The organism is Dryocola clanedunensis subsp. sulfonylureivorans, from assembly GCF_016756775.1.
GTDB lineage: Bacteria > Pseudomonadota > Gammaproteobacteria > Enterobacterales > Enterobacteriaceae > Dryocola > Dryocola clanedunensis.
Map to the genome: position 1 here is coordinate 1 of NZ_JAERMU010000021.1, position 54988 is coordinate 54988.

General features: G+C 54.4%; 58 protein-coding genes (1 of these 58 cut by a window edge). 31 read left to right on the plus strand and 27 right to left on the minus strand.

Annotated features, from left to right (window positions below):
- The first annotated feature begins 454 nt into the window (after positions 1-454).
- Complete coding sequence (gene sstT / locus HYQ67_RS18655) at positions 455-1699, plus strand: serine/threonine transporter SstT (RefSeq protein ID WP_202306069.1); 1245 nt, start codon at positions 455-457, stop codon at positions 1697-1699.
- Positions 1700-1732: 33 nt separating this feature from the next.
- On the opposite strand, the gene HYQ67_RS18660 is transcribed toward sstT, so the two are convergent.
- From HYQ67_RS18660 to uxaC, 3 genes are all read right to left on the minus strand, one after another.
- Entirely contained in the window at positions 1733-2275 is a 543-nt protein-coding gene (locus tag HYQ67_RS18660) for a YgjV family protein (RefSeq protein ID WP_202306070.1), read from the minus strand.
- Positions 2276-2389: 114 nt separating this feature from the next.
- Entirely contained in the window at positions 2390-3877 is a 1488-nt protein-coding gene (locus HYQ67_RS18665) for a UxaA family hydrolase (RefSeq protein WP_202306071.1), read from the minus strand.
- Positions 3878-3894: 17 nt separating this feature from the next.
- The gene (gene uxaC / locus HYQ67_RS18670; RefSeq protein WP_202306074.1) at positions 3895-5304 is read right to left on the minus strand and encodes a glucuronate isomerase; all 1410 of its coding nucleotides are present in this window, start codon (positions 5302-5304) and stop codon (positions 3895-3897) included.
- A gap of 483 nt (positions 5305-5787) precedes the next feature.
- On the opposite strand from uxaC, the gene HYQ67_RS18675 reads away from it, so the two are divergent.
- The 11 genes from HYQ67_RS18675 (at position 5788) to HYQ67_RS18725 (ending at position 13101) form a co-directional block, all read left to right on the plus strand.
- Positions 5788-7089, plus strand: a complete 1302-nt coding sequence (locus HYQ67_RS18675) for an MFS transporter (RefSeq protein WP_202306075.1) — start codon at positions 5788-5790, stop codon at positions 7087-7089.
- Between the two features lie 130 nt (positions 7090-7219).
- Complete coding sequence (gene exuR / locus HYQ67_RS18680; protein ID WP_202306076.1) at positions 7220-7996, plus strand: transcriptional regulator ExuR; 777 nt, start codon at positions 7220-7222, stop codon at positions 7994-7996.
- A gap of 327 nt (positions 7997-8323) precedes the next feature.
- The gene (yqjA, locus tag HYQ67_RS18685; RefSeq protein ID WP_202306077.1) at positions 8324-8986 is read left to right on the plus strand and encodes a DedA family general envelope maintenance protein YqjA; all 663 of its coding nucleotides are present in this window, start codon (positions 8324-8326) and stop codon (positions 8984-8986) included.
- A gap of 4 nt (positions 8987-8990) precedes the next feature.
- A complete protein-coding gene (gene mzrA, locus HYQ67_RS18690) occupies positions 8991-9374 on the plus strand; it encodes an EnvZ/OmpR regulon moderator MzrA (RefSeq protein WP_408626193.1) in 384 nt (127 codons plus the stop codon).
- A gap of 168 nt (positions 9375-9542) precedes the next feature.
- A complete protein-coding gene (locus HYQ67_RS18695; protein WP_202306079.1) occupies positions 9543-9911 on the plus strand; it encodes a DUF1090 domain-containing protein in 369 nt (122 codons plus the stop codon).
- A gap of 36 nt (positions 9912-9947) precedes the next feature.
- Entirely contained in the window at positions 9948-10253 is a 306-nt protein-coding gene (locus HYQ67_RS18700; protein ID WP_202306081.1) for an ElaB/YgaM/YqjD family protein, read from the plus strand.
- 2 nt (positions 10254-10255) lie between these two features.
- Positions 10256-10654 (plus strand): phage holin family protein, encoded by a 399-nt coding sequence (locus HYQ67_RS18705; protein WP_202306082.1) that lies wholly within the window; start codon positions 10256-10258, stop codon positions 10652-10654.
- Positions 10651-10944, plus strand: a complete 294-nt coding sequence (locus HYQ67_RS18710; RefSeq protein WP_202306083.1) for a YqjK-like family protein — start codon at positions 10651-10653, stop codon at positions 10942-10944. The genes HYQ67_RS18705 and HYQ67_RS18710 overlap by 4 nt, the downstream gene beginning before the upstream one ends.
- A gap of 207 nt (positions 10945-11151) precedes the next feature.
- Positions 11152-11544, plus strand: coding sequence for a DoxX family protein (locus HYQ67_RS18715; RefSeq protein WP_202306084.1), 393 nt, complete (start codon positions 11152-11154; stop codon positions 11542-11544).
- 76 nt (positions 11545-11620) lie between these two features.
- Complete coding sequence (locus tag HYQ67_RS18720) at positions 11621-12613, plus strand: glutathione S-transferase family protein (RefSeq protein ID WP_202306085.1); 993 nt, start codon at positions 11621-11623, stop codon at positions 12611-12613.
- A gap of 104 nt (positions 12614-12717) precedes the next feature.
- Positions 12718-13101 (plus strand): DUF805 domain-containing protein, encoded by a 384-nt coding sequence (locus tag HYQ67_RS18725; protein WP_202306086.1) that lies wholly within the window; start codon positions 12718-12720, stop codon positions 13099-13101.
- An 81-nt stretch (positions 13102-13182) separates the two neighbouring features.
- Here HYQ67_RS18725 and HYQ67_RS18730 read toward each other — a convergent pair whose 3' ends face one another.
- Entirely contained in the window at positions 13183-14073 is an 891-nt protein-coding gene (locus HYQ67_RS18730; RefSeq protein ID WP_202306087.1) for a LysR family transcriptional regulator, read from the minus strand.
- A 105-nt stretch (positions 14074-14178) separates the two neighbouring features.
- Between HYQ67_RS18730 and HYQ67_RS18735 the strand changes: the two genes are divergently transcribed.
- Entirely contained in the window at positions 14179-14880 is a 702-nt protein-coding gene (locus HYQ67_RS18735) for a pirin family protein (protein WP_202306088.1), read from the plus strand.
- Positions 14881-14882: 2 nt separating this feature from the next.
- On the opposite strand, the gene HYQ67_RS18740 is transcribed toward HYQ67_RS18735, so the two are convergent.
- From HYQ67_RS18740 to mlaF, 8 genes are all read right to left on the minus strand, one after another.
- Positions 14883-15980: an AAA family ATPase gene (locus HYQ67_RS18740; protein ID WP_202306089.1), complete on the minus strand. Its 1098-nt coding sequence runs from the start codon at positions 15978-15980 to the stop codon at positions 14883-14885.
- 86 nt (positions 15981-16066) lie between these two features.
- On the minus strand, positions 16067-17335 hold the full coding sequence (gene murA / locus HYQ67_RS18745; protein ID WP_202306094.1) for a UDP-N-acetylglucosamine 1-carboxyvinyltransferase: 1269 nt from the start codon (positions 17333-17335) through the stop codon (positions 16067-16069).
- A 53-nt stretch (positions 17336-17388) separates the two neighbouring features.
- Complete coding sequence (ibaG, locus tag HYQ67_RS18750; RefSeq protein WP_121266380.1) at positions 17389-17643, minus strand: BolA family iron metabolism protein IbaG; 255 nt, start codon at positions 17641-17643, stop codon at positions 17389-17391.
- 123 nt (positions 17644-17766) lie between these two features.
- Positions 17767-18072, minus strand: coding sequence for a lipid asymmetry maintenance protein MlaB (gene mlaB, locus HYQ67_RS18755; RefSeq protein WP_202306095.1), 306 nt, complete (start codon positions 18070-18072; stop codon positions 17767-17769).
- Entirely contained in the window at positions 18072-18707 is a 636-nt protein-coding gene (gene mlaC / locus HYQ67_RS18760; protein WP_202306096.1) for a phospholipid-binding protein MlaC, read from the minus strand. Before mlaC ends, mlaB begins: the two co-directional genes overlap by 1 nt.
- Positions 18708-18725: 18 nt before the next feature.
- Positions 18726-19277 carry an outer membrane lipid asymmetry maintenance protein MlaD gene (mlaD, locus tag HYQ67_RS18765; protein WP_202306097.1) on the minus strand — a complete coding sequence of 184 codons (552 nt, stop codon included), beginning with the start codon at positions 19275-19277 and terminating at the stop codon, positions 18726-18728.
- A gap of 4 nt (positions 19278-19281) precedes the next feature.
- Positions 19282-20064 carry a lipid asymmetry maintenance ABC transporter permease subunit MlaE gene (gene mlaE / locus HYQ67_RS18770; protein ID WP_202306099.1) on the minus strand — a complete coding sequence of 261 codons (783 nt, stop codon included), beginning with the start codon at positions 20062-20064 and terminating at the stop codon, positions 19282-19284.
- A gap of 6 nt (positions 20065-20070) precedes the next feature.
- Positions 20071-20886 carry a phospholipid ABC transporter ATP-binding protein MlaF gene (mlaF, locus tag HYQ67_RS18775; protein ID WP_202306100.1) on the minus strand — a complete coding sequence of 272 codons (816 nt, stop codon included), beginning with the start codon at positions 20884-20886 and terminating at the stop codon, positions 20071-20073.
- 230 nt (positions 20887-21116) lie between these two features.
- Between mlaF and HYQ67_RS18780 the strand changes: the two genes are divergently transcribed.
- The 11 genes from HYQ67_RS18780 (at position 21117) to npr (ending at position 29057) form a co-directional block, all read left to right on the plus strand.
- The gene (locus HYQ67_RS18780; RefSeq protein WP_202306102.1) at positions 21117-22094 is read left to right on the plus strand and encodes a calcium/sodium antiporter; all 978 of its coding nucleotides are present in this window, start codon (positions 21117-21119) and stop codon (positions 22092-22094) included.
- Between the two features lie 15 nt (positions 22095-22109).
- Complete coding sequence (gene kdsD, locus HYQ67_RS18785; RefSeq protein ID WP_202306104.1) at positions 22110-23096, plus strand: arabinose-5-phosphate isomerase KdsD; 987 nt, start codon at positions 22110-22112, stop codon at positions 23094-23096.
- A gap of 16 nt (positions 23097-23112) precedes the next feature.
- Complete coding sequence (gene kdsC / locus HYQ67_RS18790; protein WP_202306108.1) at positions 23113-23679, plus strand: 3-deoxy-manno-octulosonate-8-phosphatase KdsC; 567 nt, start codon at positions 23113-23115, stop codon at positions 23677-23679.
- Positions 23676-24251, plus strand: coding sequence for an LPS export ABC transporter periplasmic protein LptC (gene lptC / locus HYQ67_RS18795; RefSeq protein ID WP_202306110.1), 576 nt, complete (start codon positions 23676-23678; stop codon positions 24249-24251). The genes kdsC and lptC overlap by 4 nt, the downstream gene beginning before the upstream one ends.
- The gene (gene lptA / locus HYQ67_RS18800) at positions 24220-24780 is read left to right on the plus strand and encodes a lipopolysaccharide ABC transporter substrate-binding protein LptA (RefSeq protein WP_202306118.1); all 561 of its coding nucleotides are present in this window, start codon (positions 24220-24222) and stop codon (positions 24778-24780) included. The genes lptC and lptA overlap by 32 nt, the downstream gene beginning before the upstream one ends.
- 6 nt (positions 24781-24786) lie before the next feature.
- Positions 24787-25512: an LPS export ABC transporter ATP-binding protein gene (gene lptB, locus HYQ67_RS18805; RefSeq protein WP_202306120.1), complete on the plus strand. Its 726-nt coding sequence runs from the start codon at positions 24787-24789 to the stop codon at positions 25510-25512.
- 48 nt (positions 25513-25560) lie between these two features.
- On the plus strand, positions 25561-26994 hold the full coding sequence (gene rpoN / locus HYQ67_RS18810; RefSeq protein ID WP_202306121.1) for an RNA polymerase factor sigma-54: 1434 nt from the start codon (positions 25561-25563) through the stop codon (positions 26992-26994).
- A gap of 22 nt (positions 26995-27016) precedes the next feature.
- Positions 27017-27304, plus strand: a complete 288-nt coding sequence (gene hpf / locus HYQ67_RS18815) for a ribosome hibernation promoting factor (RefSeq protein WP_121266403.1) — start codon at positions 27017-27019, stop codon at positions 27302-27304.
- A gap of 84 nt (positions 27305-27388) precedes the next feature.
- Entirely contained in the window at positions 27389-27880 is a 492-nt protein-coding gene (gene ptsN, locus HYQ67_RS18820; protein WP_202306123.1) for a PTS IIA-like nitrogen regulatory protein PtsN, read from the plus strand.
- Positions 27881-27933: 53 nt separating this feature from the next.
- On the plus strand, positions 27934-28788 hold the full coding sequence (gene rapZ / locus HYQ67_RS18825; RefSeq protein WP_202306125.1) for an RNase adapter RapZ: 855 nt from the start codon (positions 27934-27936) through the stop codon (positions 28786-28788).
- On the plus strand, positions 28785-29057 hold the full coding sequence (gene npr, locus HYQ67_RS18830) for a PTS phosphocarrier protein NPr (protein ID WP_202306127.1): 273 nt from the start codon (positions 28785-28787) through the stop codon (positions 29055-29057). Before rapZ ends, npr begins: the two co-directional genes overlap by 4 nt.
- 1 nt (position 29058) lies before the next feature.
- Here npr and mtgA read toward each other — a convergent pair whose 3' ends face one another.
- The 4 genes from mtgA to mnmL form a co-directional block, all read right to left on the minus strand.
- Entirely contained in the window at positions 29059-29787 is a 729-nt protein-coding gene (gene mtgA / locus HYQ67_RS18835) for a monofunctional biosynthetic peptidoglycan transglycosylase (protein WP_202306135.1), read from the minus strand.
- On the minus strand, positions 29784-30437 hold the full coding sequence (gene elbB, locus HYQ67_RS18840) for an isoprenoid biosynthesis glyoxalase ElbB (RefSeq protein WP_202306137.1): 654 nt from the start codon (positions 30435-30437) through the stop codon (positions 29784-29786). Before elbB ends, mtgA begins: the two co-directional genes overlap by 4 nt.
- Before the next feature lie 234 nt (positions 30438-30671).
- Positions 30672-33020: an aerobic respiration two-component sensor histidine kinase ArcB gene (gene arcB / locus HYQ67_RS18845; RefSeq protein ID WP_202306139.1), complete on the minus strand. Its 2349-nt coding sequence runs from the start codon at positions 33018-33020 to the stop codon at positions 30672-30674.
- Positions 33021-33081: 61 nt separating this feature from the next.
- A complete protein-coding gene (gene mnmL, locus HYQ67_RS18850) occupies positions 33082-34014 on the minus strand; it encodes a tRNA modification radical SAM protein MnmL/YtqA (RefSeq protein ID WP_202306141.1) in 933 nt (310 codons plus the stop codon).
- Positions 34015-34698: 684 nt separating this feature from the next.
- Between mnmL and gltB the strand changes: the two genes are divergently transcribed.
- Positions 34699-39156: a glutamate synthase large subunit gene (gene gltB / locus HYQ67_RS18855; protein ID WP_202306143.1), complete on the plus strand. Its 4458-nt coding sequence runs from the start codon at positions 34699-34701 to the stop codon at positions 39154-39156.
- A gap of 9 nt (positions 39157-39165) precedes the next feature.
- The gene (locus HYQ67_RS18860) at positions 39166-40584 is read left to right on the plus strand and encodes a glutamate synthase small subunit (RefSeq protein WP_202306145.1); all 1419 of its coding nucleotides are present in this window, start codon (positions 39166-39168) and stop codon (positions 40582-40584) included.
- Positions 40585-40660: 76 nt separating this feature from the next.
- Here the strand turns inward: HYQ67_RS18860 and nanQ are convergent, their stop codons facing one another.
- The 10 genes from nanQ to zapE form a co-directional block, all read right to left on the minus strand.
- Entirely contained in the window at positions 40661-41128 is a 468-nt protein-coding gene (nanQ, locus tag HYQ67_RS18865) for an N-acetylneuraminate anomerase (protein ID WP_202306146.1), read from the minus strand.
- Positions 41125-42000: an N-acetylmannosamine kinase gene (nanK, locus tag HYQ67_RS18870; protein ID WP_202306147.1), complete on the minus strand. Its 876-nt coding sequence runs from the start codon at positions 41998-42000 to the stop codon at positions 41125-41127. The genes nanQ and nanK overlap by 4 nt, the downstream gene beginning before the upstream one ends.
- Complete coding sequence (locus HYQ67_RS18875; protein WP_202306148.1) at positions 41997-43490, minus strand: MFS transporter; 1494 nt, start codon at positions 43488-43490, stop codon at positions 41997-41999. The genes nanK and HYQ67_RS18875 overlap by 4 nt, the downstream gene beginning before the upstream one ends.
- An 87-nt stretch (positions 43491-43577) precedes the next feature.
- Entirely contained in the window at positions 43578-44477 is a 900-nt protein-coding gene (gene nanA, locus HYQ67_RS18880; protein ID WP_202306151.1) for an N-acetylneuraminate lyase, read from the minus strand.
- A 180-nt stretch (positions 44478-44657) separates the two neighbouring features.
- Complete coding sequence (locus tag HYQ67_RS18885; protein ID WP_202306153.1) at positions 44658-45440, minus strand: transcriptional regulator NanR; 783 nt, start codon at positions 45438-45440, stop codon at positions 44658-44660.
- 210 nt (positions 45441-45650) lie between these two features.
- The gene (gene sspB, locus HYQ67_RS18890; protein ID WP_202306154.1) at positions 45651-46154 is read right to left on the minus strand and encodes a ClpXP protease specificity-enhancing factor; all 504 of its coding nucleotides are present in this window, start codon (positions 46152-46154) and stop codon (positions 45651-45653) included.
- Positions 46155-46157: 3 nt separating this feature from the next.
- Positions 46158-46799 carry a stringent starvation protein SspA gene (gene sspA / locus HYQ67_RS18895; RefSeq protein WP_202306159.1) on the minus strand — a complete coding sequence of 214 codons (642 nt, stop codon included), beginning with the start codon at positions 46797-46799 and terminating at the stop codon, positions 46158-46160.
- A 322-nt stretch (positions 46800-47121) separates the two neighbouring features.
- Entirely contained in the window at positions 47122-47514 is a 393-nt protein-coding gene (rpsI, locus tag HYQ67_RS18900) for a 30S ribosomal protein S9 (protein ID WP_202306161.1), read from the minus strand.
- Between the two features lie 15 nt (positions 47515-47529).
- On the minus strand, positions 47530-47958 hold the full coding sequence (gene rplM, locus HYQ67_RS18905) for a 50S ribosomal protein L13 (protein WP_202306163.1): 429 nt from the start codon (positions 47956-47958) through the stop codon (positions 47530-47532).
- 226 nt (positions 47959-48184) lie between these two features.
- Positions 48185-49312, minus strand: coding sequence for a cell division protein ZapE (gene zapE / locus HYQ67_RS18910; protein ID WP_202306165.1), 1128 nt, complete (start codon positions 49310-49312; stop codon positions 48185-48187).
- Between the two features lie 179 nt (positions 49313-49491).
- On the opposite strand from zapE, the gene zapG reads away from it, so the two are divergent.
- The 3 genes from zapG (at position 49492) to degS (ending at position 52596) form a co-directional block, all read left to right on the plus strand.
- On the plus strand, positions 49492-49893 hold the full coding sequence (gene zapG, locus HYQ67_RS18915; protein ID WP_202306167.1) for a Z-ring associated protein ZapG: 402 nt from the start codon (positions 49492-49494) through the stop codon (positions 49891-49893).
- Between the two features lie 177 nt (positions 49894-50070).
- Complete coding sequence (gene degQ / locus HYQ67_RS18920) at positions 50071-51441, plus strand: serine endoprotease DegQ (RefSeq protein WP_202306169.1); 1371 nt, start codon at positions 50071-50073, stop codon at positions 51439-51441.
- Between the two features lie 87 nt (positions 51442-51528).
- Entirely contained in the window at positions 51529-52596 is a 1068-nt protein-coding gene (degS, locus tag HYQ67_RS18925; protein WP_202306170.1) for an outer membrane-stress sensor serine endopeptidase DegS, read from the plus strand.
- Positions 52597-52658: 62 nt separating this feature from the next.
- On the opposite strand, the gene mdh is transcribed toward degS, so the two are convergent.
- Positions 52659-53597 carry a malate dehydrogenase gene (gene mdh / locus HYQ67_RS18930; RefSeq protein WP_202306171.1) on the minus strand — a complete coding sequence of 313 codons (939 nt, stop codon included), beginning with the start codon at positions 53595-53597 and terminating at the stop codon, positions 52659-52661.
- 432 nt (positions 53598-54029) lie between these two features.
- On the opposite strand from mdh, the gene argR reads away from it, so the two are divergent.
- Positions 54030-54500, plus strand: coding sequence for a transcriptional regulator ArgR (gene argR / locus HYQ67_RS18935; protein WP_202306172.1), 471 nt, complete (start codon positions 54030-54032; stop codon positions 54498-54500).
- Positions 54501-54873: 373 nt separating this feature from the next.
- Positions 54874-54988, plus strand: the 5' end (the start) of a protein-coding gene (yhcN, locus tag HYQ67_RS18940) for a peroxide/acid stress response protein YhcN (RefSeq protein WP_202306214.1). 149 nt of this gene lie beyond the right edge of the window; 115 of the gene's 264 nt are visible here — the first part of the coding sequence; its start codon is at positions 54874-54876; its stop codon lies off the right edge, out of view.

Here is a 54988-nt window from a genome sequence, read left to right on the forward strand (position 1 = left end):
AGAGTGAACATATTTTGTCTCCTTTCACCTGAGCCAACACGTCATTCCAGCCTTGTACATACGAAGTCAGAGCTTCTGGTTACCGTTCGGATTTTGAGTGACGTGAAAGGTGAAACGGAGGGCTTAAGCTACGAAGAAAGATCGGCGTCTTCAGGGCGGATACAAGCTTCCTCCGTTTCGTGTAACCGGTAGCTAACCAGCTACCGGTTCAAGATACAAGGGCGGATAAGCGAATGCGTCATCCGCCAGCTTTGACAACTGTAGCCAATGTCACAATATTGTTACGTAGTGGTTATAAAACCTGGATAACCGCTAACTATTTAGTGATTAACTCTTCCTGACCCGCCACTTTTCCTTATACTCGACCAGGCAAACATACTTGATTACATCCGATCATTCAGGCGCCTCAGAGCGCAGATTCAGGATTGGACGACACACAACAGGAAGGTAAGACATGGCAACACAATCTCCAGGACTTCTCTCGCGCCTGGCGCACGGTAGTCTGGTTAAGCAAATTCTCGTTGGCCTGGTGCTGGGTATCGCACTGGCGATGGTGTCAAAAGACGCCGCTATCGCCACCGGTTTATTAGGTACGCTGTTCGTTGGTGCGCTGAAAGCCGTAGCGCCAGTTCTGGTGCTGATGCTGGTGATGGCGTCCATTGCTAACCACCAGCACGGACAAAAAACCAGTATTCGCCCTATATTGTTCCTTTATCTGCTGGGGACGTTCTCCGCTGCGTTAACCGCCGTTGTTGTCAGTTTCCTTTTCCCTTCCACGCTGCATCTGACCACCGGGGCGACCGATATCGTGCCGCCGTCAGGGATTGTGGAAGTTCTGCGCGGCCTGCTGATGAGCATGGTTTCCAATCCCATTGATGCACTGCTGAATGCTAACTATATCGGTATTCTGGTGTGGGCCGTGGGCCTGGGCTTTGCATTACGTCACGGTAACGAAACGACTAAAAACCTGGTGACCGATGTTTCCAACGCGGTGACGTTCCTGGTGAAAGTGGTGATTCGTTTTGCGCCGATTGGTATTTTCGGCCTCGTTGCCTCCACGCTTGCCACGACGGGTTTCGCAACGCTGTGGAGCTACGCGCATCTGCTGCTGGTGCTGATTGGCTGTATGCTGGGCGTGGCGCTTATCGTCAATCCGCTGCTGGTCTGGTACAAAATCCGCCGCAACCCGTATCCGCTGGTATTGACGTGCCTGCGTGAGAGCGGCGTTTACGCCTTCTTCACCCGCAGCTCAGCGGCGAACATTCCGGTGAATATGAGCCTCTGCGAGAAGCTGAACCTGGATCGTGATACCTATTCCGTGTCGATTCCGCTGGGTGCAACTATCAACATGGCCGGTGCGGCTATTACTGTTACCGTGCTGACCCTTGCTGCGGTTCATACGCTGGGCGTGGCGGTAGATTTGCCGACGGCATTGTTGTTAAGCGTAGTGGCTGCGGTTTGCGCCTGCGGTGCGTCCGGCGTGGCGGGTGGTTCACTGTTGCTGATCCCGCTGGCGTGCGGCATGTTTGGTATTCCGAATGAGATCGCCATGCAGGTGGTCGCGGTTGGCTTTATTATTGGCGTACTGCAGGATTCTGCCGAAACGGCGCTGAACTCTTCGACGGACGTGCTGTTCACTGCGGCGGCCTGTCAGGCCGAAGACGCACGTCTGGCAAATAAAGACCCTCTGCGCGGTTAACTCTTCTCCTCCCCGTCGGCAACGGCGGGGATTTTACTCCTGCTCCTGCACTTTCTTCTCGACAAGGAACGGGTCAATCCCCCGCTTCTGCATCCGCCAGAACCTAATAATATTCAGCCCGTTCATGATCAGAAAACTGCCCTCAATGAGCGTGCCGCCGATCGATCCCAGCCAGAAGTTATGCGTCACCCAGCACGCCGTGGAACACCACATGACGCAGCGCGTGGTAAGCCCCTTGCAGCGGAACAGCGCCCAGGTACTGGCAACGGTGCCGACAATCGGCAGCAGCTCCATCAGATGGGTGAACTTCGCAAGCCCGAGGCCCAGCGTCAGCGCGATAAACAGGGACATGACCCACACGCTGCGGGTTCGCAGCGAGATAACGGTGCGCACGGCGTTGAGTTCGGCGCTGAAGCCCGCCGGGGTAGCGCCCATAAGAAAGAAATGCAGCCCGATGATGGCGCTGTAGCCTGCCAGCTGAAGCTTGAAGCGCCGCTCGTCGCGGTTGATGAACGTCGTGATGCCGACGGCAAAGGCGAGTACGCCCACGCCCTGGGCGATCCAATACGCGGTCATGTTCTGTCCTTGCCAGCCTCCGGCTGTGTCTGGTACGCCTCTACGTAGGGGGGATAAGCAGCAGCGTCATCCACCAAAAAATCGACGGGCGACGCGCTGCTTTCCAGCCCGGAGTTACAAAGTTACTCCGCTTTTAAAGATAGCAAGTTCACGGAAGTCGTTGCGTTCATTGCAGGTTTTTTTGCCGTTGGCGATGTCAACGATACGGTCGATGAACTGATTAAGCAGCGTCGGCATGTCGCTGCCGTGCAGCAGTTCACCCGCGTCAAAATCAATCCAGTGCGGTTTTTTCGCCGCCAGCTCGCTGTTAGTGGCGATTTTCACGGTTGGCACAAAGCCGCCGTACGGCGTGCCGCGACCAGTGCTGAATAACACCATATGGCACCCTGCTCCGGCCAGCGCGCTGGTCGCGACGGCATCATTGCCCGGCGCGCTCAGCAGGTTCAGCCCCGGCGTTTTCAGCCGTTCACCGTAGCGCAGTACGTCCACCACTTCGCTCTCGCCCGCCTTTTGGGTGCAGCCGAGGGATTTCTCTTCAAGCGTGGTGATGCCGCCAGCTTTGTTACCCGGCGACGGGTTTTCGTAAATCGGCTGGTTGTGGGCAATAAAGTACTGCTTGAAATCGTTAACCATGGCGACGGTTTTGTCGAACGTTGCTTCGTCGCGGCAGTGGCTCATCAGGATGCGTTCGGCACCGAACATTTCCGGCACTTCCGTCAGCACCGTGGTGCCGCCGTTCGCCACCATGTAGTCAGAGAAACGCCCGAGCATTGGGTTGGCGGTGATACCGGACAGGCCGTCAGAGCCGCCGCACTCCAGACCGAACTTCAGTTCGCTGAGCCTGCCCGCTTCGCGCCTGTCGTGGCGCATGGTTTCGTACAGCGCCTGCAACTGCTCAAGGCCTGCTTCCACCTCATCGTCCTGCTGCTGGCAGATCATAAAGCGCACGCGTTCGGGATCGTATTCACCCAGCGTTTCGCGGAAGGCGTTCACCTGATTGTTTTCACAGCCCAGACCAATCACCAGCACCGCGCCCGCGTTCGGGTGATGCACCATGTTTTGCAGCATGGTGCGGGTGTTGATGTGGTCTTCCCCCAGCTGCGAACAGCCAAACGGATGGCTGAAAAGGAACACACCGTCGATATCTTCCGCGTCGTTGTTCTGCTTCAGGAAGCGATTCTGGATCTGCCGCGCAATCCCGTTAACGCAGCCGACAGTGGGCAGGATCCACAGCTCGTTGCGCACCCCGACCGTCCCATTGGCGCGGCGGTAGATGTTCACTTCACGATCGGCGGCCTGCTCCGCAAGTTCCAGCACGTCAGGCTGATAGCGATATTCATCCAGATCGCTGAGGTTGGTGCGCGCATTGTGCGAGTGAATATGTTCACCTGCTTCAATGGGCGCCAGCGCATGACCAATCGGCAGGCCATATTTAATCACGTTGTCGCCCTGGGCTATGGCCCCCAGCGCAAACTTATGGCCGCGAACGACCGGCTGGCGCAGGGTAATTTCTGCGCCTTCAACGGCAATCACTTCACCTTCAGCCAGGTCCACTAGCGCGACGGCGACGTTGTCCTGCGCATGGATCTTGATGTATTGCATATCAGCCTCGGTCCCGACTAGTTCAGTTCAATGCCGAAGTAGTCTTTAGCATTGTTAAAGCAGATGTTTTTCACCATGCCGCCCAGCAGCTGGATATCCGCCGGTGCCTCACCCGCCGCAACCCAACGGCCAATCATCTGGCACAGAATGCGACGGAAGTATTCATGACGGGTGTAAGACAGGAAGCTGCGGCTGTCGGTGAGCATGCCGACAAAGCGGCTCAGCAGGCCGAGCTGCGCGAGCTGGGTCATCTGGCGCTCCATGCCGTCTTTCTGATCGTTAAACCACCAGCCGGAGCCAAACTGCATTTTGCCCGGCATCCCTTCACCCTGGAAGTTACCGACCATGGTGCCGATCACTTCGTTATCGCGCGGGTTCAGGCAGTAGAGGATGGTTTTTGGCAGCTCGTTGTTTTCGTTCTGCTTGCTCAGCAGGCGGGAAAGCTCCATCGCCAGCGGACGGTCGTTGATGGAGTCGAAGCCCACGTCCGCGCCCAGCAGTTTGAACTGGCGCTGATTGTTATTACGCAGCGCGCCAATATGGTATTGCTGCACCCAGCCGCGGCGGCTGTACTGTGAGCCGAGCCAGACCAGAACGGCGGTTTTGAACTGGGCCACTTCGTGCTCGCTCAGCTCGTTGCCCGCCAGGCGGCTTGCCAGAATTCCGTCCAGCGTCGCTTCGTCCGCTTCGGCGAACATCACAACGTCTAACGCGTGATCCGACACCTTACAGCCGTGGGCGGCAAAGTGATCCAGACGTTTGTTCAGCGCCGTCAGCAGATCGCCGAAGCGACGAATATCAGTATCAGAAACCTCCGCCAGCCTGTTCATGTACTCCGCAAAGGTTGGCAGCTCAATGTTGAAGGCTTTGTCCGGACGCCAGCTTGGCAGCACTTTCACGTCGAAGCCGTCGTCGGCAATCTGACGGTGATAGCGCAGGTCGTCAACGGGATCGTCGGTGGTGCCTGCCATTTTGACGTTCATCTGCTTCATGATGCCGCGCGCGCTGAACTCATCCTGCGCCAGCAGTTCATTGCATTCGTTCCAGATTTCGTCAGCGGTTGAAGGTGATAGCAGTTTACCGGTAACGCCGAACGGGCGGCGCAGCTCAAGGTGGGTCCAGTGGTAAAGCGGGTTGCCGATACAGTGCGGTACGGTGGCAGCCCAGGCGTCAAACTTTTCACGGTCGCTGGCATCGCCGGTACACAAGCGTTCTGCCACACCGTTGGTCCGCATCGCGCGCCACTTGTAGTGATCGCCTTTCAGCCAGATGTCATACAGGTTTTTAAAGCGGTAGTCGTCGGCAACCTGCTGCGGCGGAAGGTGGCAGTGGTAGTCAAAAATCGGCTCATCTTTCGCATAGTCGTGATACAGGCGGCGGGCAAATTCTGTATCGAGAAGAAAATCGTCAGTCATAAACGGGGTCATGTAAGGATTCCTCTGTACATAGCATTTCGATGCTTACGCATAATGAAGACAAAGTTATCACACCAATTTAGATGAGCGGAGCAGATTTTTGCGGGAGCCATCACAAAACCCGTACTTTTTTTGCGAATACTCTGGCTAAAAACAGCCCAAAACCCGCGTCATTACTGGCTACAAAGCCGCTCCCACTCTGAAATGGCCCAAAAAACCCTTTTGTGATGTCACTCAACTTTTAAAGCTGTATGACAAGTTATCTTGCTGCCCTCGCAATACCTCTTAACACGGAAAGATTCAGACGCTGGCATGACAAGCCGCGCACAGGGTAAGGAGACCTGGTTTGCCGAAGGCACATTTTAATTTATGGCAAGGTACGGGTCTTATCGGGTTATACCCCCGGCAAGTCCCCCTTTAAAAAGACTCACGTCAAGGCACGAGCCTGACGTCAGCCGCGTTCGCGGGGCTGCAAAAGACGGGATGAAGTTTGAAATGCGAAAGATTAAAGGCTTGCGCTGGTACATGATAGCCCTGGTCACCATGGGCACCGTGCTGGGTTATCTTACTCGTAACACCGTGGCCGCCGCCGCACCGACGCTGATGCAAGAACTGCATATTTCGACACAGCAATACTCCTATATTATCGCCGCTTATTCAGCGTGTTACACGGTGATGCAGCCGGTCGCTGGTTACGTTCTCGATATCCTCGGCACTAAGATTGGTTACGCCTTCTTCGCCATCGCCTGGGCAATTTTCTGTGGCGCGACTGCGCTTGCAGGAAGCTGGGGCGGTCTGGCCGTCGCTCGTGGTGCGGTCGGTGCTGCGGAAGCGGCCATGATCCCTGCGGGCCTGAAAGCCAGCAGCGAATGGTTCCCGGCGAAAGAGCGCTCTGTCGCCGTGGGTTGGTTTAACGTGGGCTCTTCCATTGGAGCAATGGTCGCACCGCCGCTGGTCGTCTGGGCTATCCTGATGCACAGCTGGCAGATGGCGTTTATTATCTCCGGCGTGTTGAGCTTCGCCTGGGCCATGGCGTGGCTGATGTTCTATAAGCACCCACGCGATCAGAAGAAGCTGACGGAAGAGGAGCGTGAATACATCATTGGCGGCCAGGAAGCCCACCACCAGACCAACAACAGCAAAAAGATGTCGGCCTGGCAGATTATCCAGAACCGTCAGTTCTGGGGCATCGCCCTGCCACGCTTCCTGGCTGAGCCAGCATGGGGGACGTTTAACGCCTGGATCCCATTGTTTATGTTCAAGGTGTATGGCTTTGATTTAAAACATATTGCCATGTTCGCCTGGATGCCAATGCTGTTTGCCGATCTTGGCTGCGTGCTTGGCGGCTACCTGCCACCGCTGTTCCAGCGCTGGTTTGGCGTGAACCTGATTGTTTCACGCAAAATGGTTGTGACCATGGGCGCGGTCCTGATGATTGGACCAGGGACCATCGGTCTGTTTACCAGCCCTTATGCGGCAATCGCTTTGCTGTGCGTCGGTGGTTTTGCCCACCAGGCGCTGTCCGGGGCGCTGATTACCCTCTCTTCCGACGTGTTCGGACGTAACGAAGTGGCTACTGCTAACGGCCTGACCGGGATGGCAGCATGGACGGCCAGTACGCTGTTCGCCCTGGTTGTTGGTGCGCTGGCCGATACCATGGGATTCAGCCCGCTGTTTGCTGCCCTTGCCGTGTTCGATCTGCTGGGCGCGTTGGTTATCTGGACGGTGCTTAAGAATCAGCCGATTAGCGAGCTGCAGTCGCCATCAAAAACGGGGCCAACCGTTACTCAGTCGTGATTGTTGAGCGTTCTCTCAAAAGCCGCCGAAAGGCGGCTTTCGCATTTTTGAGCACAGGGACAAAGTAGAGCGAATATCAGAAAAGTGGTATAACAGATCATGTCACTTGCCGTATCCCCCGGAGCCTTAAATGGAAGTCATGGAACCCCGTCGCCTGTATCAGCAGCTGGCCGCTGAGTTAAAACATCGTATTGAAAGCGGCGTCTATCACGTGGGTGAAAAACTGCCCGCTGAGCGCTTTATTGCTGAAGAGAAAAATGTCAGCCGCACGGTGGTGCGCGAAGCGATAATCATGCTGGAAGTAGAAGGCTACGTGGAGGTTCGTAAAGGTTCGGGCATTCATGTCATTTCCAGCCAGGCGAAACATACCCATATCCCTGATGAACGTTTTGAGTTCGCAAGCTTTGGGCCTTTTGAGCTTTTACAGGCGCGCCAGCTTATCGAAAGCAATATTGCCGAGTTTGCCGCCACCCAGGTGACCAAGCAGGATATTGTGAAGCTGATGGAAATTCAGGAGATGGCACGTAAGGAGATGAGCTTCCGGGATTCCGAGTGGGATTTGCACTTCCATACTCAGGTTGCTCTGGCGACGCAGAACAGCGCGCTGGCGGCAATTGTTGAAAAAATGTGGAGCCAGCGTATTCATAATCCGTACTGGCAAAAACTTCACGAGCACATTGATATGCGCACGGTGGATAACTGGTGTGATGACCACGACAATATTCTCAAGGCTCTGATCCGCAAAGATCCACACGGGGCAAAGCTCGCCATGTGGCAACACCTTGAGAACACCAAGCAGATGCTGTTTAACGCCACCAGCGACGATTTCGAATTTAACGCCGATCGCTATCTGTTTGCAGAAAACCCGGTGGTTCACCTGGAAACGTCATCAAGCAGTCAAAAATAGTCATTTCTGCCCGCGGGGGTAAGCAAACCAACCAATAGTGTCAGCGTTTGTAAATACCCTCGCCAGCCCCCTCCCCGGTAAGCAAAATCAACCCTCAACAAAGTACAAATTCTCTGACGCTTTACCCGCGGCTTTGTTACAATTAGATGCAATTTCATAGCCTCTGAAGAGCTTTGTCTTCCAGCGTCTTATTCGTACACACAAGGAGTGGTGACGCAAGACCTGTCCGGGCTATGTGCAAGCGGTTAAATAAAACTAACTCCAGTGCCGCTTTATAGCTGACCCGATTCATACCGGCGACCTTAATCGATGTGCCAGGAACACTGAATGGAACTTTTGACCCAACTGCTGAACGCTCTGTGGAGCCAGGATTTTGAAACGCTTGCCAATCCCGGGATGATTGGCATGCTTTATTTTGTTTTGTTCATGATTCTCTTTCTTGAAAATGGGTTATTGCCCGCCGCATTCCTGCCGGGTGACAGCCTGCTGGTGCTTGTCGGGGTACTGATTGCCAAAGGTGCAATGGGCTTCCCGCAAACCGTTTTATTATTGACCACCGCCGCAAGCCTGGGCTGCTGGCTTAGTTACATTCAGGGGCGCTGGCTTGGTAATACGCGTATTGTGCAGAACTGGCTGTCACATTTGCCTGCCCACTATCACCAGCGTGCGCACAATCTTTTCCATAAGCATGGCCTTTCCGCCCTGTTAATCGGCAGATTTATTGCTTTTGTTCGCACATTGTTACCAACTATTGCCGGAATTTCTGGTCTGAGTAATGCGCGCTTCCAGTTCTTTAACTGGATGAGCGGCCTGCTGTGGGTGTTAATTCTCACCTCTCTGGGCTACCTGCTGGGTAAAACGCCGGTATTCCTGAAATACGAAGATGCATTGATGTCCTGCCTGATGCTGCTGCCCGTGGTGCTGCTGGTATTTGGCCTGATCGGTTCGTTAATTGTGCTTTGGCGTAAAAAATACGGTAACCGTGGTTAGAGGGATAACGATGAAACCAGAATTATTGCGTCGCCTACGGGCGGCGCTGCTGATCGCCGGACTTCTGATGAGCGCGCTGCTCGTGTGGTCTGGCATGCAGCAAACGGAATCCACCCTGCAAATCAGCAGCAGCCAGCAGGGGATTAGCATGCCGGACGGTTTTATTGTCTGGCATCATCTGGATGCTAACGGCATCCGCTTTAAAAGTATTACCCCAGAAAATAACTCGCTGTTAATTAAGTTTGATTCCAGCGCGCAAAGCGAAGCCGCCAAAGCCGTGCTCTACAGAACGCTGCCTCGCGGCTATGTGATTGCTCTGCAGGAAGAAAATGACAGTGCCAGTGCCTGGCTCTCGCGTCTGCGTAACCACGGCGATCGTATCGGCTGAAGCCGCTGAATATTCTTAATTCATTTGCAAAAATTGGGTTTTCATCCAGTTTTTGTCTATGCTTGAGTTTGATTTAACTGCGCGAAATCAGCGTCTTTTATCAGATTTTGGACATTGGCTGTCGCTTGAGTGCGCACATGCCCGCTTTCACAATGGAAGGTTACCATCATGAATTACCGTACCGTATTGGCTATCGCCCTGTTATCTCTTACTTCTGCCACTCAAGCTGCTTCCCTGTGCAGTGAGAAAGAGGCGGATATTCAGCGTGAAATTGGCTATGCGGAAAAGCATCAGAATCAGCACCGCATTGATGGTTTGAATAAAGCGCTAAAAGAAGTCCGGGCTAACTGCACAGATAGCAGCCTGCGCGCCGAACATCAGAAAAAAATCAACGAACAAAAAGAAGAGATCGCGGAACGTAAAGCGGATCTTCAGGAAGCCCGTCAGAAAGGCGATGCAGACAAAATTACCAAGCGTGAAGAAAAACTGTCTGAAGCTGAGCATGAGCTAAAAAGCCTGGAAGCCCGCGATTACTAAAATCGAAGGATCAACCTCAAACACCTGGAGAGAACCATGTCAAAAGATACTACATCAGAACATTTGCGCGCTGAGTTGAAATCCCTGGCAGATACGCTCGAAGAGGTGCTTAACGCATCGACGGATAAGTCAAAAACCGAACTGGAAAAATTACGCGGCAAGGCTGAGAAAGCCCTGAAAGAGAGCCGTTATCGCCTTGGTGAAACCAGCGATGTGATTGCAAAACAGACGCGTGAAGCGGCCGCGAAAGCTGACGATTATGTGCGTGAAAATCCATGGACTGGCGTAGGTATTGGTGCGGCGATTGGCGTCGTGCTGGGCGTTCTGATGACGCGACGCTAATTATGGCTGAATCTCGTCAACCTCAGGGGCCGGGTAAAGGCGTCCTCGGTGTCGGACAGCGTCTGGTTACCATCATCGTAGGGATGGTGGAAACACGCGTACGTCTTGCGGTCGTGGAACTGGAAGAGGAGAAAGCCCATCTTGTTCAGCTGCTGCTGATGCTTGGCTTAACCATGTTATTTGCGGCCTTTGGACTGATGAGCCTGATGGTGCTGGTCATCTGGGCGGTCGATCCTCAGTACCGCCTGAACGCGATGATTGCTACCACGGTAGTGCTGCTGGCTCTTGCCCTGATAGGCGGTGTCTGGACGTTATATAAGTCCCGTCAGTCAACTCTGCTGCGTCATACCCGTCGCGAGCTGGAGAATGACCGCGAGCTGCTTGAGGACGAGAAACCATGAGTGACCGCGAGCGTAATAAGCGTAAAGCGCTGTTGCTGAGCCGCATTCAGCAGCAAAGGCTGGATCTGAGTGCCGGCAAGCGAGAGTGGCTGGAAGTTACCGGTTCTTACGATCGCGGCTGGCACACTATTATGAGCCTGCGCAGCTATGCGCTTATCGCCAGCAGCGTGATGGCAATCTGGAGTGTCCGTCACCCCAGCTTCCTGATGCGCTGGGCGAGACGCGGCTTTGGTGCCTGGAGCGCCTGGCGGCTGATACGCAATACGGTACAGCAGCAAACTCATCACTGACCGTACCGCCCTTCGGGGCGGTATTTTTTTGCCTGATATCCTTGCTCAATATATTTGAAGAACAATGACAGTTTTCCTTGCTAACAATCTTATTTCGCCCCGTCTATTATCCTCTCCATCGACAGCGCCTGCCGGTAACCTCCGGAAATAGCTAAGACATAAATCACCGGGCTGATAGCACCCGAATAAAAAACGTTGGAGAGTAAAATGAAAAAATTAGATGATGCTGGTGTTCTGTTAGCGCGTATCCTGATGCCAATCCTGTTCATCGTGGCGGGCTGGGGAAAAATTACGGGCTACGCCGGCACGCAACAATATATGGAATCGATGGGCGTACCAGGGTTCCTGTTGCCTCTGACCATTTTGCTTGAATTCGGCGGCGGCCTGGCAATTCTGTTCGGTTTCCTGACCCGTACTACGGCCCTTATCACCGCCGTATTTACCCTGCTGACAGCGTTCCTGTTCCACGCTGATTTTGCGCAGGGCCCGAACTCCATCATGTTCATGAAGAACTTTACTATCGCAGGTGGCTATCTGCTGCTGGCCGTCTTCGGTCCAGGTGCTTACAGCATCGACCGTGCGCTGAATAAAAAGTGGTAAGCGTTCTATACTGAATCAGTAAAAGCGAAGGCTAATCCCTTCGCTTTTTTTATTTCTGCATGACGAGGAGAAAAGCATGGGACAGTTAATTGACGGCGTATGGCATGACGTGTGGTACGACACCAAATCCACCGGCGGCAGCTTTAAGCGCTCTGAATCTGCCTTCCGTAACTGGCTGACCGCCGATGGTGAGCCGGGTCAGTCAGGCAAGGGCGGATTTGCCGCCGAGAAAGGCCGTTACCATCTCTACGTTTCTCTTGCCTGCCCGTGGGCGCATCGCACCCTGATTATGCGCGCGCTGAAGGGGCTGGAGTCGTTTATTTCCGTGTCGGTCGTCAGCCCGCTGATGTTTGAAAACGGCTGGACGTTCGACGACGATTTCCCGGAGGCTACCGGCGACGGGCTTTATCAGCATGATTATCTTTATCAGCTGTATTTGCAGGCCGATCCGCACTATTCCGGGCGCGTTACCGTTCCCGTGTTGTGGGATAAGAAAACGCAGACCGTCGTCAGCAACGAATCTGCTGAAATCATTCGTATGCTTAACTCCGCTTTTGACGCGCTGGGGGCACGAGCCGGGGACTATTATCCACCGGCATTGCGCAGCCAGATTGATGAGCTGAACGGCTGGATCTACGACACGGTCAATAACGGCGTTTATAAATCCGGCTTCGCCACAACGCAGGAAGCTTACGACGCGGCGGTTGTGCAAGTGTTTGAATCTCTGGCTCGTCTCGAGCAGATCCTCGATAAGCACCGCTATCTGACGGGCAATACTTTAACCGAAGCAGATGTTCGTCTGTGGACCACGCTGGTACGCTTTGATCCGGTTTACGTCACCCACTTTAAGTGCGACAAGCACCGTATCAGCGATTATCCGAACCTGTACGGCTTCCTGCGCGATCTCTACCAGCTGCCGGGCGTGGCGGAAACCGTAAGTTTCCCGCATATCCGCAACCATTATTACCGCAGCCACAAGACCATCAACCCGACCGGAATTATCTCCATCGGCCCCGCGCAGGATTTGAACGAGCCGCACGGCCGCGATGTGCGGTTTAGCAAAGGTTGATAATATTCGTCTGAGATATGATTTACGCACAATCCATTCACGGCTATTCTTGAAGAGATCGCTTACAGATCAAGTGATTGACACTTATTCAAGGCAGGCCGCAAATGGATTGGTATTTCAAAGTATTAAGAAACTATGTTGGCTTTCGCGGGCGCGCGCGCCGCAAAGAGTACTGGATGTTTATTCTCGTCAACCTGGTGTTGACCGGCGTATTGAGCATTCTGGATAAAATGCTGGGGCTGAAAATCGCCGCCGATGAAGGGATGCTCACCACGATTTACGGTTTGCTGATCATGTTACCGTCGTGGGCCGTTCAGTTCCGCCGCCTGCACGATACCGATCGTTCAGCGTGGTGGCTGCTGCTGGTGCTGATCCCGATTATCGGCTGGATCGTGATTCTGATCTTCAACTGTCAGAACGGTACGCCGGGCGAGAACCGCTTTGGCAGCGATCCGAAGCTGATGGATGCGACATTGGTGAGCGACTAAGGATTGTTGGCGACGCTTCGCTTATCCGCCCTGCAAGGTTCCCGACACGTAAGGTGGGTAAGCGACAGCGTTACCCACTTTTTATTTCAGAAGTTTAGGGATCTCTCGCAGGCACCACGCCTTCGCCTCACCCATGCTGTCCCGCCGCCACGCCATAATAATATCAACTTCCCTGATGTACTCCGGGCTGACCACGCGCAGGCGTCCTTCGGCGATGTCCTGCTCCACCAGCGGGTATGGCATAGTGGCAACGCCAAGACCCGCCAGCAATGCCTGCCGTTTATCGGCCATTGAGCTGACGGTTAAGCGCGGCTGTTTGTCCAGCAGCTGAACGGTGAGCACCGGGCGCTCGCGGGCGGTATCCGCCACGGCAATACCGCGATATTTCACACGAGTCACTTCTGAAAGCGGTTCTGGCTCGTTATGAATAGGATGATCCGGTGCGGCGACGTAGACGCTCATGACCGAGTAAAGCTTGCGTGAATTGATCTCAGACGAGGAACGGAAGTGCATATCCGGTGCAATCACGATATCTGCCCTTCCCTGCTCCAGGCGCTCCCAGGCTCCGGCCAGAACTTCGGTGATGACCGACAGCTGGGTATCGGCTTTGTCGGCCAGCTTGTCGACTAACGGGAATAGTTTTACCGCGGGAACCAAAGCTTCGGTGACGATAGTCAGATGCGTTTCCCAACCGCGCGCAAGGGCTTCAGCGTCCGTTGTGAGTTTATCCGCAGCTTCCAGCAGGACTCGCCCACGCTCGAGCAGCATTCGCCCGACGTTAGTGAATTTGGTGCGATGGCCAGAGCGGTCAAACAGCACAACATCCAGTTCTTCTTCTAATTTTTGCATGGTGTAGCTAAGCGCAGAAGGCACGCGTCCAAGTTCGTCCGCAGCGGCGGCAAAGCTGCCACGGCGGTCTATTGCGTCCATCACCCTTAGTGCCTCAAGCGTCAATGCTCTCTCTTTAGCCATCTCGTTCTCATTCAGGAAATTTGAACATAGCGAGCAGATTAACTGGCTAACAATGCAGCGTCCAGACCTTTACCATGGCTTAAGTGTAAAAGAGGTCAAAATATTATGATTACGCCAAGAACAGCCAAACAATGCGGCAACGCGGACTACGGATGGTTACAGGCGCGCTATACATTCTCCTTCGGCCACTATTTCGACCCGAAATTGCTGGGCTACGCTTCTTTGCGCGTGCTCAATCAGGAAGTGCTGGCGCCAGGGGCTTCGTTCCAGCCGCGCACCTATCCGAAGGTGGATATTTTAAATCTGATTCTGGAAGGTGAAGCCGAATACCGCGATAGCGAAGGTAACCACGTGCAGGCAAAAGCGGGTGAGGCGCTGCTGCTTTCGACTCAGCCAGACATCAGCTACAGCGAACATAATCTCAGTAAGGAGCGTTCGCTCACGCGTCTGCAAATCTGGCTGGATGCCTGTCCTGAACGAGAAAATTCGGCGGTACAGAAGATTGCTATTACCGACCAGGCCCGGCAGCTCCTCGCCTCCCCGGACGGGAGCGAGCAGAGTGTTCAGCTGCGTCAGCAGGTCTGGCTGCACCATATCGAGCTGCAAAAAGGCGAACGGCTGAACTTCCAGCTGCAGGGTCCACGCGCGTATTTGCAGTCTATCCACGGAACCGTTCATGCCGTGACGCAAACAGAAGAAAAAGAAGGGCTGACCTGCGGCGATGGCGCATTTATCCGCGACGAAGCCAGCCTGACGCTGGTTGCCGATACGCCGCTGCGTGCGCTGCTGATTGATTTACCGGTTTAACATCATGTCAGTCTGTTAACACGCGTTTCGCCGTTTTCAATGCCCAGTTCGTAAAGCGTAAACGCCGTGTGTTTCTCAATGAGCTGTGCCAGCTCGCGGGAGTGGCTGGTCAGCCAAATTTGTGTGTAGCGGCTGGCTTCAGCAATCAGCCGTGCCAGCGCAGGCAACATTTGCGGGTGAAGGCTATTTTCCGGTTCGTTTAGCGCAATGAAACGCGGTGGACGCGGGCTGAGCAATGCGACAGCCAGGCACAGAAAACGCAGCGTTCCGTCTGAAAACTCTGCCGATTCGAGCGGCCGGTTAATCCCCTTACGGGTCATCATCATCTGAAAACGACCGTTGCCGTTATCGCAAAAGAAAACGCATTCAGGGAACGCTTCCTCCAGCACGGTGAAGAGCAGTTCGCTGTCGCCTATCTCGACAATAGTCTGAAACGCCGCCGCCAGGTTTAATCCGTCGCCGCTGAGTATGGGCGAACGATAACCCACCTGTGGCAATCGTAGCCCGGCCCCCTTCGAGATATCAAACTCATGGTAAAAGCGCCAGTTGCGCAGCGTTTCCCGTGCGCTTGAGACCTCCGGGTAAAGATGAGGCTCACCAAGCTGGCCGAACAGCGATTCGTTTTCATAGAGCGTGGCGGCGTGGGTGACCTTTTCGCCATTTACATTGTTCAGGAAAACAGTCTGGTTACGCCGCTGCATGATGCTCGACGAAGGTCGACGGCGAAAACCGCTCAGCCAGATTTGCTCTTCTTTGACGATGGGATCGAGATCGAACATAGTCGGATAAGGGAGTTTTTCCGGGAAACCAACCTGCAATTCGTATTCGAAAACGTCCGTCTCGACGGCAAGCGTTACGCGGCGTGGCGCGCTGGCGTAGCCCTTCGCCCGATCGCCCGCCCACATCGCCTTATGGATCCCCCCCTCGTCAGATAGCCAGTGCGACAGCTGCCCGCTGGCCGCCCCGTGGATCAGGTGAATCGCCTTATAGATGTTAGATTTGCCGCAGCCGTTTGGCCCGAAGACGACGTTAAGACGTTCCAGATCGATGGATAATTTTCTGACGGAGCGATAGTTGTCGATATAGAGGGATTTGATCATCGCAATAGCTGTTCTGAAGAAGAGGCTTTTATTATGGCAAAAAAAAACCGGGGATAGCTAAACCCCCGGTCTCTGAGCGAGCGAAGTTATTCGCCGCCGCTGCCTTTCACACGTTCGATGTTGGCACCCAGCGCCTGAAGCTTAGCTTCAATGCACTCATAGCCGCGGTCGATGTGGTAGATACGGTCAACGATAGTGGTTCCTTCGGCAATACAGCCCGCCAGCACGAGGCTTGCTGAGGCGCGTAAATCCGTTGCCATAACCTGCGCACCAGAGAGTTTTTCTGTGCCGTGGCAGATAACGGTGTTGCTTTCAATTTCAGCGTGCGCGCCCATACGAATCAGTTCCGGCACGTGCATGAAGCGATTTTCGAAGATGGTTTCGGTGATAACACCGGTCCCTTCGGCAACGAGGTTCAGCAAGGTGAACTGGGCCTGCATGTCGGTTGGGAAGCCAGGGTGTGGCGCAGTACGCAGGGTGACGGCTTTAGGACGCTTGCCGTGCATATCCAGGCTGATCCAGTCTTTGCCCACTTCGATATCCGCACCGGCTTCACGCAGTTTAGCCAGTACCGCATCCAGGGTATCCGGCTGTGCTTTATGGCAGATGATTTTGCCGCGTGAGATCGCTGCTGCAACCAGGAACGTACCTGTTTCGATACGGTCAGGCAGCACGCGGTAAACGCCGCCGCCCAGACGTTTAACGCCTTCGATGGTGATACGGTCGCTGCCTGCGCCGGTGATTTTCGCACCCAGCGTATTCAGGAAGTTCGCGGTATCAACGATTTCTGGCTCGCGCGCCGCGTTTTCGATGATGGTAGTGCCTTCAGCAAGCGTTGCGGCACTCATGATGGTCACGGTGGCACCAACGCTCACTTTGTCCATGACGATGTGCGCGCCCTTCAGGCGACCATTGACAGAGGCTTTAACATACCCCTCTTCCAGCTTGATTTCCGCCCCCAGCTGTTCCAGACCGGTAATGTGTAAATCAACCGGGCGCGCGCCGATAGCACAGCCGCCAGGCAGAGAGACCTGACCCTGGCCGAAACGGGCTACCAGGGGGCCAAGCGCCCAGATGGAAGCACGCATGGTTTTCACCAGATCGTAAGGCGCGCAGAAGATGTTCACCTGGCTTGCATCAATGAACACGGAACCATTGCGCTCGACTTTAGTGCCCAGCTGGCTGAGCAGCTTCATGGTGGTGTCGATGTCTTTCAGCTTAGGGACGTTCTGGATCTCAACCGGCTCTTCAGCCAGCAGGGCCGCGAACAGGATCGGCAACGCGGCGTTTTTCGCCCCGCCGATAGTGACTTCACCACTTAGCTGAGTGGGGCCTTGTACACGAAATTTATCCATTAAAAAATTCTCTATTGAATTCAAGTTATTACAACTCGCACAGGGCGAATTGTTCAAAAACCATTTAGTTTGCGATCGCGGTCCCACTCCTGAGGAGTGTAGGTTTTGATCGACACGGCGTGAATCCGGTTATCGGCGATGAATTCCATCAGCGGCGCATAAACCGTTTGCTGTTTTTTCACGCGACTTAACTCGCCGAACAGCTCTCCCACCGCAATCACCTGAAAGTGGCTACCGTCGCCGGAAACGTGGACTTCCTGGAGGGGCAGTGCGTTCATCAGCACTGTCTGAATTTCATGATTTTCCATGGGATATATATTCGTCGGTTAGTGAATTAGCCACACATCTTAGAGGAAAGTGGCGTCAGCTTAAATAAGCAAAAAGCCCTCGGGTCGAGCTGACCTGAGGGCGTGAAGAGTAACGCTATGAAATTACTGGCTTGCAAAGGTGGGAAGCAGGCCGTCGGGCAGATTATAAAGTTGCACCAACGTCTGGAGCTTATCGCTGGCTCCAGACAACCTCATCTCGGTTCCTTGCTTGCGAGCCTGGGCAATCAGATGGATAAGCAGGGCGACCCCTGCGGTGTCCACACGGGACAAATCTGAAAGATCGAGCGACTGCACGCCGCTCATCACTTTGTCACGTTTCGCCCAGAGGGTCTGAACCGTTTCGCTGTCCAGCTCACCGGCGAGTTTCAGCGTATTGCCGTCTCGCGTCCAGCTCAGCTGTTCGTTCATTACTTTTTGTTATCCAGAGTGATCGGCTGCCGGGAAATCGCCTTCAGCTGCGCGGTCAGGCCATCGACGCCCTTGGTACGCAGGATATTGCTCCATTCATTTTGCTTGGTGGTGATCATGCTGACGCCTTCGGCAATCATATCGAATGCCTGCCAGTTGCCGGTCTGGCTGTTCTTACGCCACTGGAAGTCCAGGCGCACCGGTGGACGACCATTTGGATCGATAATCGTGACGCGAATAGGGATGATGGTCGCGTCACCCAACGGTTGTTCCGGGGCAATCTGATAGGATTGACCGTTATACAGAGCCAGCGCCTGGCCATAGGCCTGCTTCAGGTATTCTTCGAACGCTTTGAAATACGCCTCGCGCTGCGCCGGGGTTGCGTCTTTATAGTAACGGCCCAGTACCAGCGCACCAGCGTACTTTATCTGCACATAAGGCAGCAGTTCCTGACCAACGATGTCACGCAGGTAGTTCGGATTCTGACGGATTTTTGGCTGCTCGTTCTTCAGGCGGTCAAAGGTTTTCTGCGCCGCTTCGTTCATCTGCTTATACGGATTAGTCTGGTCCGCCGCTGTCGCCATTGAGAGCGGGGCAATCACCAGCATGGCGATCATCACAAGTCGTTTAAACATATTAATTTTCCTCTTTGATTAGTTCGTCGTGCCTGACTGAGGCGCTGCATCATTGCTTTGCCCGGCTGCCGGCTGGGCATCCCCGGATTTGTGCTCATCGTCGTTTCCGCTCTTATACAAGAACTGACCGATTAAGTCTTCGAGGACTAACGCTGATTTGGTATCCTGGATCCTGCCCCCGTCTTTAAGGATAGACGAACCGAGTTCCGGGTCGTCAAAGCCCAGGTTCAGCGCCAGGAACTGCTCGCCTAACAAACCGGAAGTCCTGATCGCCAGCGAGCTGGTATCAGGAATGTGGTTGTAGCGCTGTTCAATGTCCATCGTCACGCGTGGCAGGTAGGTTTTCTCGTCAAGCTCAATGCTTGCAACGCGTCCGATAACCACGCCGCCCAGGCGAACCGGGGAACCTGTATTCAGACCACCGATGTTATCAAAGGTCGCATACACGCGATAAGTAGGTTCACTGCGCAGTGAGGTGACATTGGCCACTTTCAGACACAGGAAGATGATAGCGGCCAGCGCCACCAGCAGAAAGGCACCAACGCCAATTTCAAATTTCTTTGTTTGCATGAACTCAATTCCCAAACATCAGTGCTGTGAGCACAAAATCAAGGCCAAGAACGGCCAGAGAGGCGTGCACAACGGTACGTGTCGTTGCCCGGCTGATCCCTGCGGACGTCGGAATAGCGTCGTAGCCATTAAATAACGCGATCCACGTTACGGTCACGGCAAACACGAGGCTTTTAATAACACAGTTGACTAAATCGAGACGCCAGTTAACGGCATTCTGCATGGCGGACCAGAAGAAACCGGCATCGATGCCCTTCCAGCTTACGCCGACCAGTGCCCCGCCCCAGACTCCTACGGCGACAAAAATCAGTGTTAACAGCGGCAGCGAGATGACCCCCGCCCAGAAGCGCGGCGACACGACACGGCGCAGGGGATCGACAGCCATCATTTCCATACTGGAGAGCTGTTCTGTCGCTTTCATCAGGCCAATTTCAGCAGTTAACGCTGAACCTGCCCGTCCGGCAAACAGCAGCGCGGCAACCACCGGCCCCAGCTCGCGTAGCAGCGAGAGCGCCACCAGCATGCCCAGGCTTGATTCCGCACTGTAGGTCGTGAGCACCAGGTAACCCTGCAAGCCCAGCACCATGCCGATAAACAGGCCAGAAACGATGATAATGACCAGCGACAGCACGCCAACGTTATAGAGCTGACGAACCAGCAGCGGCGCGTGCTTGCGGAATTCAGGTTTCCCTACCACTGCATTAAAGAGCATCAACCCGGCACGACCAAACGACGCACAGGTTTTTAAGCCACGCCGTCCGAACGATGCCAGTGCATTTAAGAGCATAGTCCGCTAACTCCCTGTTTCAGATAATAGATCGGCCTGGTAATCCGCCGCAGGATAGCGGAAGGGTACCGGGCCGTCCGCAATACCGTCGAGGAACTGACGCACCCGTGGCTCGCGGTTCTCGCGCAGCATTTCAGGGCTGCCTTCCGCCACGATATGTTGATCGGCAACGATATAGGCATAATCCGCGATACTCAGCACCTCCGGTACGTCGTGAGAAACCACGATGCACGTAACGCCTAAGGCATTGTTTAGTTCGGAGATTAATTTCACCAGTACGCCCATGGTGATAGGGTCCTGGCCGACAAATGGCTCGTCGAACATGATGAGATCGGGTTCAAGCGCAATCGCACGAGCAAGCGCGGCACGGCGCGCCATACCGCCTGACAGTTCAGAAGGCATCAGATTCGCAGCGCCTCGCAGACCAACGGCTTCGAGCTTCATCATCACCGTACTATGCAACAGCGGTTCAGGCAGACGTCGATGTTCGCGTAGCGGATAGGCAACGTTTTCAAAAACATTCAGATCGGTAAACAGGGCACCTGACTGGAAAAGCATGCTCATCCGTTTACGCACGGTGAACAGACGCGAGCGTGACATTTCCGGCACGTTTTCACCGTCAAAGAGAATTTTGCCGCACTCAGGGGCAATTTGCCCGCCAATCAGACGCAGCAGCGTGGTCTTCCCTATCCCGGATGGGCCCATAATGGCAGTGATCTTGCCCCGTGGTACCGTCAGAGAGATGTTGTCGAAAATACGTCGACTGCCACGTGAGAAACTCACCCCGCAAATGTCGACCAGATTCGCCTCTTTCTGGCTCATCATCCTTCCTTTTAAAGAGTGTATGGATAAAGCTTGGTGCCAAAACGCAGTGGAAGACCCTCATTTTTACAGAATATTACCCGCTGCGGTTAGCGAAAGCTGGCATTTGTTTTACTTTTAGAGCGCTTAAAGTCAGAATTAAGAATTATTGGATTCCCTTCAGATAAGCGCGCCCCGCCGGAATTTTTCAGGCCCAGGACCGGCGATTATACCTGAATAAAGGATTTTACATGCTGTTAGCTACGGCTCTGTTAATTATCGGTTTACTCCTGGTGGTCTATGGTGCCGACCGTCTGGTGTTTGCCGCTTCAATACTGTGCCGCAATTTTGGGATTCCGCCGCTAATTATCGGCATGACTGTCGTGAGTATCGGCACGTCGCTCCCGGAGATGATCGTCGCGGGCTCCGCTGCGCTTCACGGCCAACTGGATTTAGCGGTTGGCACGGCGATTGGTTCCAATATCACTAACATCATGCTGATTTTGGGGCTGGCGGCGCTGTTACACCCATTTACCGTCAATTCCGATATCCTGCGCCGCGAATTGCCCCTAATGTTGCTCTTCAGCGGTATTGCAGGTTTGCTTCTTTTCGATAATCACCTCAGCCGACTCAACGGCGTCGTGCTTATCGTGGCGGCAGCTCTGTACCTGCTGTTTATCGTTAAACTCGCTCGCCTGGCTGAAAAACAGGGTGACGATAACCTGACAAGAGAGCAGATAGCCGAGCTGCCCCGCGATGGCTCTCGTTCCGTCGCGTTTCTCTGGCTTGCCGTGGCCCTGATCATTTTACCGATGGCGACGCGGATGGTTATCGATAACGCCACCGTGCTGGCCAATTTCTTTGGTGTCAGCCAGCTCGTGATTGGCCTGACGGTGATTGCTATCGGTACCAGCCTGCCAGAACTTGCCACCGCTATCGCCGGAGCGCGTAAAGGTGAAGATGACATAGCCATCGGCAATATCATAGGATCGAATATATTTAATATTGTCTTTGTGTTGGGTATCCCGGCGCTTATCGCACCTGGAGATATTGACCCGCTGGCCTTCGCCCGGGACTACTGGGTGATGTTAGCGGTTAGTGCCATTTTCGCCCTGCTTTGCTGGCGTAAGCCGCGCTCTATCGGCAAGTCGACCGGCGCTCTGTTAACATGTGCGTTTATCGTATGGATCGCGGTGCTGTGGTTTGTGGCATCGCCAGTCGTTGGATAAATTGGAAACGAAAATATGTCACACATAGATCTACAGCCGGGCTTTGACTTTCAACAAGCGGGAAAAGACGTCCTTAATATTGAACGTGAAGGCCTGGCTCAGCTCGATCAGTACATCAATGCTGATTTCTCCGCCGCCTGCGAGAAGATTTTTTACTGCCCCGGCAAAGTGGTTGTCATGGGGATGGGGAAATCCGGACATATTGGCAAAAAAATGGCGGCGACGTTCGCCAGCACCGGTACGCCGGCCTTCTTTGTTCATCCGGGTGAAGCAAGCCACGGTGATTTAGGCATGGTTTCCCCGCAGGACGTGGTGATTGCCATTTCCAACTCTGGTGAGTCAAACGAAATCCTCGCGCTGATCCCGGTGTTAAAGCGTCTTCAGGTGCCGATGATTTGCATGACGGGACGTCCTGAAAGCGCCATGGGTCGAGCTGCAGATATCCATTTATGCATTAAAGTGCCGAAGGAAGCTTGTCCGCTGGGTCTGGCACCGACGACCAGCACCACGGCGACGTTGGTGATGGGCGATGCCCTGGCGGTTGCTCTGCTTAAAGCCCGCGGCTTCACCCAGGAAGATTTCGCCCTTTCCCATCCGGGCGGGGCGTTGGGTCGTAAACTGTTGTTACGCGTCAATGACATCATGCACACTGGCGACGATATTCCGCACGTCAGCAAAGATGCCAGCCTGCGCGATGCCCTGCTGGAAATCACCCGTAAAAACATGGGCATGACGGTAATCTGTAACGACCTGATGAAAATCGAAGGCATCTTCACCGACGGTGACTTACGCCGCGTCTTCGATATGGGCGTCGATTTACACACCCTTAATATCGCCGATGTCATGACCTCTGGCGGTATTCGCGTAAGGCCGGGCACACTGGCCGTCGATGCACTGAATCTGATGCAGTCCCGCCATATTACTTCCGTTCTGGTTGCTGATGGCGACCAGCTAATTGGTGTGGTACATATGCATGACATGCTGCGCGCAGGCGTGGTTTAACAAAGGATTAGAATCAATGAGTAACCCTGAAGCGTCACTCAATACTTGCTATGGGCCTGTGAGTGCACGCGTGATGGAGCGGGCCGCTAACGTGCGCCTGCTTATACTGGATGTCGACGGCGTCATGTCGGACGGCCTGATCTACATGGGTAACAGCGGCGAAGAGCTGAAAGCCTTTAACGTGCGGGATGGGTATGGGATCCGTTGCGCCCTCACCTCCGGTATTGAAGTCGCTATAATTACCGGCCGCAAAGCAAAATTGCTTGAGGATCGCTGCGAGACATTAGGTATTACCCATCTTTATCAGGGACAATCCGATAAGCTGCTGGCTTTTCGTGACCTGTTGGATAAACTCGCCCTCTCGCCTGAACAAGTGGCCTATGTTGGTGACGACCTTATCGACTGGCCGGTGATGGCTGAAGTTGCGCTGAGCGTGGCGGTTGCCGATGCTCACCCATTACTGACGCCGCGCGCGGATTACGTTACCCGTATCGAAGGCGGACGTGGTGCCGTACGGGAAGTCTGCGACCTGCTGTTACTGGCACAAGGAAAACTTGATGAAGCCAAAGGGCTGTCCATATGAGTAAAACCAGGCGTTGGGTTATCATCCTGCTGTCGCTTTTAGCGCTGGTGCTGATTGGCATTAACCTGGTCGATAAAGACGATGTTGCGGCACCCACGACGGCAACCAACGAGCCAACGTATAAAAGCGAACATTCCACCACGGTTGTCTACAACCCTGAAGGAGCGTTGACTTATCGCCTGATTGCCGAACATGTCGAGTATTTCTCAGACACGGCTATCTCGTGGTTCACCAAACCCGTAATGACACAGTACGATGAAAATAAAGTAGCTACCTGGTCATTACGGGCAGATCGCGCCAAACTAACCAATGACAGGATGCTTTATCTGTACGGAAACGTCGTGCTGACAGCCCTGACACCGGACTCCCAGTTACGCAAGATTACGACCGATAATGCGCAGGTTAACTTAATCACTCAGGATGTTGCCTCTGATGATTTAGTGACGCTGTATGGTACGAGCTTTAACTCCAGCGGCCTGAAAATGCGCGGGAACTTACGCAGCAAAAACGCCCAGCTGATTGAAAAGGTTAGAACATCCTATGAAATCCAGAATAAACAAACTCAGCCTTAATTTAGTTCTGAGCAGCACGCTTTTGGCCGCCAGTTTTTCGGCCCTTGCGCTGACCGGTGATACCGAGAAGCCCATTCATATTGAATCCGATCAGCAGTCTCTGGATATGCAGGGCAATATTGTCACCTTTACCGGTAACGTTATCGTCACCCAGGGCAGTATCAAGATTAACGCCGACAAGGTCGTGGTCACCCGTCCTGGCGGTGAACAGGGTAAAGAAGTCATTGACGGCTTTGGTAAGCCGGCAACGTTTTACCAGATGCAGGATAACGGCAAACCGGTCAAAGGCCACGCCTCCAAAATGCATTATGAACTGCAAAACGACTTTGTGGTGCTGACGGGGGATGCGTTCCTCGAACAGCTCGACAGCAATATTAAAGGCGACAAAATTACCTATCTCGTTAAAGAGCAAAAAATGCAGGCCTTTAGCGACAAAGGTAAGCGCGTGACCACCATTCTGGTGCCTTCGCAATTGCAGAACAAAGATGGCAAGGCGGCACCTGCACCGGCCCCTAAAAAGAGTAACTAATTCGTTATGGCAACTTTAATTGCGAAAAATCTCGCCAAAGCCTACAAAGGCCGTCGCGTGGTGGAAGACGTTAGTCTGACCGTGAAATCCGGCGAAATTGTCGGCCTGCTGGGCCCTAACGGTGCGGGCAAAACCACGACGTTTTATATGGTCGTCGGTATCGTGTCGCGCGATGCGGGTAATATCATCATTGATGATGAAGATATCAGTATGCTGCCGCTGCACGCCCGTGCCCGCCGTGGTATCGGCTATCTTCCACAGGAAGCCTCCATTTTTCGTCGTCTGAGCGTGTTCGATAACCTGATGGCCGTCCTGCAGATCCGCGATGACCTGACCAGCGAACAGCGCGACGATCGCGCGAACGAGCTGATGGAGGAGTTCCACATTGAGCATCTGCGTAACAGCCTCGGTCAGTCTCTGTCCGGCGGTGAACGTCGCCGTGTGGAAATCGCTCGTGCCTTAGCCGCTAATCCAAAATTTATTTTGCTGGATGAACCTTTTGCGGGCGTCGATCCGATTTCCGTTATCGACATCAAGCGAATCATCGAACACCTGCGCGACAGCGGCCTCGGCGTGCTGATAACTGACCACAACGTGCGTGAAACCCTCGCGGTTTGTGAACGCGCTTACATCGTCAGCCAGGGCCATTTAATCGCCCACGGTACGCCGGGTGAAATCCTTGAAGACGAACATGTTAAGCGTGTCTATCTGGGCGAAGAGTTCAGACTCTGATAGGGTAGGCCGCATAAACCTAAACATGTGGGGAAGTTCGCTCTGAATATGAAGCAAGGTTTGCAGTTACGGCTCAGCCAACAACTTGCTATGACTCCGCAGCTGCAGCAGGCTATTCGTCTGCTGCAATTGTCGACGCTGGAGCTACAGCAGGAACTTCAACAGGCACTGGAGAATAATCCACTGCTTGAGCAAACCGACCCGCATGAGGAAATTGACGCGCAGGAAGCCCGCGAAGATGAAGCGCTGGACATTCGCGATGCGCTTGAACAAAAAGAGATGCCGGAAGAGCTCCCGCTGGATACCAGCTGGGACGAAATCTACACGGCGGGCTCGCCTTCAGGCGCGGGTTCCGACTATAGCGACGACGAGCTCCCGGTTTACCAGGGTGAAACTACCCAGTCCCTTCAGGATTATCTGATGTGGCAGGTGGATCTGACGCCGTTCTCTGATACCGACACGGCTATTGCCACCTCGATTGTCGACGCCGTTGATGAAACGGGCTACCTCACCGTCTCCCTCGAAGAGATTCTGGAAAGCATGGGCGATGACGAAATCACCCTTGATGAGGTGGAGGTCGTCCTCAAGCGCATTCAGCGTTTTGACCCTGTTGGCGTGGCGGCCCGCGATCTGCGGGACTGTCTGCTGGTACAGCTCTCCCAGTATGCCAAAGAGACACCGTGGCTGAATGAAGCCCGCTTAATCGTCAGCGAGCATCTCGACCTGCTGGCTAATCATGATTTCCGCAGCCTGATGCGCGTCACGCGTCTGAAAGAAGACGTGCTGAAAGAGGCCATGAGCCTGATCCAGTCTCTTGACCCGCGCCCCGGCCAGTCTATCCAGACCGGCGAGCCGGAATACGTCATTCCCGACGTGCTGGTGCGTAAGCTCCAGGGCCATTGGACCGTCGAGCTCAATTCAGATAGCATTCCACGCCTGAAAATAAACCAGCAGTACGCCGCGCTGGGCAACAGCGGCCGTAACGACAGTGATTCGCAGTATATCCGCAGTAATCTGCAGGAAGCGAAATGGCTGATTAAGAGCCTCGAGAGCCGCAACGATACCCTGCTGCGCGTCAGCCGTTGTATCGTCGAGCAGCAGCAAGGTTTCTTTGAGCATGGCGAAGAGCACATGCGGCCGATGGTACTGGCAGATATTGCTCAGGCCGTGGAAATGCATGAATCCACCATCTCACGTGTCACCACGCAGAAGTATCTCCACAGCCCGCGTGGCATTTTTGAACTGAAATATTTCTTCTCAAGCCATGTGAATACCGAAGGCGGCGGCGAAGCCTCCTCTACGGCCATCCGTGCGCTGGTGAAGAAGTTAATTGCGGCGGAAAATCCCGCGAAACCCCTTAGTGATAGCAAGTTAACGACTATGCTTTCAGATCAAGGCATTATGGTCGCACGCCGCACTGTTGCGAAGTACCGAGAGTCTTTATCCATACCACCGTCAAACCAGCGTAAACAACTGGTCTGACTCTACTGATAAGGAAGACACTATGCAGCTCAACATCACAGGACAAAACGTCGAGATCACGGACGCACTGCGCGATTTTGTGAATGCGAAGTTTGCCAAACTGGAGCAGTACTTCGAACGCATCAATCAGGTGTATATTGTTTTAAAAGTAGAAAAGGTCACCCATCTGGCGGATGCTACGCTCCATGTTAACGGGGGCGAGCTACATGCCAGTGCCGAAGGGCAGGATATGTATGCGGCCATTGACGGCCTGATCGATAAACTGGCTCGCCAGTTAACTAAACATAAAGATAAACTAAAACAACACTGATACTCCGAGTATCTGTTTGCGCCTCGACGGCTCGTTATCCCGTGGTAACGAGCCGTTAGCATAACAGGGTGCTTAGGTGAAATTATGATGAACAACGATTCCGCTCTACAACTTAGTCATGTCCTGAACCAGGAATGTACCCGCAGTGGTGTGCATTGCCAGAGCAAGAAACGCGCTCTGGAAATCATCAGCGAACTGGCGGCAAAGCAGCTTGGTCTGCCGCCGCAGGTCGTCTTCGAAGCCGTGCTAACCCGCGAGCGTATGGGCAGTACCGGTATCGGCAATGGCATCGCCATTCCTCACGGTAAGCTTGAAGAAGATACTCTGCGTGCCGTTGGCGTGTTTGTTCAGCTGGAGACGCCTATCGCTTTCGATGCGATAGACAATCAACCTGTCGATCTGCTTTTTGCCCTGCTGGTGCCGGCCGATCAGACCAAAACGCATCTGCACACGCTTTCGCTGGTGGCCAAGCGCCTGGCGGATAAAACCATCTGCCGTCGCCTGCGCAGCGCCCAAAGTGATGAAGAGCTTTATCAGATCATTACCGAATCAGAACAGGGTAGTGAAAGTGAATAATCTGGCGGCACAGACGATATTGTCACCGCCTGGTATCTCGGGAGAATAATGACATGGTGCTGATGATTGTCAGCGGCCGCTCTGGTTCAGGGAAGTCGGTAGCCTTGCGCGCACTGGAAGATATGGGATTCTACTGTGTCGATAACCTGCCTGTGGTGCTGCTGCCGGAACTGGCGAAAACGCTCGCAGAGCGGCAAATCTCTGCGGCAGTGAGCATCGACGTGCGAAACATGCCGGAAAACCCGGAGATTTTCGAACAGGCGATGACTAACCTGCCGGACGCCTTCTCCCCGCAGCTGCTGTTCCTGGATGCGGACCGCAACACGTTAATCCGCCGCTATAGCGATACCCGCCGTCTGCACCCTCTTTCCAGCAAGAATCTGTCGCTTGAAAGCGCTATCGACGAAGAGAGCGACCTGCTAGAACCGCTCAAGTCCCGTGCCGATCTCATCATCGATACCTCCGAGATGTCCGTGCACGAACTGGCGGAAATGCTCCGCACCCGACTGCTGGGCAAACGCGAGCGCGAACTGACGATGGTCTTCGAATCCTTCGGCTTCAAGCACGGTATCCCCATTGATGCCGACTACGTGTTTGACGTGCGCTTCCTGCCGAACCCGCACTGGGATCCGAAGCTGCGTCCGATGACCGGCCTGGACCGCCCGGTGGCGGCGTTCCTCGACAGGCACACAGAAGTACACAATTTTATCTACCAGACCCGTAGCTACCTTGAGCTATGGTTACCGATGCTGGAAACCAATAACCGCAGCTACCTGACGGTGGCTATCGGTTGTACCGGTGGTAAGCACCGCTCGGTCTACATTGCCGAGCAGTTGGCCGACTACTTCCGCTCGCGCGGTAAGAACGTTCAGTCTCGTCATCGTACGCTGGAAAAACGTAAAACATGACCGTAAAACATACCGTTGAGATCACCAATAAGCTGGGCATGCACGCGCGCCCGGCCATGAAGCTGTTTGAGCTGGTGCAAAGCTTTGATGCAGAAGTGATGCTGCGCAATGAAGCGGGCACCGAGGCGGAAGCCAGCAGCGTGATTGCGCTGCTGATGCTGGATTCAGCGAAGGGCGGGCAGATCGAAGTAGAGGTCACCGGCCCGCAGGAAGAGCAGGCGCTGGCAGCGGTTGTTGCGCTGTTCAACGCCGGTTTTGACGAAGACTAAATCATTTCAAATTATGCTGCGTCAGGAACGACTCCCCACCCAGCTGGCGCATCTGCCTTAAAATCCACTGCTGACGCTGGCCGACATAGCCGGAAGGCGCATTCGCTTTAAAACGGATTGGATTAGGCAGCACGGCAGCAAGCAGAGCAGCTTCCGAAGCGGTTAAACGGCTCGCGGGCTTGTGGAAATAACGCTGCGCGGCGGCTTCCACACCGAACGTCCCTTCTCCAAATTCCGCGATGTTCAGGTAGACGGTCAGGATCCGGCGTTTCGTCCACACCACCTCCATCCCCAGCGTTAGCCCAGCCTCCAGACCTTTGCGCACCCAGCTGCGCCCATCCCATAAGAAGAGATTTTTCGCGGTCTGCTGAGAGAGCGTGGACGCGCCGCGAATGCGGGTCTCTTTGCGCTCGCTGTGCGAAATGGCCTTTTCGATAGAAGCCATGTCAAAGCCCCAGTGATCCGGGAACTTCTGGTCTTCGGCAGCCATCACCGCAAGCGGCATCCACGGAGAGATCTCATCCATGCTCACCCAGTCTGAATGGGCCACATAGCTGAAATCACCCGTCAGCCAGGCGCCAAGCTGCCGCTCAGCCATCACCGCGGAAAACGGGACGGGAAGGAAGCTAAACAGCAGGATGCCCGCAATCCATAATCCGGCAAGAGCCAGCACGACACGCAGGACCCAACGTTTTATCTTCGCCCAAACAGTAAGACGCCCTTTTCTCATTCGCAAAGATCCAGTACGCGCGAAACAAGTTTCTCAATGCCCGTGGCTGCTTCATCGATACGTGTAGCCAGCATGTAGGCCGGGGTGGTGACAACCTTGTGCTCTTCATCAACCACGATATCCGCCACCGGACAAGGCACGTGCTCCGCACCCATCTCTTCGAGCATCTCGGCAAGATCGATATCCGTGCCGATTGTCAGACGCACGGGCATGTCCAGGATTTTCGGCAGCATCGCAGGGGCGATACAGATAAAGCCCAGCGGTTTGCCCTGGGCGTGAAGTTCCCGCGCCAGACGCCGCAGCTCGCTGTCCACCAGGCACTGTGTGCCGCTGGAGGCAAAATTACTGAGGTTCTTCGCTGCCCCAAAGCCACCCGGCACAATCAGCGCATCGAGCTGACTGGCATCGGCTTTTGCCAGCGGAGCTATCACGCCACGGGTAATACGCGCCGCTTCAACCAGAACATTACGCCCTTCTATAGCCGGTTCGTTTGCCAGATGATTAATGACATCTGCCTGAGGTTTGTCGGGCGCAAAACAGACCGCTTCAGCCCCTGCTCTGGCGAGCGCCAGAAGCGTAATCACCGCCTCATGGATTTCGCTGCCGTCATAGACGCCGCAACCGCTGAGCACCACTCCAACTCTCTTCATTTGGTCATTCCTTTTCGTCATGCGGCAAGCAGTATCAGCAATAATAATTTGGCCGCTATGGTTCACACATTTTACTGGTTCATGTAACAAAATCTTTATGGTTTGCTATCTTAATTGCTGAGCATCCCGCTAATTGCAGGCTGCGCAGCCTGATAACCACCTATAAAAACTCAGCGCAGCCTCCAGGTTTCCCTGGTGTTGGCGCAGTATTCGCGCACCCCGGTTTATCCGGGGTCATTTTTTGGTATTAGCTGCCACCCAGGCTCTGAGCACATCCACGTCGTGCTGCCACTCTTGTTTCAGCTCTTCAATCCATTCTCCGACGTTATCGGACCAGGCGGGTAAATCCGGCGACTGGATTTGCTGGGCAACCTGCTGCAGATGGCGTAATCCCACCGAGCCTGCCGCCCCTTTAATTTTGTGCCCCTCTTCCACCACACCTTTCGTGTCGCGGGCGGTCATGTTGGAATCCAGAATGTTTAAATAGTCCGGCATCATCTTTTCAAACATGACTAAGCCATCAGTAATCAGCTTCGGTCCTACCAGTTCCATGTACTGTTCGAGCATGGGTATATCGAGTAACGCCTGCTGCTTGCTGCTGTCAACTTGAGTCATTACAGGTTCCTTTTTGAGGTCAGACTGTTGGTTATCCCAGAATTTCTGGATGACCGCCATCAGCGCCGGCACCGCCAGCGGCTTGCTGAGCACATCATCCATTCCAGCATTCAGATACTCTTTTTTGTCTTTCAGCACGTTTGCCGTCAGCGCCACCAGCGGCGGCAAATCCTCTTTGGCAAAGCGGACATTAAGCTCCCTGGAGATATCCAGCCCTGTCATGTCCGGCAGCTGAATGTCCAGCAGGACCAGATCGTATTCACCGGGGGTGAACTTCTCCAGCGCCTCTTTGCCCGTCATGGCCACGTCGACGCTGTTGCCAAGTTTCTCAAGCACCGAGCGGGCAACAATCACGTTCAGTTCGATATCTTCCACCAGCAGAACATGTAGCGCAGGCAGCGGCATATCGTCATCGTCTAAAGTATCCTCCACTTCTTCCGCTACGCGAGGAGCCTGTACGGTAAGAGCGAACAGCGCCCCCTGGCCCGGTTCGCTATTGACAGTGATATCGCCACCCATGCTTTTCGCCAGACGGCGGGAGACAGCCAGGCCAATGCCGGTGCCTGTGGCAGGCTTGCCGCCCTTGCTGTCTTTCACCTGGTAATACATCGCGAAGATTTTGTCCTGCTCGTTCTGCGGGATGCCGATTCCAGAATCCTGCACCTCAAAGCGCAGCTGATTTTCGTTTTCATACCGCACGCGCACCGTGACCTGTCCGTCTTTCGGGGTAAATTTCACGGCGTTGCTGATGAGATTCCAGAGGATCTGGCGCAGGCGGGTGCCGTCGGTCACCACTTTATGCGGCAGCGGGAGAGTCGGCTCCATCACAAAGCGCAGGCCTTTCTGCTGCGCCTGTAGCCCGGAGAGGTTCTCCAGATCGGCCAGGAAGCTGGTGAAATCCACCTGCTGGTTATCCAGCTGCACTTTATGGCGCTCAAGCTTGTCCATATCGATAATATCGTTGAAGATATTGCCCAGCGTGATGGCCGAAACGTGGATGGTTTTCAGATAGTTGGTCTGCTCGGCATTCAGCTCGGTATCAAGCAGGATACGACTTAAGCCAACGATGCCGTTAAGCGGCGTGCGCAGCTCGTGGCTGATGGTAGAGATGAAGGTGGTCTTATCCCGGCTGGCTCGCTCTAACGCGTCCTGGTAGCGCTTACGTTCGGTAATATCGCGCCCAAAGCCCATCAGGCCATGGCGTTTACCCACGCGGTCGTAATAAGGCACCTTACGGATTTCAAAGCAGGCTTTGCGTCCGTCAGGATAATCCAACCACTGCTCATACGTCAGCGACACATTGTGGCGGAAGACCTTCTCGTCGGTTTCGATAACTTTCTGTGCCGCTTCCGGAGAGTAAACATCCTGCGGTTTCAGGCTCACCAGCTGTTTCTCGCTTTTGCCGGTCAGCAGCTCCATGGCGCGGTTACAGCCGGAAAACTCCTTGTCTTCATTACGGTAGAAAACCAGATCCGGAGAGGCGTCCAGAAAAGAGCGCAGGAAAGAGGACTGCTGCTCCAGCAGGATTTGGGTCTCTTCACGCTCCTGCATCTCCACTTTGAGCTGCTCGAGCATGGTCTGACGTTCGTCTTCGGCCTTTTTACGGTCGGAAATTTCCTGATTAAGCTGGGCGATATTGTCCTTCAGCTGAACATTGAGCTTCAGGTCACGCTCACGCATCTCTTCAAGCTTCTCGACCAGTCTGGACAACCGCTGCCGCGACTCTTCAAGCTGTTCGACAACAACAGAGAGGAAGTAGACCGCCCAGGGCGTGATAAGCAAGCCGAAGAATATCGAGCGCACCACATCAATACTTTCGACCTCGCCGCGCAGCAGCATGGTGACAGCCATCTGCACGATGATCGCCAGTACCACCAGGGCCGAAGCCAACAGCAGGGAGAAGCGCACTAACCCCAGCTTCACCATTAAATCAACGTAGTACTGCGCCAGTAACCGGATTTGCTTCATGAAACGTTTCCCTCGCCAACAATGCGCTAAATATACCGCAAAAAGACGTGGCGCTCAGGAATTACAAGACGAGAGTGGGATCCCAGGGTGTATTCAGCCCGGAGCCCTGGGGGCCAAACTCCTGCAAATATTTGTCGATGGCCGCCATGCCAGCCCAGCGGTTCTCGCACCAAAGGGGCGCCAGCAGGGTCGGACGGCGCGCATTGGCGGAAATTCGATGATAGACGACGTCCAGCGGTGTATGGCGGATCATTTCCCCTGCGGTTACAGCATATTCTTGCAGTTCGATCCCCTGCAAACGCCCCGCCTGCCAGCTCTTCGCCATAGTGCTGCCCTCAACAATATGCAGCGGATGAAGCTTGATGCCGTCCACCCCTGTTTCCACGACCTTCTCCAGCGTGTCCATGCAGTGCGCCTGGCCTTCGCCCGGCAACCCGACGATAAGATGACTGCATACTTTTAGCCCACGCAGACGTGCACGACGGGTGGTTTCCTGATAGCAGGCGAAGTCATGGCCGCGATTAATACGGTGCAGGGTTTTGTCGTGCGCCGTCTGTAGCCCCAGCTCCAGCCAGACCTCATAGCCCCGGTCATGGTATTCACTTAGCAAATCAAGCACGCTTTCCGGCACGCAGTCCGGGCGGGTGCCAACGCACAGTCCGACAATGTTTGTCTGCGTCACCGCCTCCTGATACATCGAGCGCAGCACCTGAACTTCCGCCCAGGTGCTGGTATAGGCCTGAAAATACGCAAGATAGTGCTGGGCGCGGTCCGCGAGCTTCGCCTGATGGACGAGCTGGTCGGCTATCGACTTGTGCTGCTGGGTTTCATCGGCAAAGGAGGCCACATTGCAGAAAGTGCATCCACCACGGCCAATGGTGCCGTCGCGGTTCGGGCAGCTAAAGCCCCCGTGGAGGGAGAGTTTATGAACTTTGTGCCCATAGCGGCGAGAGAGATCCCCACCAAACATATTGACTAATTTCTGTAACTGCATAATCTGTTGGGCCGGCCCGAGAAAGGGACGTAGCCTGCCATTTTCTGCATCACGACGCGATGACCTGGATCAAGCGTACTGGCGCAGCTTTAACTATTGAATAACCATTCACGATTAGTGCAACTCTACGCACTATGCAGATGATTACTTTTCCTTATACTGCGAGCTTCTTTTTAAAGAATATCGCCTGCGGTGAAAAACAGTGTCATGCAGTGCGGTGAATACAAAATGCAGCATAACATGCTGGTAAATTTACAACTGCCAGCATGGTCTGGAATTTCGCTGCCTTTCAGACAGTGAGAGAGATCACATAACCCGCCTCGTTCTCCGGCACGCCAGGTGCATCTAAAAACCCAACAAGTCATTCATTATCATTATGTTAACTTCGCTTTAGTCGATTCAGACATAAATAAGAAGGACATTTGACCTGGGTACGCTTTCCCGATAAGTTGGAAATCCGCTGGAAGCTTTCTGGATGGGCGCTGTGCCCGTCATATTTATGCAGTAATTTAGATTCCCTCTAAAGCAAGTCCTCAACACTTGTGAAACCGATGCAAAGGTCAATTAAGAGGGCGACACGCGAGGTCAGCGTATGACGCGCAAAACCCCGTCGCCATGCCCTTTTTACGCCCGTGCGCAGCGGTCCTGGAGTGAGTCACGTAGAGCCTGGGGAGGTTCACTGATATGTTGTACGATAAATCCCTTGAGAAGGATAACTGTGGTTTCGGCCTGATCGCCCACATAGAAGGCGAACCTAGCCACAAGGTAGTGCGTACTGCTATTCACGCACTGGCCCGAATGCAGCACCGTGGCGCGATTCTTGCCGATGGTAAAACCGGTGACGGTTGCGGGCTGCTGTTACAGAAACCCGATCGTTTCTTCCGTATCGTTGCGGAAGAACGTGGCTGGCGTCTGGCTAAGAACTATGCCGTCGGCATGATTTTCCTGAATAAAGATGATGCGCTTGCCTCTGCAAGCCGCCGTATCGTTGAAGAAGAGCTGCAAAACGAGACGCTGTCGATTGTTGGCTGGCGCGAAGTGCCCACTAATGAAGACGTGCTCGGTGAAATCGCCCTCTCCTCTAAGCCTCGCATCGAACAAATTTTTGTGAATGCCCCGGCTGGCTGGCGTCCGCGCGATATGGAACGCCGCCTGTTCATCGCCCGCCGTCGCATTGAGAAACGCATCCAGGATAAAGACTTCTACGTTTGTAGCCTGTCCAATCTGGTGAACATCTATAAAGGTCTGTGTATGCCGGCTGACCTGCCGCGCTTCTACCTGGACCTCGCAGACCTGCGTCTGGAATCGGCCATTTGCCTTTTCCACCAGCGCTTCTCCACCAACACCGTCCCACGCTGGCCGCTGGCTCAGCCGTTCCGCTATCTGGCGCACAACGGTGAAATCAACACCATTACCGGTAACCGCCAGTGGGCTCGCGCCCGTACCTATAAGTTCCAGACCCCGCTGATCCCGGATCTGCATGATGCCGCGCCGTTCGTTAACGAAACGGGCTCCGACTCAAGCTCAATGGATAACATGCTGGAGCTGCTGCTGGCAGGCGGCATGGACATCGTGCGCGCCATGCGCCTGCTGGTTCCGCCAGCCTGGCAGAACAACCCGAACATGGATCCGGAACTGCGCGCGTTCTTCGACTTTAACTCCATGCACATGGAGCCGTGGGACGGCCCGGCCGGTATCGTCATGTCCGACGGACGTTTCGCGGCCTGTAACCTGGACCGTAACGGTCTGCGTCCTGCCCGCTACGTTATCACCAAAGACAAGCTCATCACCTGTGCCTCGGAAGTCGGTATCTGGGATTACCAGCCTGACGAAGTGGTGGAGAAAGGCCGCGTTGGCCCGGGCGAGCTGATGGTTATCGACACCCGTATTGGCCGTATCCTGCACTCTGCGGAGACCGATGAAGAGCTGAAAAGCCGTCACCCGTATAAAGAGTGGATGGAAAACAACGTACGCCGCCTGGTGCCGTTTGAAGATCTGCCGGATGAAGAAGTCGGTACACGCGTGATGGACGACGACACGCTGGCAAGCTATCAGAAGCAGTTTAACTACAGCGCGGAAGAGCTGGATTCTATCCTGCACGTGCTGGGTGAGAACGGCCAGGAAGCGGTCGGTTCAATGGGTGACGATACCCCGTTTGCCGTGCTTTCCAGCCAGCCACGTATTATTTACGACTACTTCCGTCAGCAGTTTGCGCAGGTGACTAACCCGCCAATCGATCCGCTGCGCGAAGCGCACGTGATGTCGCTGGCCACCAGCATCGGCCGTGAAATGAACGTCTTCTGTGAAGCAGAAGGCCAGGCGCACCGCCTGAGCTTTAAATCGCCGATTCTGCTGTGGTCCGATTTCCAGCAGCTGACCACTCTGGACGAAGAGTACTATCGCGCCGACACGCTGGACATCACCTACGATGTCACCGAGAAGTCGCTGCACGAAACCGTCAGCGCCTTGTGCGATGAAGCTGAACGCATGGTGCGCAACGGCACCGTCCTGCTGGTGCTGTCTGACCGTAACATCGCCAAAAATCGTCTGCCGGTTCCGGCTCCGATGGCGGTGGGCGCGATCCAGACTCGCCTGGTTGAAAAGAACCTGCGCTGCGACGCCAACATCATTGTTGAAACCGCAAGCGCCCGTGATCCGCATCACTTCGCGGTTCTGCTGGGCTTCGGCGCAACGGCAATCTACCCGTATCTGGCGTACGAATCGCTGGCTCGTCTGGTCGATACCCGCGCGCTGGACAAGAGCTACCGTACCGTGATGCAGAACTATCGCAACGGCATCAACAAGGGTCTGTACAAGATCATGTCCAAAATGGGCATCTCGACTATCGCCTCTTACCGTTGCTCGAAGCTGTTCGAAGCCGTCGGCCTGCACAAAGAAGTTTCTGAGCTGTGCTTCCAGGGGGTTGTCAGCCGTATCGGCGGCGCAGGCTTCAACGACTTCCAGCAGGACCTGCTTAACCTCTCCAAACGCGCGTGGCTGGTCCGCAAACCGCTGGATCAGGGTGGTCAGCTGAAGTTCGTCCACGGTGGCGAATACCACGCCTACAACCCGGACGTTGTGCAGACGCTGCAAAAAGCGGTGAACAGCGGCGAGTACAAAGATTATCAGGACTATGCGAAGCTGGTGAACGAACGCCCGGTGGCCACACTGCGCGATATGCTGGCGCTGGCCCCTCAGGGTGAGAGCGTCCGCATTGAAGACGTGGAGCCGGCAACCGAGCTGTTCAAACGCTTCGATACTGCCGCCATGTCTATCGGCGCGTTAAGCCCGGAAGCGCATGAGTCTCTGGCAGAGGCGATGAACAGCATCGGCGGGAACTCCAACTCTGGCGAAGGTGGCGAAGACCCGGCGCGTTACGGCACCAACAAAGTTTCCCGCATCAAGCAGGTGGCTTCCGGCCGCTTTGGCGTGACCCCGGCTTATCTGGTCAACGCCGACGTTATCCAGATTAAAGTTGCCCAGGGTGCGAAACCTGGCGAAGGCGGTCAGTTACCGGGTGACAAAGTGACCCCGTATATCGCCAAGCTGCGTTATTCCGTACCGGGCGTGACGCTGATTTCGCCTCCGCCGCACCACGATATCTACTCTATCGAAGATCTGGCGCAGCTGATTTTTGACCTCAAACAGGTCAACCCGAAGGCGATGATCTCCGTGAAGCTGGTTTCAGAACCGGGCGTCGGCACTATCGCAACCGGCGTGGCGAAAGCCTACGCGGACCTGATCACCATCGCAGGCTACGACGGCGGCACAGGCGCAAGCCCGCTCTCCTCCGTGAAATACGCGGGCTGCCCGTGGGAGCTGGGCCTGGTGGAAACCCAGCAGGCGCTGGTGGCTAACGGTCTGCGCCATAAGATCCGTCTGCAGGTGGACGGCGGCCTGAAAACCGGCCTCGATATCATCAAAGCGGCGATTCTGGGCGCGGAAAGCTTCGGCTTCGGCACCGGACCAATGGTTGCGCTGGGCTGTAAATACCTGCGTATTTGCCACCTGAACAACTGTGCAACGGGCGTTGCAACCCAGGACGAAAAGCTGCGTAAGAATCACTATCACGGTCTGCCGTTCAAAGTAACAAACTACTTTGACTTCATCGCCCGTGAAACGCGTGAACTGATGGCGCAGCTGGGCGTGAAGCGTCTGGTTGATCTGATTGGCCGTACCGACCTGCTCAAAGAGCTGGACGGGTTCACCGCCAAACAGCAGAACCTGGACCTTTCTAACCTGCTGAAAACGGCTGAACCGATGCCGGGTAAAGCGGTGTACTGCACAGAGCACAACCCGCCGTTCGATAAAGGCGATTTGAACGCTCAGCTGTTGGGCCAGGCGCAGCAATATGTGGATAACAAGCAGAGCAAAACGTTCTGGTTCGATATCCGCAACACTGACCGTTCAGTCGGTGCAATGCTCTCCGGGTACATCGCTCAGCACCATGGCGACCAAGGGCTGGCAGCCGATCCGATCAAAGCACACTTCAGCGGAACCGCAGGACAGAGCTTCGGCGTCTGGAACGCAGGCGGCGTTGAGCTGCACCTGACCGGTGATGCCAACGACTACGTCGGCAAAGGTATGGCGGGTGGGCTTATCTCCATTCGTCCGCCGGTTGGCTCCGCATTCCGTAGCCATGAAGCGACAATTATCGGTAACACCTGCCTGTACGGCGCAACCGGCGGCAAGCTGTATGCGTCCGGCCATGCGGGTGAGCGTTTCGCGGTGCGTAACTCCGGTGCTATCACCGTAGTGGAAGGCATTGGCGACAACGGTTGTGAATACATGACGGGCGGCATCGTCTGCATCATCGGTAAAACCGGGGTGAACTTCGGCGCAGGTATGACGGGCGGTTTCGCCTACGTGCTCGACGAAGACGGCGATTTCCGCAAGCGTGTTAACCCTGAACTGGTTGAGCTGCTCAATGTTGAAGAGCTGGCCATCCACGAGGAGCACCTGCGCGGCATGATTACCGAGCACGTGCAGCTGACGGGTTCACAGCGCGGCGAAGAGATTCTGGCAAACTGGCCGGCCTTTGCGCCGAAATTCATGTTGGTTAAACCGAAGTCCAGTGATGTCAAAGCATTGTTGGGTCACCGCAGTCGTTCCGCAGCCGAGCTGCGGGTGCAGGCGCAGTAAGAGGTCACGATGAGTCAAAACGTATATCAATTTATCGACTTACAGCGTGTTGATCCGCCAAAGAAACCGCTAAAGATCCGTAAAATTGAATTTGTGGAAATTTACGAGCCGTTCTCAGAAGGCCAGGCCAAGGCACAGGCAGACCGCTGCCTGTCCTGCGGCAACCCGTACTGCGAATGGAAATGCCCGGTTCATAACTACATTCCAAACTGGCTGAAGCTGGCGAACGAAGGGCGCATTATTGAAGCGGCTGAACTGTCTCACCAGACAAACAGCCTGCCGGAAGTGTGCGGTCGCGTTTGTCCACAGGATCGTCTGTGCGAAGGTTCCTGCACCCTGAACGATGAGTTCGGTGCCGTGACCATCGGCAACATCGAGCGGTATATCAATGATAAAGCGCTTGAAATGGGCTGGAAACCAGACCTGACAGGTGTGAAGCAAACCGGTAAGCGTGTGGCAATCATCGGTGCTGGCCCTGCCGGGCTGGCCTGTGCTGACGTGCTGACGCGCAACGGCGTCAAGGCGGTGGTTTATGACCGTCATCCGGAAATCGGCGGCCTGCTGACTTTCGGCATCCCGGCCTTCAAGCTGGAGAAAGAGGTGATGACCAAGCGCCGCGAAATCTTCAGCGGTATGGGCATTGAATTCAAACTGAACACCGAAGTGGGCCGCGATGTCCAAATCGACGACCTGCTGAGCGAGTTTGATTCCGTCTTCCTGGGCGTGGGCACCTACCAGTCAATGCGCGGTGGTTTAGAGAATGAAGATGCGCCAGGCGTTTACGACGCCCTGCCGTTCCTCATTGCCAACACCAAACAAATGATGGGCTTCGGTGAAACTGTTGAAGAGCCGTATGTGAATATGGAAGGTAAACGCGTGGTCGTTCTTGGCGGTGGTGATACCGCAATGGACTGCGTGCGGACTTCCGTTCGTCAGGGCGCATCGCACGTTATCTGTGCTTATCGTCGCGACGAAGAGAACATGCCGGGCTCCAGACGCGAAGTGAAAAACGCGCGTGAAGAAGGCGTTGAGTTCCAGTTCAACGCTCAGCCGCTGGGCGTGGAAATCAATGCCAATGGTCGCGTGTCCGGCGTGAAGTTCGCTCGTACAGAGCTGGGCGCTCCGGATGCCAACGGCCGCCGTCGCCCGGAAATCGTTGCCGGTTCTGAACACGTGGTTCCAGCCGATGCGGTTATCATGGCGTTTGGCTTCCGTCCGCACAGCATGCAGTGGCTTGAAAAGCACAGCGTTGAGCTGGACAGCCAGGGCCGTATTCTGGCACCGGAAGGCAGCGATAACCCGTTCCAGACCAGCAACCCGAAAATCTTCGCCGGTGGCGATGCGGTTCGTGGTTCGGACCTGGTGGTAACGGCGATTGCCGAAGGCCGCAAAGCGGCTGACGGGATCCTGAACTACCTGGAAGTGTAATGCCCGTGTCGGATGGCGCTAACGCTTATCCGACCTGCTGACGAGAAGGCCGGAGGACATATTGCCTCCGGTTTTTTTATGCCGCGAGCAGGCTGTGATGCAGCTTGATGACCACTTTCTTGATGGCTCCCGGCTGCGTCACGCTACAGCCCGGTTTATGCGGCTCGTTCGGCATAAAAACGGCAAACTGCCCTGCCCGTAACGTCAGCACCTGCTGACTCTCAATGTGGCTGCACAGCTGATAATCCTCCTCAACGTGCTGCTCCTCACATTCACGCGCGCTGCCGTGAAAACCATAATAAATCGTCTCATCGCCCGTTAGCAGAAGCTGGATATCAACGTAGGCCTGATGCTGCTCGGCCTTTTTCTCTTCTGGTGGTGAAGTGGTCAACGTCATCACGTTCATAAACAGCTTATCGCCCTGTAAAGGGTAGCTGCCTGGCGCCTTATGCTGCGGTTCATGGGCTAACGCCACGCGAATGGCATTAACCAGCGCGGCGGGTAATCCTGCGGATTCAGGATGGTGAAACTCTCCACTAATCATGGGATGGCTTCCTGTGCTAACAGTGCGGCGCCCAGCAGGCCCGCATTATGTTGATATCTTGCCGGGTATAGCGGGGAGCGGTAGATCTCCGGCTCTTCGGCAAGAAAGGTTTCGACTAAAGATAAATACCCTTCGCTGAGCCCGACGCTGCCGCCTGTCACGACGCACTGGCAGTCCGTCACGGCTTTCACGTCGGCAATCAGCCGCGCCAGCGCCCTGGCCGAGCGCTGCATCAATAACACGGCCTGGGGATTGCCTTCCGCCGCATGGCCAAAAATCGCCCTGGCATCACAGCCTGCCAGCTCCCCCTTTGCCGCCGCCGCAATACCGCGACCGGAAGCGATAGCTTCCACGCAGCCAATTCGTCCGCAGCCGCAGCGTGGCCCGTTCGGGTCGGCAAGCGTATGCCCAAGATGCCCTGCCAGCCCGCCATTGCCCACCAGCAGCCTGCCGTCGCTGATAATGCCGCCGCCAACGCCGGTGGAAACCGTCAGAAAGACCATATCGCTGATCTTTCCCGCCAGCGGACGGTACTCCGCCCATGCAGCCGCCTGGGCGTCGTTCACCGTGAGGCACGGCAGTCCGGTAAGCTGGGTTAGCACATCCTTTAGCGGGAAGCTTGCCAGGCCACCCAGGTTTCCAGGGTTAATCGCCGTCAGTACGCCATCTTTGATTATCCCCGTCGAAGCGACCGCGACGCGACGCGCATTTGCCGCCAGAGGCATTACCAGTTCGGTCAAACAGGCTCGTAGCCCCTCCGGTGTTTTGCTGGCAGGCGTTGCAGCGGTACGCAGCCCGGTGATGTTAAGCGCCTCGTCCACCAGCGCGGCGGCGATTTTCGTACCGCCAAGGTCGATGGCCAGCGTGCTCATTTCACCACCTTTTGGACCAGCGAACGTTTCTGGCCCGCTGGAATAACCGCGCCGCTAAACGGCTTGCCGTCGATGGAGTCGTGAGTACGCACGGCTTCCGGGTGGATCCAGCGCTGAATGCGCGACGGCATATCCAGCCCAATCAGCAGGATCACCACAAACGTGAGGGTAAAGGAGAGCGACGCCAGCGCGGTGCCTAAATCAAGACGCTGAGCGATGGCCGCGCCAATCACCGGGGCCAGCGCGCCGCCAAGGGCACCCACGTTGTAGGTAAAGCCAAGGCCTGCTGCCCGCTGCTCGGTATCGAAATACCCGCCGATGAGCTTCGGCAAAATGCCGGAGATGCCCTGGCCCAGCATCTGCTGGAAGAACAGCAGCAGGCCGAGCACCCAGAGATTCCCGCCGCCAATCGCAAAGACCGGGATGATCAGCAGCTGTGACACCAGCAGGCTGTAAACATAGGCTTTGCGCGTGCCCAGCCAGTCGCCAAGGAAACCGCCGACGCAGCAGCCCACCGCTGCCCCAAAGCCGCTGAAGAACAGCATATGGGCAACCATTGCCGGGTCGTAACCCAGTTCAGTTTTAAGATACGTGGGCAGCAGGGCCTGAATCGGCCAGGAGTAGAGGAAGGCGAAGAACACCACGACCATCAGCGTGACGCCCGTCGGCCAGCGCTTGCCGCTGCTTTGTACCATAAAGCTGATGAACGCCGCGGCGCAGACCAGGCCCAGGGCGGCGATGATCACCGCGTTGCCAATCTTGCCGGAGAAACAGAAATAGAGCGCCGTCGCCACAATAAATGTCAGGCAAATATTAATCACCCGGTGCTCGCCGCGGTAGAGAATATCCACCATCGTTCTGGTTGGTTTTTTGTCGCCAAATTTCTGCTGCCAGTCCTCTGCTTCTGGAATATTTTTGCGCAGCCACAGCGCGAAAATAATCGGTAAAATACCGATGAAGAACAGCGCGCGCCAGCCCCATTCAGGCACCACTACGCTGTAAACTTGCGCTGCCAGAACGGCCCCGACAGAAAAGCCGGAGATTAAGAAACCACTCGCCTTGTTGCGTAAATGCTTTGGCCAGCTCTCAATGACATAGGTCGCGCTGGAGCCATACTCTCCCGCCATCCCCATGCCGATGACCAGGCGGGCAATAAACATGGTCGTGAACCCCGGCGCGAAACCGCAGGCCAGCGTACCGACTGAAAACAGGACGATGCTGGTGATCATCGCGAGCTTACGCCCGTAACGGTCGCCCATCGCCCCCAGCACCAGCCCGCCGAACCAGCGGGAGATAAACGCCGCCGAGATCAGGCTGGCGGCCTGGATGGTTGTCAGGTCGAATTCACTTTGAATTTCAGTCAGGACTAACGCTATCAGAACAAAATCAAAACCATCCAGCAGGTAGCCAATCCACGCCGCCGAAAAGGCCTTCCACTGCGGTCTGGTTAGATGACGATGCCACGGGATCTGTTGGGTAGTGTTATTCATAAAGCACTCCCGGCGCGGGTAGTCAGCTACCCGCCCTTTGGTTAGGTCTGGAAGTCGTAGCAATGCCGGGCTGCCCGGCATTACGGATCAGAATGAAGCGCGTTCCGCCTGCAGCTTAAGCGCCAGCGCCTTCAGCTCCGGCAGATACTGCTCATCCACCGGTGCGAAAGGTTTCCGGCAAAGCGGTACGGCAACGATATCCATGTAGTGCAGCAGCGTTTTCAGGCCGCGGAATACACCAACTTTGATCAGCAGGTCGATGACTTGGTTGCACTCGCTTTGTAGCTGCATGGCGCGCGACACATCACCTTCCTGAATGGCCCGTTTGATGGCCAGATAGCGCCAGCCCATCACGTTATAAGTGCTGCCGATGCCGCCGTCGGCCCCCGCCAGCAGACCGGAGGCAAAAATTTCATCATAACCGTTGTAAAGCACCAGATCGGGATGCGCACGGCGGATCTTTTCCATTTCATACAGATCGCCGGAGGTTTGTTTCAGTGCGCCGACGCCCGGCAGGCTGATAAGCGTGGCAATCTGATCCAGCGTCAGCTTCACGCCGCTGAGCGCCGGGATGTTATAGACCACCATCGGCAGCCCGCTTGAGGCGTCGATAACCGCACGGTAATGATCGCAGTGCTCGTTGAAGCTGAATGGATAGTAGAACGGCGTGACGGCCGAAACGGCATCAAATCCATAGCGATGCGCGGCGGCTCCCAGAGTCTGGCTTTCCTGGGTGCTGATGGCACCGACGTGGGCAATCAGCGTGACTTTACCCTTCGCCTCCTCGGCAACGATCTCGAGCACCTGCTCGCGCTCCTGAATGCTTTGCAGGAAGGCCTCGCCGGTCGAGCCGCCGACATACAGGCCATCCACGCCCTGCTCAATGTTGAAACGCACCAGACGGCGCAGGCTGTCCGTATCCACCTGCTGCTGCTGATTGAAAGGAGTGAGCAGTGCCGGCATCACGCCCCGAAGATTCTGTGTCATATACGCCTCTTTATTGTATGGTTTTCGCTCATTTCGATATACCTTTATACCTGTTATACCAGAACAAAAAGTAAACGCCATAACGTGATGCGGTCAGGATGTGATCCTGTTCATAGGAAATAATGATGGGTATGAATGAGTGCGGAGTGCCTGCGGGGTATATCGCAGATCGCTTCGGATCTACTTTTTCGCTGAACGCTTACCCGGAGATCTGTAATAAGCGGCAAAAACGCTTTTCAGGTGAGCTTTCAGCGCGGCGTCCGCGGCGTCCGGATCGCGGGCCTCAATCGCCCTGTAGATCTCAATATGCTGCTGGTAGCTGACATTGTTGTGTGCGTGCAGCTCTTCCTGGGGAACCGCGGGACGCGCGGCAATCAGCCAGTCCAGCAGCGCTACGTGCACGGCCATAAAAATAGGGTTGTCGGGGATTTCTGCCAGCTCGCGGTGGAATTCAATGTCTGAGCGGATAAACAGCTCGTTATCATCCAGCGACTGGCTGTTCATCTCCAGCGCCTTGCCAAGCCGGGCTATTTGCTCGTCTGATGCAAACTCAGCCGCGTAGCGAACCAGGCTGGATTCGAAAAACAATCTTAACTGCTCGAAATGCGCAATGCCGCCAGGACGGGAGAGGAAGTCTATTGCCACACCGGACAGTTCGCTAATGATGGTATCGGCAGAAGGACGAGAGACTCTTGCCCGCTCTCCGTTGCTGATTTGCACCAGTCCTTTGCGCTTGAGCGCAGCCAGTGCCTCACGTACTGAAGGGCGGCCAACGTTGAAGAACGCCATTAGTTCACGTTCGGAAGGAAGCTGTTCGCCTTCGGCAAATTCCCTTCTGCGGATCATCTGTTCCAGCTCTTCTTCCACCATGTCTGAGAGCTTTTTACGCGCAAGCGGGCGACGGCGCATCGAGTGTCCGATGGTGTCAGTCGTCTCAGCTGGCTGGTCGTCAAAAGTGCTCATAGCGTCAGAGTCAGGCCGTGTAAAGGGATGGAAAAGCGCAAAGTAGCTTTTAAATCATAACACAGCAAGGGGGGAGTTACGAAAGAAGAGGGGCTGGCAACGGGCAATAAAAAAGCCAGTCGTAAGACTGGCTTCAGACTGATGACAAACCTACCGCTAATAAGTTTCGTAAAGATCTCACCGAATAAATAACAAGGCTGGCCCTGGAAGTTACTTCACTACACGCAGAGCCGGACGGCCACCGCGTGGAGGAGGAGTGTCGTCCGGACCATCGTCGTCTTCGTCATGATCCGGGCGATCGCCATCGATCACCTGCATCACCATTTCCGGCTCGGCGGGAACTGGACTTTGCTCATCATCGTTATGACTTGCAACATCGCCGTCATAGCTGGCTTCTGGCTCGAACATGGTGCCGGCGCCATTCTCGCGAGCGTAAACCGCCAGCACCGCAGCCATAGGAACGAAAACCTCTCGAGGTACGCCGCCAAAGCGCGCGTTAAAACGCACTTCGTTGTTGCCCAGCTCCAGATTGCCTACCGCACGCGGTGCGATATTCAGAACGATTTGCCCGTCGCGTGCATATTCCATTGGCACATGCACGCCTGGCAATGTCACATCCACAACCAGGTGCGGCGTGAGCTGGTTATCCAGTAGCCACTCGTAAAAGGCACGAAGCAGATAAGGACGACGCGGTGACAATTGCGACATATCCATCAATTAGCCTCGGGTGTGCAGACGCATTTCGCGCTCAGGTTCGGTCAGAGAGGCCAGGAAGGAGTCACGCTCGAACACGCGAGTCATGTAACCTTTCATCTCTTTGGAGCCTGCACCTGTCAGCTCGATACCCATTTGCGGTAAACGCCACAGCAGCGGTGCGAGGTAGCAGTCTACCAGGCTGAATTCATCACTCAGGAAGAAAGGCTTCTGAGTAAAGACAGGTGCGATAGCCAGCAGCTCTTCGCGCAGCTGTTTACGTGCCGCGTCAGCTTCCTGAGCAGAACCGTTCACCACTTTGTTCATCAGGGTGTACCAGTCTTTCTCAATGCGGTGCATATACAGGCGACTTTCACCACGAGCAACAGGGTAAACCGGCATCAGCGGTGGATGCGGGAAACGCTCATCAAGATATTCCATGATGATGCGGGATTCCCACAGGGTCAATTCGCGGTCAACCAGGGTCGGTACGCTGTGATTTGGGTTGAGGTCAATCAGATCCTGAGGCAGGTTATCCGTTTCCACATGCTCAATTTCAACGCTAACACCCTTTTCAGCCAGCACGATACGTACCTGGTGGCTATAGATGTCAGTAGGACCGGAAAACAGCGTCATTACCGAACGTTTGTTGGCAGCGACAGCCATGAAAACCTCCAAGTTTATTCAGAAAATTACTGCTAATAGCCGCAAGCGCGGCAACTAACCTGACTGTTAATTACCCATCTCACGCCGGACTGCCATCAGTTGCCAGAAACCAAGGCGAAAACAGACTGATGCCGACATTTGGGCAGAAAATTGGTTGATAGTTTACCAGATTTTAGCAGTTTTGTGGGGAGTGGTTCCTGATTTTGAGAAAATGCACTGCATTATCAGGAAGTTAAGAGCAATAATATAAATTTCAGACATAAAAAAACCCGGTACAGGACCGGGTTTTTGCCAATTGCCTTTCTGCGTGAGCAGAGAACAATTAACGCTTGGAGAACTGAGGACGACGACGTGCTTTACGCAGGCCGACTTTCTTACGTTCAACTTCACGAGCATCACGAGTAACGAAGCCTGCTTTACGCAGTTCGCCACGCAGGGACTCGTCATATTCCATCAGAGCGCGTGTGATACCGTGACGGATCGCACCAGCCTGACCGGAAGAACCACCACCTTTAACAGTGATGTACAGATCGAATTTCTCAACCATATCAACCAGTTCCAGCGGCTGACGAACTACCATGCGGGCAGTTTCACGACCGAAGTACTGTTCCAGAGAACGTTGGTTGATAACGATTTTGCCGCTGCCCGGTTTGATAAACACGCGAGCTGCGGAGCTTTTGCGGCGACCAGTGCCGTAGTATTGATTTTCAGCCATTGCCTATAATCCCGATTAAATGTCCAGAACTTGCGGTTGCTGTGCCGCGTGGTTGTGCTCGGTGCCCGCGTAAACTTTCAGTTTACGGAACATAGCACGACCCAGCGGGCCCTTTGGCAGCATGCCTTTAACCGCGATTTCAATCACACGCTCAGGACGGCGGGCAATCATCTCTTCAAAGGTCGCTTGTTTGATACCACCGATGTGGCCGGTGTGATGGTAATACACTTTGTCAGTACGCTTGTTGCCGGTTACAGCAACTTTTTCTGCGTTCAGAACGATGATGTAATCACCAGTATCAACGTGCGGAGTGTATTCCGCTTTGTGCTTACCGCGCAGACGGCGAGCCAGTTCAGTAGCCAGGCGACCTAAGGTCTTACCTTCAGCATCAACAACATACCAGTCGCGCTGTACGGTTTCTGGTTTAGCTGTAAAAGTTTTCATTAAAAGCTTACCCAATATATAGTTACACGTTGGTGAACACCCAAACGTTTAAAATCAGTTGAGGTTCACGCGACATTGTCCAGCAAACCTACCCCTTCGAATAGCCTATGCCGGCACGACAAAAGTTTTGGGAAAAAAACTTTGGTTGTAACGTGGGGTCGCAAGATTATAGAGAAGTCACCTTCAAAGGTCGACCCTTTTTATGACTCAATCCACATTATCTGCCTCACGGCATGTGTGGCTGGCGCAAATACTCCTCACTTTGCATTTCCTGCAGGCGTGAAAGGCAGCGCTGGAATTCGAATTTCAACCTTTCCCCTTGATAAATATCGAATAACTCTACCTGCGCGGAAACCACCAGCTTGACGTGGCGTTCGTAAAACTCATCCACCAGCGCAATGAAGCGACGGGCTTCATTTTCAGTAGAGACCGTCATCACCGGGACGTTAAACAATAAAACGGTATGGAAAAGGCGCGACAGGGCGATGTAGTCGTGCTGGCTACGGGCATCTACGCACAGGGTTTTGTAGTCAACGGCCAGCGTCTGGTTAGCCGTGCCCAGCGTCTGAAGCGGGCGATGGTTAACTTCCAGGACTGGTTCCCCGGCCCGCGGTTCACCAGCAAGCGCGGTGTAAAGCCGTTCCATTTGCGAAGCTGTTGCGGCATCCAGTGGCGCCAGCCACAAATGAGCCTGGGTCAGCGTGCGCAGGCGGTAATCAATGCCCGCATCCACGTTCATCACGTCACAATGGCTTTTCAGCGCGTCAATAGCTGGCACAAACCGTGCGCGCTGTAGGCCGTTCCGATAGAGCTCATCAGGCGGGATGTTCGACGTTGCCACCAGGGTAATACCACGGGCGAACAGCGCTTTCATTAATGTGCCGAGCAGCATGGCATCGGTAATGTCAGTCACAAAAAACTCATCGAAGCACAGCACGTCCGCCTCAGCTTTAAAACTATCGGCAACAATTTCCAGCGGGTCGGTCTGGCCCTGTAACTGGGTCAGCTCTTCGTGTACCCGCAGCATAAAGCGATGAAAATGGAGACGCAGTTTGCGGTCACCCGGCAGGCTCTGGAAAAACATATCCATTAGCCATGTTTTACCCCGCCCCACTCCCCCCCACATATACAGGCCTCGCACAGGTTCGCCGTTGCCAGAGACGACGCGCTTGCTCAATAATTTGCCAAATTTGGCCATTATTCCGCCAGCCGGAGCTGTTTCGGAACATTTACTTGTCAGCTCCTGATAGATGGCATCAAGACGAGTTACGGCTTCGCGCTGGACGTCGTCAGGTTGATGGCTTCCCTCGGTGAGAGCGTGTTGGTAGCGCGATGCAGGGGAGTGATTTTGCATGGTATTATGGTCTTCCCTTAAAAATCGTATTGCCGTTTGCAGGTGGTCTGAATGGACAGATGGCAAAAAAAAGGTCGTTCTACCCTAAGCGATGCTGCGTCAGGATTCCACTTCTCTTAGGTTAGCGGTTATAGTGGCTACATTACCCTTACGGAAACACAAGATAGCGGGAGAAGTTCATGACCTGGGAATATGCGCTCATTGGATTAGTTGTCGGTATTATTATCGGTGCCGTCGCCATGCGATTTGGCAACCGTAAGCTTCGTCAGCAGCAGGCTTTGCAGTATGAGCTTGAGAAAAACAAAGCGGAGCTTGAAGAGTACCGTGAGGAGTTAGTCAGCCACTTTGCCCATAGCGCAGAGCTGCTGGACAATATGGCGCACGATTACCGTCAGCTGTATCAGCACATGGCCAAAAGCTCCAGCAGCCTGCTGCCTGAGCTTTCTGCGGAAGCCAACCCGTTCCGCAACTGTCTGGCGGAATCTGAAGCCAGCAACGATCAGGCCCCGGTGCAAATGCCGCGTGATTACTCGGATGGGGCATCTGGTCTGCTGCGTTCTGAACGCGCTAAACGCGATTAATCACAGTTATCATATTTTTTTCCTGGGGCATGCCTTTCATGCCCCAAATCTTCCTTCCCCACGGCTATCATCTAAGTATCTCTACTTCATACAACGACATTGTTACCCGGCTGATATTTCAATAACATCGAGTGTTATCGGGTTTCCCTTTTTCCAGGCCACGAGAGCAAGCCATCAATGAAAAAACAAACACGGTTATTGAGTGCGTTAGCGTTAAGTGTCGGGTTAGCTCTGGGCGCATCACCCTTTGCGGTCGCCTCTATTCCTTCCCAGGTGCCTGGACAGCCGGCATTGCCAAGCCTTGCGCCAATGCTTGAGAAAGTATTGCCTGCGGTCGTCAGCGTTCAGGTGGAAGGAACAGCCGCCGCGCCGGCCCAAAAAGTCCCGGACGATTTAAAGAAGTACTTTGGTGACGATCTCCCACCGTCTGACGCACAGCCTTTTGAAGGGCTGGGTTCTGGCGTCATCATCAACGCTGCAAAAGGGTACGTGCTAACTAACAACCACGTCATCAGCCACGCCGAGAAAATCAGCGTGCAGCTTAACGACGGGCGTGAATTCGAAGCCAAACTGATTGGCGGAGACGATCAAAGCGATATCGCGCTGATCCAGCTGCAAAACGCGACAGGGCTGACGCAAATCGCCGTAGCTGATTCCGATAAACTCCGTGTAGGCGATTTTGCCGTTGCGGTCGGCAACCCGTTTGGGCTGGGTCAGACGGCCACATCTGGCATCGTTTCGGCCCTTGGCCGCAGCGGTCTGAATCTCGAAGGGCTGGAAAACTTTATCCAGACCGATGCCTCCATCAACCGGGGTAACTCCGGTGGCGCACTGTTGAACCTCAATGGCGAACTGATCGGCATAAACACGGCCATTCTTGCGCCGAGCGGCGGCAGCGTCGGTATCGGCTTTGCTATCCCAAGCAACATGGCCCAGACGTTGGCCAAACAGCTGATGGAATTTGGTGAAATCAAACGTGGCCAGCTGGGTATTAAAGGCACCGAGATGAGCGCCGATATCGCTAAGGCGTTTAACCTCTCTCTTCAACGCGGCGCATTCGTGAGCGAAGTTTTACCGCAGTCCGGTTCAGCCAAAGCGGGCGTGAAAGCAGGTGATGTGATCACCAGCCTGAACGGCAACCCGTTGAACAGTTTTGCTGAGCTGCGGGCTAAAATCGCCACCACAGAGCCGGGAACTGTCGTTAAACTCGGTCTGTTACGCGACGGTAAGCCGCTGGAAGTCAGCGTAACGCTCGATAAGAGCACCGCATCGTCTGCCAATGCAGAACTGATAGCACCAGCGCTACAAGGCGCGTCGCTTAGCGATGGACAGCTGAAGGACGGTTCCAAAGGCGTGAAGCTCGACAGCGTTGAGAAAGGGACGCCAGCGGCGCAGGTCGGGCTGCACAAAGATGATGTGATTATCGGCATCAATCGCGAGCGAATCCGCACCATTGCCGAGCTGCGTAAAATGCTGGCGACCAAACCGCCGGTCATCGCACTGCAGGTTGTGCGTGGCGAAGACAGCATCTATTTGTTATTGCATTAATTTGGTCAGTAATCGGACATCGTGAGTACGATGTCCGATTAACTCATGCTATTCTGCCTTCGATTTCTCATTGATTAAATTAAACCCATGTTTCTGAAGATTTTACGATCGGTGGCGATCGGGCTGATTGTGGCCGCAATACTGTTGGTTTCTTTGCCTTCATTGCGCCAGAAGATTGCACCTCTCGCGCCATCGAAGTTTGACAGTGCCGATGAAACACCGCTGAGCTATAACAATGCGGTGCGCCGGGCTGCGCCTGCCGTAGTGAACGTTTATAACCGCAGCGTGGGAAGCAACACCCAGAACCAGCTGGAGATTAAAACCCTTGGCTCCGGGGTGATCATGGATGACCGCGGCTACATCATCACCAACAAACACGTGATCAACGATGCGGAACAAATCATCGTTGCCCTGCAGGATGGGCGCGTATTTGAAGCTTTGCTGGTTGGCTCGGACAATCTCACCGATTTAGCAGTACTGAAAATCAACGCCACCGGGCTGCCCATTATTCCTATCAATAGTAAGCGTCAGCCGCACATCGGCGACGTGGTGATGGCCATTGGCAACCCGTACAATCTGGGCCAGACGATTACTCAGGGCATTATCAGCGCCACGGGCCGTATTGGCCTTAGCCCATCCGGCCGCCAGTCTTTCCTGCAAACGGATGCTTCTATCAACCACGGTAATTCCGGCGGTGCGCTGGTGAACTCGCTGGGTGAGCTGATGGGGATCAACACCCTCTCCTTTGATAAGAGCAACGATGGTGAAACGCCGGAAGGTATCGGCTTTGCTATCCCGACCCAGCTTGCGACGAAAATTATGGACAAGCTTATTCGTGATGGCAGGGTGATCCGTGGCTATATCGGTATCGGCGGGCGCGAGATTACTCCGCTACACGGTCCGGCAACGGGCATCGATCAGATCCAGGGGATTATCGTCAACGAAGTTTCCCCTGATGGTCCGGCGGCAAAAGCAGGTATTCAGGTCAATGACGTGATTGTCTCTGTAAATCATAAACCAGCCATCTCCGCGCTGGAGACGATGGACCAGGTGGCAGAGATTCGCCCAGGCTCGGTGATCCCGGTAGAAGTGATGCGTGAAGATAAGAAACTCATGCTGCAAGTCACTATTCAGGAATATCCCGCGGGGGGATAAATCATCCTCAGGCATAAAAAAACCGGAACTGATGTTCCGGTTTTTTTTCATCTCTTAGACGATCACTTATTAACGAATTCTTCGCCCAGGGTGATGTCTTTCTTCAGCGTATCCAGCATACCTTCCAGCGCCTGATGCTCAAACGCGCTCAGTTTGCCGTAGGATTTGTGCTCAGCGATACCATTTTTACCCAGCAGCAGCGGCTGAGAGAAGAAACGAGCGTGTTCGCCATCGCCTTCCACATAAGCGCACTCAACCACATTGCTCTCGCCCTGCAGCGCACGCACCAGTGACAGACCGAAACGTGCTGCGGCCTGGCCCATAGACAGGGTTGCAGAACCGCCACCAGCTTTAGCTTCAACAACTTCGGTGCCAGCGTTCTGAATGCGTTTGGTCAGGTCGGCCACTTCCTGCTCGGTAAAGCTCACGCCCGGGATCTGGGACAGCAGCGGCAGAATGGTCACGCCAGAGTGGCCGCCAATAACCGGGACTTCAATCTCGGTTGGCTTTTTACCTTTCAGCTCACCAACAAAAGTGTTGGAGCGGATGATGTCCAGCGTGGTCACGCCAAACAGTTTGTTCTTGTCGTATACGCCTGCTTTTTTCAGGACTTCAGCAGCGATAGCAACCGTCGTATTGACCGGGTTAGTGATGATCCCGATACAAGCTTTCGGGCAGGTTTTCGCGACCTGCTCGATGAGGTTTTTCACGATACCGGCGTTAACGTTAAACAGGTCAGAGCGATCCATACCTGGTTTACGGGCAACCCCTGCGGAAATCAGTACCACGTCAGCACCAACCAGTGCCGGGGTAGCATCTTCACCGCTGAAACCTTTGATTTTAACATCTGTAGGGATATGACTAAGGTCAACCGCAACCCCAGGGGTTACCGGTGCGATGTCATATAATGAGAGTTCTGAACCTGAAGGCAGTTGGGTCTTGAGTAGAAGGGCAAGCGCCTGGCCGATACCGCCTGCCGCGCCGAGGACTGCAACTTTCATCCTAAACTCCTTATTATGGTTAGCAAATACGTGCCGTAACTCCATGCGGTGGCGACCATAATCCAGAGAGGGGGGTAATTACAATCTTCCCGCCCGCAGAGTGCGACGTTACGCATTCCTTGAACGTTACTGCTGCATTTACTCACCGGGTGGAAATGACGCCTGAGCGCCCGGTCACTACCTGATATTGTCACATCAACGGCGGTTACATTACACCGTAGGCATGCATCAAAACAACATCATTTTGATAACATTTATTTCACTTTGCGGCTTATTTGCGAGTCGTGACGCAGGCATGTTCCTCGATAACGAAATTTGATAAAATCCCTCTCTTTCATAACATTAATTCAGGCTTATTATGCCGTTCGCATTTGCATAAAAATGCATTTAAATGCATAGTGATGTTATTACCCCCCTGATTTATGGTGATTCATGCGTAATTCCTCAAAACAAGAAGAACTGATTAAAGCCTTTAAGGCACTTTTGAAAGAAGAAAAATTCAGCTCGCAGGGTGAGATCGTTCATGCGCTGCAAAACGACGGCTTTGAAAACATCAATCAGTCCAAAGTCTCCCGCATGCTGACGAAGTTTGGTGCGGTACGTACCCGAAACGCGAAAATGGAGATGGTTTACTGTCTTCCCGCAGAGCTTGGCGTGCCGACAACTTCCAGCCCGCTAAAGAACCTGGTGCTGGATATCGACTATAACGATGCCGTTGTCGTCATCCACACAAGCCCTGGTGCCGCGCAGCTGATCGCACGCCTTCTGGACTCACTGGGTAAAGCGGAAGGGATCCTTGGCACCATTGCCGGGGATGACACCATCTTCACGACACCAGCCAATGACTTCACGGTGAAAGAGCTTTACGAAGCGATTCTGGTTCTGTTCGAACAGGAACTTTAATCTTCACGCTGCCCGCTTCGTGCGGCGGGCTTCGATTCTCATCGCCTTCACTTCTTCTGCTTGTCCTCTCCGCCTGACCCCCCACGTTTAGCCGTAAGCTATAAGTTTTTTGAATAATGGTATGTATTGTTTAGTACCGCACAAAAAGCCAAAGATTCCTATCCTCATGATTTTACTTATATTTAACATTTAAATAGCAATAAAAGCTCATTTTTAATAACCAGACGTAATAAAAAAAGCTTCTTTTAACGTAAAGTTTCATTGGGAATTGTTAGCAGGGTATTAATTTTTACCGTTACTAGTGTATACTTGATTTTGTGATGAGGGTCACGAAACGCAGACCCAAACAAAAGAATACGACGAGGTAAAAATGATGAACGTGAAAAATACTTTAGTAGCTGCAAGCCTGCTTTCCATGCTGTCGTTTGGCGCTTTTGCTGCCACTTCTGTTAACGCAGATCAGGCACAAAACATGCAATCCGTCGGTA

What these genes read in the sequence shown, in the direction of transcription:
- HYQ67_RS18730 (WP_202306087.1), bottom strand. Translation starts at nt 14,073, where the DNA reads ATGGCTAAAGAGAGAGCATTGACGCTTGAGGCACTAAGGGTGATGGAC.
- yqjA (WP_202306077.1), top strand. Translation starts at nt 8,324, where the DNA reads ATGGAACTTTTGACCCAACTGCTGAACGCTCTGTGGAGCCAGGATTTT.
- rapZ (WP_202306125.1), top strand. Translation starts at nt 27,934, where the DNA reads ATGGTGCTGATGATTGTCAGCGGCCGCTCTGGTTCAGGGAAGTCGGTA.
- HYQ67_RS18735 (WP_202306088.1), top strand. Translation starts at nt 14,179, where the DNA reads ATGATTACGCCAAGAACAGCCAAACAATGCGGCAACGCGGACTACGGA.
- rpoN (WP_202306121.1), top strand. Translation starts at nt 25,561, where the DNA reads ATGAAGCAAGGTTTGCAGTTACGGCTCAGCCAACAACTTGCTATGACT.
- HYQ67_RS18700 (WP_202306081.1), top strand. Translation starts at nt 9,948, where the DNA reads ATGTCAAAAGATACTACATCAGAACATTTGCGCGCTGAGTTGAAATCC.
- mlaB (WP_202306095.1), bottom strand. Translation starts at nt 18,072, where the DNA reads ATGAACGAACAGCTGAGCTGGACGCGAGACGGCAATACGCTGAAACTC.
- ibaG (WP_121266380.1), bottom strand. Translation starts at nt 17,643, where the DNA reads ATGGAAAATCATGAAATTCAGACAGTGCTGATGAACGCACTGCCCCTC.
- zapE (WP_202306165.1), bottom strand. Translation starts at nt 49,312, where the DNA reads ATGCAAAATCACTCCCCTGCATCGCGCTACCAACACGCTCTCACCGAG.
- HYQ67_RS18725 (WP_202306086.1), top strand. Translation starts at nt 12,718, where the DNA reads ATGGATTGGTATTTCAAAGTATTAAGAAACTATGTTGGCTTTCGCGGG.
- uxaC (WP_202306074.1), bottom strand. Translation starts at nt 5,304, where the DNA reads ATGACCCCGTTTATGACTGACGATTTTCTTCTCGATACAGAATTTGCC.
- exuR (WP_202306076.1), top strand. Translation starts at nt 7,220, where the DNA reads ATGGAAGTCATGGAACCCCGTCGCCTGTATCAGCAGCTGGCCGCTGAG.
- zapG (WP_202306167.1), top strand. Translation starts at nt 49,492, where the DNA reads ATGACCTGGGAATATGCGCTCATTGGATTAGTTGTCGGTATTATTATC.
- degQ (WP_202306169.1), top strand. Translation starts at nt 50,071, where the DNA reads ATGAAAAAACAAACACGGTTATTGAGTGCGTTAGCGTTAAGTGTCGGG.
- sspB (WP_202306154.1), bottom strand. Translation starts at nt 46,154, where the DNA reads ATGGATATGTCGCAATTGTCACCGCGTCGTCCTTATCTGCTTCGTGCC.
- mlaC (WP_202306096.1), bottom strand. Translation starts at nt 18,707, where the DNA reads ATGTTTAAACGACTTGTGATGATCGCCATGCTGGTGATTGCCCCGCTC.
- HYQ67_RS18740 (WP_202306089.1), bottom strand. Translation starts at nt 15,980, where the DNA reads ATGATCAAATCCCTCTATATCGACAACTATCGCTCCGTCAGAAAATTA.
- HYQ67_RS18720 (WP_202306085.1), top strand. Translation starts at nt 11,621, where the DNA reads ATGGGACAGTTAATTGACGGCGTATGGCATGACGTGTGGTACGACACC.
- nanK (WP_202306147.1), bottom strand. Translation starts at nt 42,000, where the DNA reads ATGAGCACGCTGGCCATCGACCTTGGCGGTACGAAAATCGCCGCCGCG.
- sspA (WP_202306159.1), bottom strand. Translation starts at nt 46,799, where the DNA reads ATGGCTGTCGCTGCCAACAAACGTTCGGTAATGACGCTGTTTTCCGGT.
- HYQ67_RS18660 (WP_202306070.1), bottom strand. Translation starts at nt 2,275, where the DNA reads ATGACCGCGTATTGGATCGCCCAGGGCGTGGGCGTACTCGCCTTTGCC.
- lptC (WP_202306110.1), top strand. Translation starts at nt 23,676, where the DNA reads ATGAGTAAAACCAGGCGTTGGGTTATCATCCTGCTGTCGCTTTTAGCG.
- mlaD (WP_202306097.1), bottom strand. Translation starts at nt 19,277, where the DNA reads ATGCAAACAAAGAAATTTGAAATTGGCGTTGGTGCCTTTCTGCTGGTG.
- HYQ67_RS18875 (WP_202306148.1), bottom strand. Translation starts at nt 43,490, where the DNA reads ATGAATAACACTACCCAACAGATCCCGTGGCATCGTCATCTAACCAGA.
- nanA (WP_202306151.1), bottom strand. Translation starts at nt 44,477, where the DNA reads ATGACACAGAATCTTCGGGGCGTGATGCCGGCACTGCTCACTCCTTTC.
- mlaF (WP_202306100.1), bottom strand. Translation starts at nt 20,886, where the DNA reads ATGAGCCAGAAAGAGGCGAATCTGGTCGACATTTGCGGGGTGAGTTTC.
- mtgA (WP_202306135.1), bottom strand. Translation starts at nt 29,787, where the DNA reads ATGAGAAAAGGGCGTCTTACTGTTTGGGCGAAGATAAAACGTTGGGTC.
- hpf (WP_121266403.1), top strand. Translation starts at nt 27,017, where the DNA reads ATGCAGCTCAACATCACAGGACAAAACGTCGAGATCACGGACGCACTG.
- rplM (WP_202306163.1), bottom strand. Translation starts at nt 47,958, where the DNA reads ATGAAAACTTTTACAGCTAAACCAGAAACCGTACAGCGCGACTGGTAT.
- argR (WP_202306172.1), top strand. Translation starts at nt 54,030, where the DNA reads ATGCGTAATTCCTCAAAACAAGAAGAACTGATTAAAGCCTTTAAGGCA.
- rpsI (WP_202306161.1), bottom strand. Translation starts at nt 47,514, where the DNA reads ATGGCTGAAAATCAATACTACGGCACTGGTCGCCGCAAAAGCTCCGCA.
- murA (WP_202306094.1), bottom strand. Translation starts at nt 17,335, where the DNA reads ATGGATAAATTTCGTGTACAAGGCCCCACTCAGCTAAGTGGTGAAGTC.
- HYQ67_RS18665 (WP_202306071.1), bottom strand. Translation starts at nt 3,877, where the DNA reads ATGCAATACATCAAGATCCATGCGCAGGACAACGTCGCCGTCGCGCTA.
- kdsC (WP_202306108.1), top strand. Translation starts at nt 23,113, where the DNA reads ATGAGTAACCCTGAAGCGTCACTCAATACTTGCTATGGGCCTGTGAGT.
- mdh (WP_202306171.1), bottom strand. Translation starts at nt 53,597, where the DNA reads ATGAAAGTTGCAGTCCTCGGCGCGGCAGGCGGTATCGGCCAGGCGCTT.
- kdsD (WP_202306104.1), top strand. Translation starts at nt 22,110, where the DNA reads ATGTCACACATAGATCTACAGCCGGGCTTTGACTTTCAACAAGCGGGA.
- mlaE (WP_202306099.1), bottom strand. Translation starts at nt 20,064, where the DNA reads ATGCTCTTAAATGCACTGGCATCGTTCGGACGGCGTGGCTTAAAAACC.
- lptB (WP_202306120.1), top strand. Translation starts at nt 24,787, where the DNA reads ATGGCAACTTTAATTGCGAAAAATCTCGCCAAAGCCTACAAAGGCCGT.
- lptA (WP_202306118.1), top strand. Translation starts at nt 24,220, where the DNA reads ATGAAATCCAGAATAAACAAACTCAGCCTTAATTTAGTTCTGAGCAGC.
- degS (WP_202306170.1), top strand. Translation starts at nt 51,529, where the DNA reads ATGTTTCTGAAGATTTTACGATCGGTGGCGATCGGGCTGATTGTGGCC.
- npr (WP_202306127.1), top strand. Translation starts at nt 28,785, where the DNA reads ATGACCGTAAAACATACCGTTGAGATCACCAATAAGCTGGGCATGCAC.
- HYQ67_RS18860 (WP_202306145.1), top strand. Translation starts at nt 39,166, where the DNA reads ATGAGTCAAAACGTATATCAATTTATCGACTTACAGCGTGTTGATCCG.
- arcB (WP_202306139.1), bottom strand. Translation starts at nt 33,020, where the DNA reads ATGAAGCAAATCCGGTTACTGGCGCAGTACTACGTTGATTTAATGGTG.
- HYQ67_RS18695 (WP_202306079.1), top strand. Translation starts at nt 9,543, where the DNA reads ATGAATTACCGTACCGTATTGGCTATCGCCCTGTTATCTCTTACTTCT.
- gltB (WP_202306143.1), top strand. Translation starts at nt 34,699, where the DNA reads ATGTTGTACGATAAATCCCTTGAGAAGGATAACTGTGGTTTCGGCCTG.
- HYQ67_RS18885 (WP_202306153.1), bottom strand. Translation starts at nt 45,440, where the DNA reads ATGAGCACTTTTGACGACCAGCCAGCTGAGACGACTGACACCATCGGA.
- elbB (WP_202306137.1), bottom strand. Translation starts at nt 30,437, where the DNA reads ATGAAGAGAGTTGGAGTGGTGCTCAGCGGTTGCGGCGTCTATGACGGC.
- HYQ67_RS18780 (WP_202306102.1), top strand. Translation starts at nt 21,117, where the DNA reads ATGCTGTTAGCTACGGCTCTGTTAATTATCGGTTTACTCCTGGTGGTC.
- HYQ67_RS18675 (WP_202306075.1), top strand. Translation starts at nt 5,788, where the DNA reads ATGCGAAAGATTAAAGGCTTGCGCTGGTACATGATAGCCCTGGTCACC.
- HYQ67_RS18705 (WP_202306082.1), top strand. Translation starts at nt 10,256, where the DNA reads ATGGCTGAATCTCGTCAACCTCAGGGGCCGGGTAAAGGCGTCCTCGGT.
- ptsN (WP_202306123.1), top strand. Translation starts at nt 27,389, where the DNA reads ATGATGAACAACGATTCCGCTCTACAACTTAGTCATGTCCTGAACCAG.
- mnmL (WP_202306141.1), bottom strand. Translation starts at nt 34,014, where the DNA reads ATGCAGTTACAGAAATTAGTCAATATGTTTGGTGGGGATCTCTCTCGC.
- HYQ67_RS18715 (WP_202306084.1), top strand. Translation starts at nt 11,152, where the DNA reads ATGAAAAAATTAGATGATGCTGGTGTTCTGTTAGCGCGTATCCTGATG.
- HYQ67_RS18710 (WP_202306083.1), top strand. Translation starts at nt 10,651, where the DNA reads ATGAGTGACCGCGAGCGTAATAAGCGTAAAGCGCTGTTGCTGAGCCGC.
- nanQ (WP_202306146.1), bottom strand. Translation starts at nt 41,128, where the DNA reads ATGATTAGTGGAGAGTTTCACCATCCTGAATCCGCAGGATTACCCGCC.
- sstT (WP_202306069.1), top strand. Translation starts at nt 455, where the DNA reads ATGGCAACACAATCTCCAGGACTTCTCTCGCGCCTGGCGCACGGTAGT.